General features: G+C 67.6%; 45 protein-coding genes and 1 pseudogene. 21 read left to right on the top strand and 25 right to left on the bottom strand.

Features of this window, described 5'->3' with window-relative positions; translation table 11 throughout:
- From AC1DF3_RS32225 to AC1DF3_RS32215, 3 genes are all read left to right on the top strand, one after another.
- On the top strand, nucleotides 1-387 hold a 387-nt coding region (locus AC1DF3_RS32225), incomplete at its 5' end, for an aldehyde dehydrogenase family protein (protein ID WP_478142126.1).
- Nucleotides 388-523: 136 nt separating this feature from the next.
- On the top strand, nucleotides 524-1,876 hold the full coding sequence (locus AC1DF3_RS32220) for an MBL fold metallo-hydrolase (RefSeq protein WP_478142125.1): 1,353 nt from the start codon (nucleotides 524-526) through the stop codon (nucleotides 1,874-1,876).
- 16 nt (nucleotides 1,877-1,892) lie between these two features.
- Nucleotides 1,893-3,398, top strand: coding sequence for a thymidine phosphorylase family protein (locus AC1DF3_RS32215; protein WP_478142124.1), 1,506 nt, complete (start codon nucleotides 1,893-1,895; stop codon nucleotides 3,396-3,398).
- 4 nt (nucleotides 3,399-3,402) lie between these two features.
- On the opposite strand, the gene AC1DF3_RS32210 is transcribed toward AC1DF3_RS32215, so the two are convergent.
- Nucleotides 3,403-4,179 carry a Rossmann-fold NAD(P)-binding domain-containing protein gene (locus AC1DF3_RS32210; RefSeq protein WP_286535881.1) on the bottom strand — a complete coding sequence of 259 codons (777 nt, stop codon included), beginning with the start codon at nucleotides 4,177-4,179 and terminating at the stop codon, nucleotides 3,403-3,405.
- 137 nt (nucleotides 4,180-4,316) lie between these two features.
- Between AC1DF3_RS32210 and AC1DF3_RS32205 the strand changes: the two genes are divergently transcribed.
- On the top strand, nucleotides 4,317-5,048 hold the full coding sequence (locus AC1DF3_RS32205) for a Crp/Fnr family transcriptional regulator (RefSeq protein WP_286535879.1): 732 nt from the start codon (nucleotides 4,317-4,319) through the stop codon (nucleotides 5,046-5,048).
- On the opposite strand, the gene AC1DF3_RS32200 is transcribed toward AC1DF3_RS32205, so the two are convergent.
- From AC1DF3_RS32200 to AC1DF3_RS32180, 5 genes are all read right to left on the bottom strand, one after another.
- Nucleotides 5,042-7,087 carry a PAS domain S-box protein gene (locus tag AC1DF3_RS32200; RefSeq protein WP_478142123.1) on the bottom strand — a complete coding sequence of 682 codons (2,046 nt, stop codon included), beginning with the start codon at nucleotides 7,085-7,087 and terminating at the stop codon, nucleotides 5,042-5,044. The two genes, AC1DF3_RS32205 and AC1DF3_RS32200, sit on opposite strands and share 7 nt — an antisense overlap.
- Nucleotides 7,087-7,815, bottom strand: a complete 729-nt coding sequence (locus AC1DF3_RS32195) for a winged helix-turn-helix domain-containing protein (protein ID WP_286535877.1) — start codon at nucleotides 7,813-7,815, stop codon at nucleotides 7,087-7,089. Before AC1DF3_RS32195 ends, AC1DF3_RS32200 begins: the two co-directional genes overlap by 1 nt.
- A gap of 63 nt (nucleotides 7,816-7,878) precedes the next feature.
- Nucleotides 7,879-8,253, bottom strand: a complete 375-nt coding sequence (locus AC1DF3_RS32190; RefSeq protein ID WP_478142122.1) for a TraR/DksA family transcriptional regulator — start codon at nucleotides 8,251-8,253, stop codon at nucleotides 7,879-7,881.
- Nucleotides 8,250-9,284: a zinc-dependent alcohol dehydrogenase family protein gene (locus AC1DF3_RS32185; RefSeq protein ID WP_478142127.1), complete on the bottom strand. Its 1,035-nt coding sequence runs from the start codon at nucleotides 9,282-9,284 to the stop codon at nucleotides 8,250-8,252. The genes AC1DF3_RS32190 and AC1DF3_RS32185 overlap by 4 nt, the downstream gene beginning before the upstream one ends.
- 14 nt (nucleotides 9,285-9,298) lie before the next feature.
- Nucleotides 9,299-9,958, bottom strand: a complete 660-nt coding sequence (locus AC1DF3_RS32180; protein ID WP_478142121.1) for a BON domain-containing protein — start codon at nucleotides 9,956-9,958, stop codon at nucleotides 9,299-9,301.
- 164 nt (nucleotides 9,959-10,122) lie between these two features.
- On the opposite strand from AC1DF3_RS32180, the gene AC1DF3_RS32175 reads away from it, so the two are divergent.
- Nucleotides 10,123-10,965, top strand: coding sequence for a universal stress protein (locus AC1DF3_RS32175; RefSeq protein WP_286535870.1), 843 nt, complete (start codon nucleotides 10,123-10,125; stop codon nucleotides 10,963-10,965).
- Nucleotides 10,966-10,973: 8 nt separating this feature from the next.
- On the opposite strand, the gene AC1DF3_RS32170 is transcribed toward AC1DF3_RS32175, so the two are convergent.
- Together AC1DF3_RS32170 and AC1DF3_RS32165 are read right to left on the bottom strand one after the other, a co-directional pair.
- Entirely contained in the window at nucleotides 10,974-12,416 is a 1,443-nt protein-coding gene (locus AC1DF3_RS32170) for a trypsin-like peptidase domain-containing protein (protein WP_478142120.1), read from the bottom strand.
- Between the two features lie 3 nt (nucleotides 12,417-12,419).
- Nucleotides 12,420-12,947: a flavodoxin family protein gene (locus AC1DF3_RS32165; RefSeq protein WP_478142119.1), complete on the bottom strand. Its 528-nt coding sequence runs from the start codon at nucleotides 12,945-12,947 to the stop codon at nucleotides 12,420-12,422.
- Nucleotides 12,948-13,150: 203 nt separating this feature from the next.
- On the opposite strand from AC1DF3_RS32165, the gene AC1DF3_RS32160 reads away from it, so the two are divergent.
- The gene (locus tag AC1DF3_RS32160) at nucleotides 13,151-13,972 is read left to right on the top strand and encodes a universal stress protein (RefSeq protein WP_478142118.1); all 822 of its coding nucleotides are present in this window, start codon (nucleotides 13,151-13,153) and stop codon (nucleotides 13,970-13,972) included.
- A 13-nt stretch (nucleotides 13,973-13,985) separates the two neighbouring features.
- Entirely contained in the window at nucleotides 13,986-16,358 is a 2,373-nt protein-coding gene (locus tag AC1DF3_RS32155) for a phosphoketolase family protein (protein WP_478142117.1), read from the top strand.
- 25 nt (nucleotides 16,359-16,383) lie between these two features.
- Here the strand turns inward: AC1DF3_RS32155 and AC1DF3_RS32150 are convergent, their stop codons facing one another.
- From AC1DF3_RS32150 to AC1DF3_RS32130, 5 genes are all read right to left on the bottom strand, one after another.
- Entirely contained in the window at nucleotides 16,384-17,088 is a 705-nt protein-coding gene (locus AC1DF3_RS32150) for an ABC transporter ATP-binding protein (protein ID WP_478142116.1), read from the bottom strand.
- Entirely contained in the window at nucleotides 17,085-18,329 is a 1,245-nt protein-coding gene (locus AC1DF3_RS32145; RefSeq protein ID WP_478142115.1) for an ABC transporter permease, read from the bottom strand. The genes AC1DF3_RS32150 and AC1DF3_RS32145 overlap by 4 nt, the downstream gene beginning before the upstream one ends.
- Nucleotides 18,330-18,334: 5 nt before the next feature.
- Entirely contained in the window at nucleotides 18,335-19,390 is a 1,056-nt protein-coding gene (locus AC1DF3_RS32140; RefSeq protein ID WP_286535860.1) for an efflux RND transporter periplasmic adaptor subunit, read from the bottom strand.
- Between the two features lie 78 nt (nucleotides 19,391-19,468).
- Complete coding sequence (locus tag AC1DF3_RS32135; protein ID WP_478142114.1) at nucleotides 19,469-20,296, bottom strand: universal stress protein; 828 nt, start codon at nucleotides 20,294-20,296, stop codon at nucleotides 19,469-19,471.
- Between the two features lie 171 nt (nucleotides 20,297-20,467).
- The gene (locus tag AC1DF3_RS32130) at nucleotides 20,468-21,349 is read right to left on the bottom strand and encodes an MBL fold metallo-hydrolase (protein WP_286535858.1); all 882 of its coding nucleotides are present in this window, start codon (nucleotides 21,347-21,349) and stop codon (nucleotides 20,468-20,470) included.
- Nucleotides 21,350-21,434: 85 nt separating this feature from the next.
- Here AC1DF3_RS32130 and AC1DF3_RS32125 point away from each other — a divergent pair, with 85 nt between their 5' ends.
- The 5 genes from AC1DF3_RS32125 (at nucleotide 21,435) to AC1DF3_RS32105 (ending at nucleotide 24,874) form a co-directional block, all read left to right on the top strand.
- The gene (locus AC1DF3_RS32125) at nucleotides 21,435-21,758 is read left to right on the top strand and encodes a metalloregulator ArsR/SmtB family transcription factor (RefSeq protein WP_478142113.1); all 324 of its coding nucleotides are present in this window, start codon (nucleotides 21,435-21,437) and stop codon (nucleotides 21,756-21,758) included.
- Nucleotides 21,758-22,192: a YeeE/YedE family protein gene (locus AC1DF3_RS32120; RefSeq protein ID WP_478142112.1), complete on the top strand. Its 435-nt coding sequence runs from the start codon at nucleotides 21,758-21,760 to the stop codon at nucleotides 22,190-22,192. The genes AC1DF3_RS32125 and AC1DF3_RS32120 overlap by 1 nt, the downstream gene beginning before the upstream one ends.
- Nucleotides 22,193-22,202: 10 nt before the next feature.
- On the top strand, nucleotides 22,203-22,643 hold the full coding sequence (locus AC1DF3_RS32115) for a DUF6691 family protein (protein ID WP_478142111.1): 441 nt from the start codon (nucleotides 22,203-22,205) through the stop codon (nucleotides 22,641-22,643).
- A gap of 154 nt (nucleotides 22,644-22,797) precedes the next feature.
- The gene (locus tag AC1DF3_RS32110; RefSeq protein WP_286535853.1) at nucleotides 22,798-23,310 is read left to right on the top strand and encodes a universal stress protein; all 513 of its coding nucleotides are present in this window, start codon (nucleotides 22,798-22,800) and stop codon (nucleotides 23,308-23,310) included.
- 46 nt (nucleotides 23,311-23,356) lie between these two features.
- Nucleotides 23,357-24,874: a bifunctional aminoglycoside phosphotransferase/ATP-binding protein gene (locus AC1DF3_RS32105; RefSeq protein ID WP_478142110.1), complete on the top strand. Its 1,518-nt coding sequence runs from the start codon at nucleotides 23,357-23,359 to the stop codon at nucleotides 24,872-24,874.
- Between the two features lie 8 nt (nucleotides 24,875-24,882).
- On the opposite strand, the gene AC1DF3_RS32100 is transcribed toward AC1DF3_RS32105, so the two are convergent.
- Nucleotides 24,883-25,407: a universal stress protein gene (locus tag AC1DF3_RS32100; protein ID WP_286535850.1), complete on the bottom strand. Its 525-nt coding sequence runs from the start codon at nucleotides 25,405-25,407 to the stop codon at nucleotides 24,883-24,885.
- 135 nt (nucleotides 25,408-25,542) lie between these two features.
- On the opposite strand from AC1DF3_RS32100, the gene AC1DF3_RS32095 reads away from it, so the two are divergent.
- Complete coding sequence (locus tag AC1DF3_RS32095; protein ID WP_478142109.1) at nucleotides 25,543-25,965, top strand: universal stress protein; 423 nt, start codon at nucleotides 25,543-25,545, stop codon at nucleotides 25,963-25,965.
- Nucleotides 25,966-26,433: 468 nt separating this feature from the next.
- Here AC1DF3_RS32095 and AC1DF3_RS32090 read toward each other — a convergent pair whose 3' ends face one another.
- Entirely contained in the window at nucleotides 26,434-26,997 is a 564-nt protein-coding gene (locus AC1DF3_RS32090) for a hypothetical protein (protein WP_478142108.1), read from the bottom strand.
- Nucleotides 26,998-27,015: 18 nt separating this feature from the next.
- Complete coding sequence (locus tag AC1DF3_RS32085; protein WP_286535842.1) at nucleotides 27,016-27,186, bottom strand: hypothetical protein; 171 nt, start codon at nucleotides 27,184-27,186, stop codon at nucleotides 27,016-27,018.
- A 72-nt stretch (nucleotides 27,187-27,258) separates the two neighbouring features.
- Here AC1DF3_RS32085 and AC1DF3_RS32080 point away from each other — a divergent pair, with 72 nt between their 5' ends.
- Nucleotides 27,259-27,549 carry a DUF1488 family protein gene (locus AC1DF3_RS32080; RefSeq protein WP_286535841.1) on the top strand — a complete coding sequence of 97 codons (291 nt, stop codon included), beginning with the start codon at nucleotides 27,259-27,261 and terminating at the stop codon, nucleotides 27,547-27,549.
- A gap of 67 nt (nucleotides 27,550-27,616) precedes the next feature.
- The gene (locus tag AC1DF3_RS32075; RefSeq protein ID WP_286535840.1) at nucleotides 27,617-27,946 is read left to right on the top strand and encodes a cytochrome C; all 330 of its coding nucleotides are present in this window, start codon (nucleotides 27,617-27,619) and stop codon (nucleotides 27,944-27,946) included.
- Nucleotides 27,947-27,954: 8 nt separating this feature from the next.
- Here the strand turns inward: AC1DF3_RS32075 and AC1DF3_RS32070 are convergent.
- A pseudogene (locus AC1DF3_RS32070) lies at nucleotides 27,955-28,437 on the bottom strand (acetoacetate decarboxylase); the annotation flags it as partial.
- Between the two features lie 174 nt (nucleotides 28,438-28,611).
- On the opposite strand from AC1DF3_RS32070, the gene AC1DF3_RS32065 reads away from it, so the two are divergent.
- Entirely contained in the window at nucleotides 28,612-29,313 is a 702-nt protein-coding gene (locus tag AC1DF3_RS32065) for an SDR family oxidoreductase (RefSeq protein ID WP_286535839.1), read from the top strand.
- Between the two features lie 23 nt (nucleotides 29,314-29,336).
- On the opposite strand, the gene AC1DF3_RS32060 is transcribed toward AC1DF3_RS32065, so the two are convergent.
- The gene (locus tag AC1DF3_RS32060) at nucleotides 29,337-30,719 is read right to left on the bottom strand and encodes an FAD-containing oxidoreductase (protein WP_286535838.1); all 1,383 of its coding nucleotides are present in this window, start codon (nucleotides 30,717-30,719) and stop codon (nucleotides 29,337-29,339) included.
- A 117-nt stretch (nucleotides 30,720-30,836) separates the two neighbouring features.
- A complete protein-coding gene (locus AC1DF3_RS32055) occupies nucleotides 30,837-31,973 on the bottom strand; it encodes a patatin-like phospholipase family protein (RefSeq protein WP_478142107.1) in 1,137 nt (378 codons plus the stop codon).
- A gap of 194 nt (nucleotides 31,974-32,167) precedes the next feature.
- Here AC1DF3_RS32055 and AC1DF3_RS32050 point away from each other — a divergent pair, with 194 nt between their 5' ends.
- Entirely contained in the window at nucleotides 32,168-33,226 is a 1,059-nt protein-coding gene (locus AC1DF3_RS32050) for a class I SAM-dependent methyltransferase (RefSeq protein ID WP_478142106.1), read from the top strand.
- A 165-nt stretch (nucleotides 33,227-33,391) separates the two neighbouring features.
- On the opposite strand, the gene AC1DF3_RS32045 is transcribed toward AC1DF3_RS32050, so the two are convergent.
- A complete protein-coding gene (locus tag AC1DF3_RS32045; RefSeq protein WP_478142105.1) occupies nucleotides 33,392-34,489 on the bottom strand; it encodes an IS630 family transposase in 1,098 nt (365 codons plus the stop codon).
- 65 nt (nucleotides 34,490-34,554) lie between these two features.
- Complete coding sequence (locus tag AC1DF3_RS32040) at nucleotides 34,555-35,067, bottom strand: YidB family protein (protein WP_286535832.1); 513 nt, start codon at nucleotides 35,065-35,067, stop codon at nucleotides 34,555-34,557.
- Between the two features lie 174 nt (nucleotides 35,068-35,241).
- Between AC1DF3_RS32040 and AC1DF3_RS32035 the strand changes: the two genes are divergently transcribed.
- Both AC1DF3_RS32035 and AC1DF3_RS32030 read left to right on the top strand, forming a co-directional pair.
- Nucleotides 35,242-35,775 carry a hypothetical protein gene (locus AC1DF3_RS32035; protein WP_478142104.1) on the top strand — a complete coding sequence of 178 codons (534 nt, stop codon included), beginning with the start codon at nucleotides 35,242-35,244 and terminating at the stop codon, nucleotides 35,773-35,775.
- Between the two features lie 192 nt (nucleotides 35,776-35,967).
- On the top strand, nucleotides 35,968-36,528 hold the full coding sequence (locus AC1DF3_RS32030; protein WP_286535830.1) for a lipid-binding SYLF domain-containing protein: 561 nt from the start codon (nucleotides 35,968-35,970) through the stop codon (nucleotides 36,526-36,528).
- A 103-nt stretch (nucleotides 36,529-36,631) separates the two neighbouring features.
- Here AC1DF3_RS32030 and ligD read toward each other — a convergent pair whose 3' ends face one another.
- The 4 genes from ligD to AC1DF3_RS32010 form a co-directional block, all read right to left on the bottom strand.
- A complete protein-coding gene (gene ligD, locus AC1DF3_RS32025; protein WP_478142103.1) occupies nucleotides 36,632-39,193 on the bottom strand; it encodes a DNA ligase D in 2,562 nt (853 codons plus the stop codon).
- Between the two features lie 253 nt (nucleotides 39,194-39,446).
- A complete protein-coding gene (locus AC1DF3_RS32020; protein ID WP_478142102.1) occupies nucleotides 39,447-39,623 on the bottom strand; it encodes a DUF3606 domain-containing protein in 177 nt (58 codons plus the stop codon).
- 118 nt (nucleotides 39,624-39,741) lie between these two features.
- Nucleotides 39,742-40,410 carry a glutathione S-transferase family protein gene (locus AC1DF3_RS32015; RefSeq protein ID WP_286535828.1) on the bottom strand — a complete coding sequence of 223 codons (669 nt, stop codon included), beginning with the start codon at nucleotides 40,408-40,410 and terminating at the stop codon, nucleotides 39,742-39,744.
- Between the two features lie 377 nt (nucleotides 40,411-40,787).
- Complete coding sequence (locus AC1DF3_RS32010) at nucleotides 40,788-41,180, bottom strand: nuclear transport factor 2 family protein (protein ID WP_286535827.1); 393 nt, start codon at nucleotides 41,178-41,180, stop codon at nucleotides 40,788-40,790.
- 537 nt (nucleotides 41,181-41,717) lie between these two features.
- Here AC1DF3_RS32010 and AC1DF3_RS32005 point away from each other — a divergent pair.
- Nucleotides 41,718-42,485, top strand: a complete 768-nt coding sequence (locus tag AC1DF3_RS32005) for a histidine phosphatase family protein (RefSeq protein WP_478142101.1) — start codon at nucleotides 41,718-41,720, stop codon at nucleotides 42,483-42,485.
- Between the two features lie 7 nt (nucleotides 42,486-42,492).
- On the top strand, nucleotides 42,493-43,136 hold a 644-nt coding region (locus AC1DF3_RS32000), incomplete at its 3' end, for an ADP-dependent NAD(P)H-hydrate dehydratase (RefSeq protein ID WP_478142100.1).

Genomic DNA, 43,136 nt, shown 5'->3' with positions numbered 1-43,136 from the left:
GAGCGGCTGAAGCTCGACACCGACGGCTACTACATGTCGCCGGCGCTGTTCAGCGAGTCGGCGGCGTCGATGCGCATCAACAAGGAAGAGATCTTCGGGCCGGTGGCGAGCGTGATCCGGGTGAAGAACTACGAGGAGGCGCTGGCGACGGCGAACGACACCGAGTTCGGGCTGTCGGCGGGCATCGCGACCACCAGCCTGAAATACGCGACGCACTTCAAGCGCCACAGCCAGGCGGGCATGGTGATGGTCAACCTGCCGACGGCGGGGGTGGACTATCACGTGCCCTTCGGCGGGCGCAAGGGGTCGAGCTACGGGCCGCGCGAGCAGGGCAGGTATGCGCAGGAGTTCTTTACGGTGGTGAAGACGGCGTACACGTTCTCCTGAGACCTTGCGGGACAGACCAAGAAACTGCGTAGCAGTTTTTGCTCTGTCCTCAACTGATTAGATTGCGGCCCACCTCACAGCGTCGTTCCTTGATCAACATCAACCCGATCCCCCCGCCAAGTGCGAAGCTGCGGCGATGCGCATCCAGTTCTTCGGCGGCACGGGCACAGTCACCGGGTCCAAGTACCTGCTCGAGCACGAGGGCCGGCGCCTGCTCGTGGATTGCGGCCTTTTCCAGGGCGTCAAGCAATTGCGCCTGCGCAATTGGCATCCCTTGCCGACCAACGTCGCGGACATCGACGCGGTGCTGCTGACGCATGCGCACATCGACCACAGCGGGTTCGTTCCGCGGCTCGTCAACCTGGGCTTCAAGGGCCCGGTCTACTGCACCGAGGCCACGCTCGAGTTGTGCAAGCTGCTGTTGCCGGATTCGGCCCGGCTTCAGGAGGAAGAGGCCGATTTCGCCAACCGCCACGGCCACTCCAGGCACCAGCCCGCATTGCCGCTCTACACCGAAGGGGATGCCCGCGATGCACTGAAGCGCTTCGAGGTCATGCCCTTCGGCGAGGAGCAGGTCCCGTGGCCGGGTTGGTTGTGGCGGCTGACGCGCGCCGGCCACATCCTCGGCGCGGCCAGCTTGCGTGTCGGCTGGACGGGCGGAAGCATCCTTTTTTCAGGTGACCTGGGCCGCAGCGACGATCTCCTCATGCGGCCGCCGGAGCCGCCCCCGCCGGCCGACTACGTCGTCGTCGAATCGACCTATGGGGATCGGCTGCACCGCGACGTCGACACCTTGTCGGCCCTTGCCGTCGTCGTGAACCGCACCGCGGCGCGCGGCGGCATCGTGGTGATCCCGGCTTTTGCGGTGGGCCGCGCGCAGACGCTCCTGCATGCCGTCCATCTGCTCAAGCAGGCCCGGCGGATTCCCGACATGCCGGTCTACCTCGACAGCCCGATGGCGGCCGATGTCACGCGCATCTATCGCCACCATGGCGACGAGCACCTGCTGGGCGCCGAGCAATGCGCCGCGATGAGCGCGGAGGCCACTGTCGTCAACACGATCGAGGAGTCGAAGCGCCTCGATGCGCTGACCTATCCGTCCATCATCGTGTCTGCGAGCGGCATGGCCACCGGCGGGCGCGTGCTTCATCACATCAAGACCTACGCACCCGAGGCGAGGAACACGATCCTGTTCGCCGGCTTCCAGGCCGCCGGAACGCGCGGCGCGACGCTCGTTGGAGGCGCGAAGGAGGTGAAGATCCACGGTGCCTACGTGCCGGTGCGGGCCGAGATCGCGATGCTCGACACCTTGTCCGCGCATGCCGACCGGGCCCAGCTCCTGGCCTGGCTGGACGCACTGCCGGCGCCGAGACGGGTCTTCGTGACCCACGGTGAACCGGTGGCCGCCGATTCGCTGCGGCTGGCGATCGAAGAACAGCACGGCTGGCCGGTGACGGTGCCGGACTACCTCGAGAGCTTCGAGCTCTGAGGCGGCGGCTCGCGCCATGGCCTTCGATCGGTTGCCCGCCCGGCGCGCCGGCATCGACACCTACCAGCAGCCCGTGGTCTACCTGCGCAGCGACTGCCCGGTCTGCCGCGCCGAGGGCTTCGAGGCGCAGGCGCAGGTGGAGGTGGTTGCCGGGCACCGGCACGTGCTCGCCATCCTGAACCACGTGACCAGCGACTGGCTGCGCAGCGACGAGATCGCGCTGTCCGAGGCCGCCTGGAGCCTGTTGGGGGTGGCCGAAGGCGAGGCCGTGGCGGTGCGCCATCCGCCGCAGCTGGATTCGCTGGCGCACCTGCGCACCAAGGTGCACGGCGGCAAGCTGGGGTACGAGGCCTTGCGCGCACTGATGGAAGACGTGAGCCGCGGCCGCGTGTCGGACATCCACCTTGCTTCCTTCGTGACGGTGTGCGCAGGGGGTGGCCTCGACTTCGACGAGACCGTGGCGTTGACCCAGGCCATGGTCGACGTCGGCGAACGAATCGACTGGGGAACTTCGCCCGTGGTGGACAAGCACTGCATCGGCGGGCTGCCAGGAAACCGGACCACGCTGCTGGTGGTGCCGATCGTCGCGGCTTGCGGCATCACGATGCCCAAGACTTCGTCGCGCGCCATCACGTCGGCCGCCGGCACCGCCGATGCAATGGAAACGCTGGCGCCGGTCGCCTTGGAGCTGCCCGCGATGCGGCGCGTGGTGGAACGCGAAGGCGGCTGCATCGTCTGGGGCGGCACCACCCGGATCAGTCCGGCCGACGACATGCTGATCCGCGTGGAGCGCCCGCTCAGCCTCGACAGCGAAGGCCTGCTCGTTGCTTCGATCCTTTCCAAGAAGGCCGCGGTGGGTTCGCAGCGGGTGCTGATCGACCTGCCGGTGGGGCCGCAGACCAAGGTGCGCAGCGCGCAGGCCGCCGACCGGCTCTCGCACAGCCTGGTCTCCGTCGGCGCCGCGCTGGGCCTGCAAGTGCGCACCGTGCTGACCGATGGTTCGCAGCCGGTCGGCCGCGGCATCGGGCCGGCGTTGGAGGCCATCGATGTCATGGCGGTGCTCGAACGCATGCCCGATGCGCCGGCCGACCTGCGCGAGCGTGCGCTGGAACTCGCCGGGCTGGTGCTGGAAATGGCGGGGCGCGCCGCGATGGGAAGCGGGCGGGCCATGGCGCGCGAAGTTCTCGAGGACGGCCGCGCGCTGGCCAAGTTCATATCGATCTGCGAAGCCCAGGGCGGCCTTCGGATTCCGCCCAGGGCGGCGCATGCCCACGTGGTTGCGGCGCCGGCGAGCGGCGTGGTGCAGGCGATCGACACCCGCCTCCTGTCGCGGGTGGCCAAGCTCGCCGGTGCGCCGCGTGATCCGGCGGCCGGGGCCACGCTGCACGTGCGCCAGGGGGACCGGGTCGAGCTCGGACAGCCCCTCTACACCTTGCATGCCGAGAGCCCGGGGGCACTGCGCTATGCATTGGCCTTCACGCGCTCGCAGCTGCCGGTCGCGCGTGTCGAGGCCGGGGCATGAGCGCTCACCCTCGGGGAATCGTGTCGAGCAGCACCGTCTGGATCACGCATCGGTGATTCGCCGATCGGCGAGCCTCCTCGATCGGACGGCCCTCGGCATGCAGCGACCAGGTCGACGGGCGCGTCGCGTCGACCACGTAGGCCGCGTCGTTCGACGCCCCATGCCCCGCTTCGGCGACCTGCAGCGCAAAGCCGAGTTCCCGTGCCGCGGCGAGGAAGATGCTGCCGCGCGGCGTGCGTGGGTCGCCGAGGAAGACGATGCGCGTCTTCACCGCTTGCGGCGATGCGAGGTCGCAGAGTGTCAGAAGGTCGGCGATCACGCGGGCCGGGTGGTCGTCCAGCCCCAGGCCGGCGTAGACGGGAACCCCGGCCTCTCTTTCGATCCGCCGAACCGTCGGCAACGGGAGCGCGTCGCAGTCGATGGCGTCGTACATGCGCCCCAGAAGCCGCGCCAGGGCCCCGATGTCCACCTGGCTGGAGGCGTCGGTCTCGAAGGGGACTTCGGCGACGCGGGCGCCCAGCTCCCGGGCTGCGCGATGGAGTGGCGACACCTCGCGCCCCGAGGGCCTCGCGAGCAGCAAGGCCAGGTTCTTGCCGCGCAAGGCGCTGCCACTGGCCCCCGCATCCGAATCCGCCCGCAGGCGCCGGGCCGCTGCAAAGAGGGCGACGATCTTCGCGGCCGCCAGCGGTTCATCGGGTTGCCAGCTACTGGCATGAGAGGAGGAAGGCTTCACGGTTGCAACGGTATGGCTTTTGCGATTTGCGCACTTGATGGCGGTCAACAAAGCGGGGCCTCGGTCGTCGTTACCGATCTGACACGAAGCATTCACCCGCTGTTACCGAGACCGCCGTGGCGTTGGCGCATCTGTTGCACGCGCTTCCTAAGCTCTGGTCCATCGATCTTCGAGGAGAGCCAGTGATGACTGAAGTGACGAACACCCCGAATCGCCCGGTATCTGTCGTCGGCCGCATCGCCGACACCCTGCAGCTGCTGCAGGACAGCATGCCCATCCAGCGGCGTATCGTCCGCGCCGGCGACTCGGTGTACCAGGTGGGCCAAGCGTTCGGCTGCCTCTATATCGTGAACTCCGGCTACTTCAAGATGGTCAACCTCTCGGGCGAGGGTCGCGAGCAGGTGGTCGGCCTCTATTTCAAGGGCGACTGGCTGGGGCTGGACGGCATCGCCACATCGCACTACGCCTGCGACGCGGTGGCCATGGACACCGGGGAGGTCTGGGCCATTCGCTACGATGCGCTGATCCAGGCCGCCGTGCGGACGCCCGCGCTGCTCACCTTGCTGCACGAGGCCATGAGCCGCGAACTGACCCGTGAGCACGACTCGATGCTGTCGTTGTGCACGCTGCCCGCCGATGCGCGCGTGGCGGGTTTCCTTCGCTACTGGACCGACGCGCTGGCCCAGCGCGGCCAGCGCACCGACCAGATCACCCTGCGCATGACGCGGGCCGAGATCGGCAACTACCTCGGCATGACCCTCGAAAGCGTCAGCCGGGCGCTGTCGCGCCTGGCACGCGGGGACGTGATCCGGTTCACGGAGAAGGGCCGGCGCGACATCCATATCCCGCAGGTCGAGGCGCTCACCGCCTTCATCCAAGGAGCGACGGTCGCGCCGATGGCGGGCGCGCTTCACTGAGCCGATTCGAGAGCCCGGGCGATGGCCTGCTCGAGGTCGGCCCGCGTGAAGGGCTTGCGAAGCAGTTCGCGGCCCCGTGGCTCGCCCGGCAGTTCGCTGGAATAGCCGGACATCAGCAGCACCCGAAGCCCGGGCCGCAGCGCGATCGCCGCATCCGCCAGCTCGGTGCCGCGCAGGCCCGGGCCGAGCAGGATGTCCGTCAGCAGCAACCCGACGGGCTGGTCCGTCGCCAGCATTCGAAGGGCCTCCTCGGCATCGGCGCAGGCGGTGACATCGAACGCCATCGCGTCGAGGAACCTCGCGACCACCTTGCGAACTTCGGGGTCGTCTTCCACCAGCAGGACGCGCAGTCCCTCCGGCACATGGCTGGCACCGCGTTCGAGGCCGTCAAGGGCGAGGCCGTCATCGTCGGCTCGCGGCAGGAAGATCGTGACGGTGGTTCCTTGCCCCAGGGTGCTCGCGAGGCTCACGGCGCCGTGCGATTGCCTGGCAAAGCCGTAGACCGTCGACAGGCCGAGGCCGGTGCCGCGGCCGGTCTCCTTGGTCGTGAAGAAGGGCTCGAAGGCGCGGGCCTTGATGGCTTCAGGCATGCCGAGCCCGGTGTCCGTGATGGCGATCGACGCGAATCCATGCGATGGCGAATCGCCCGGCTGGGCGTCCAGGCCGTCCGGCAACGCCGCCACGGCCCGGCAGCTGAATGACAGGGTCCCGCCTTGCGGCATGGCGTCGCGTGCGTTGATGGCCACGTTGAGCAGGGCGGACTCGAGCTGCCCGGGATCCGCCACGCAAAGCACTTCGTGCGCATCGAGGGTGATGCCGATGCGCTGGTCCAGCGTGCGCCGAAGCATGTTCGTCAGGGACTCCAGCAGCGCGGCGACGTCGACGATCGTCGGCTGGAGCATCTGGCGGCGGGAAAACGCGAGCAGCTTTCCCGTCAGTTCGGCGCCGCGCCGGGTGGCGCGGGCGGCGGCGCCGACGACCTGCTGCACCAGGGGATCGCGAGCGTAGGCCGGTGCATCTTCGAGCACCTGGAGGTTGCCCGAGATCACCGTGAGCAGGTTGTTGAAATCGTGCGCCACGCCGCCGGTCAACTGGCCGACGCTCTCGAGCCGCTGGGCGTGGTTGAGCGCGTCTTCGCTGCTCTCGCGCTGCATCACCGTGGCGAGCATGCTCGACAGCGACTCCAGGAAGCGGACTTCGTCGTCGCCGAAGCGTTTCAGCGCGCGCGAGCGAACGGCGAGCGTTCCGATGGTGCGGCCCCGGTCCGCCAGCGGCACCGAGAGTTCGCACACCAGGCCGGCCTCGACGTAGTGCGACGGAACCTGAAAACGCTGCTCCTGCGCGTAGTCGCTCAGGAGCACGGGCTCGCCGTGCGCCACCACGTGGCCGGAGGGAGATCCGGGCTCGTTGGGGACCCTGTCGCCGATGGCTTCCTGGGGCAGCAGTCCCACGCCGGCGACGATCCGGAAGTGCGTGCCGTCCGGCTCGAGCAACAGGATCTTTGCCTGTTCGACCTCCAGGGCTTCCGCCACGATGGTGGGAACGAGGTCGATCAGCTTCTTCGAATCGCGGGCGTCGACGGCATGCCGGCCGAACTGGGCCAGGCATTCGGCATAGCGGGCGCGCTGCAAGGCCTGCTTCACGCGCGGGTAGGCGCCGACGCCGCGGATCGCGGCCACGACGTAGGGCAGGCCGTGGTCCTGCAACGGACTCAGCGCGATCTCGACCATGACCTCGCTGCCGTCGCGCCGCTTGGCCACCAGGTCCATCTGAGTGCCCATCGGTCGGGGACGTGGATGGTCGGCGTAGGCCTTGCGATAGGCCGCGTGGCGCGGACGGATGGCGTCGGGCACCAGCGCATCCACCGGCAGGCCGATCAACTCGGCCTCGGCATAGCCCAGCAGTTCCAGCGCAGCGGGATTGGCAAGGCGGATCACCCCTTGCTCGTCGATCAGGAGGAGCGCGTCGGGGTAGGCGAGAAAGAGCGATCGATACACCGCCCCGTCGTCGAATCCCGAGGCAGCGAGCGGGGCCGGCATCAGGCCGCCTCTACCTTGGGGACGAGGATATAGCCGGCGCCACGGACCGATTTGATGATCTGCGGCGTCTCGGGGTCGGCCTCGATCTTCCGGCGCAGGCGCCCGATCTGCACGTCGATCGTGCGGTCGAAGGGCCCCCCGTCGCGGCCGCGCGTGTGTTCGAGCAGGAAGTCGCGCGACAGCACCCGCCCGGGATGGGTCGCCAGGGTGTTCAGAAGGTCGAATTCGCCCGTGGTCAGCGCCACTTCCTGGCCCTTGGGGTCCAGCAGCCGTCGCGCGGCGGTGTCGAGCTCCCACTGTGCGAAGCGCAGCATCGTGACGGGCGCAGCCGTGGCACGGGCCGGCGGCGCGTCGGAGGGTGCGATGCGGCGCAGCACCGCCTTGATGCGCGCCACCAGTTCCCGCAGGTCGAAAGGCTTGGTGACGTAGTCGTCGGCGCCCACTTCCAGCCCGACCACCTTGTCGACCGCGTCACCCCGTCCGGTGACGATGACCAAGCCGCATCGCCAGTGTTCGCGCAGCTGGCGAGCGATGGCAAAGCCGTCTTCGCCCGGGAGGCCCAGGTCGAGCAGCACCAGCGCCGGCGCGTCGCTCGCCATCAGTTCGATGAGCGCCGCGCCGGTGTGGACCTGGCTGACTCGAAAGCCTTGGCCCGCCAGGTAGCTGGCAAGGAGCTGCGTGATGTCCGCTTCGTCGTCGAGGACGGCAAGGTGGGTGGGGCTGGTCACCGGGCCATATTAGCCTTGGACCCGGCCGGATCGCAACAGCGCAGCCACCGACCCGCATGCGCATCAGTGACGACGCTTCGCTTCGGTCCTGGTCTGGCAGGCGGCGCAGCGTATCGCCGTGGGCTGGGCGAGCAGCCTCTCGAGGGGAATCTCCTCGTTGCAGTCGACGCACAGGCCATAGAGCCCGGTCGCCAGGCGCTGCTGCGCCTGCTCGACTTCGAGCAGGGTGTTCCGGTCCACCTCGATCTCGGCGAAACGTACGTCGTCCAGCCGTTCGACCTCGGCGTCGTCGGCATGGCTGTGGACCTCGTGCTCCCCGGCGAGCACGCCGCCCTGGGGCGGCGCGCCGGCCGCCGCGAGCTCGTTCAGCACCTCGCGCTTTCGCGCCTCGAGTCGCCGGGCGAGATCTTCGAGGTCTGAGGGATTGAGGTGTTTCATGGGCTTCGGTCCTTCGGTTGATTCGATCGATGCGCCGGCGCCGGCGGCACGAGCACCGCCGCACCCTGGAGGCGGCCCGCCCGCAGGTCCGCGATCGCCTCGTTCGCCCGGTCCAGCGCATAGGTCGTGATGTGGACCTTCGGCGGATCCGCCCGCACGACCTGGAGGAACTCGCGCGCATCGGCGCGCGTGAGGTTGGCCACCGAGACGAGCTGGCGCTCTTCCCACAGCAGCCGGTACGGGAAGGCGGGGATGTCCGTCATGTGGATGCCGCCGCAGACCACCCGGCCCCCTTTTCGTACCGCTTTCAAGGCCAACGGCACCAGCTCGCCCGCGGGCGCGAAGATGATCGCGGCGTCCAGCGCGCGCGGTGGCTGCGCGTCCGCACTACCGGCCCATGCGGCGCCGAGGCTGAGCGCGAAGGCCTGGCTCGCCGCATCGCCGGCGCGCGTGAAGGCGTGGACCGTCCGGCCCTGGGCCACCGCGACCTGGGTGACCAGGTGCGCGGCGGCGCCGAAACCGTAGATGCCCAACTGGCGGGCGTCGTCGCCGGCGGCCTTCAGGCTGCGCCAGCCGATCAGGCCGGCGCAGAGCAGGGGCGCGATCCGGGCCGGCTCCTGGGCCAGGTCAGCCAGCGGCAGGCAGAAATCGGCCTCGGCCAGCACGTGGGTCGCGAAGCCGCCGTCGCGGTGATAACCCGTGAAGCGCGGCGTGTCGCACAGGTTCTCGCGACCGGCGCCGCAGAAGGCGCAGTGGCCGCAGCTGTGGCCGAGCCAGGGGACGCCGACATGGTCTCCGACGGCCAGCGACCGGACGCCCGCACCCAGCGCATCGACCTCGCCGACGATTTCATGGCCAGGGACGATGGGCAGCACGGAGAGCGGCAGGTCGCCGTCGATCACGTGCAGGTCGGTGCGGCAGACGGCGCAGGCCAGCACGCGAAGTCGAACCTCGCCGGAGGCGGGCTCGGGCACCGGGCGCTGCGTCATCTGCAGCGGCTGCTTCGGCCCATGAAGAACCATCGCCTGCATCATGGCGTGTGCGATCAGGCCTCGACGAGAAGATTGTTCACGACCTTCGCCACGCCCGGCGCCGACCACGCGGCCCCTTGCGCGGCCCTGCGTTCCGCCCACGACTTGACCGTACCCCGCAGCGTGACCTGGGCGCCGTCGACCAGGATCTGGATGTGCCTGGCTTCGCGATCGGCCTGTCGCTTCAGCGCATCGCTGATCTTCCGCTCGACGTCGACCGCCGTGAACCGGCCCTTGACCTCGACCATGTTGGTGACGCCCCTGACGCCCATCAGATGGCGCACGGCGACCTCGGCCGCCCGGCGCTGGTACGCCCATTCCACGCCGCCGCTCAGCGTGATCCAGCCGCCCTCCACCATCGGGTGGACCGCATCGTCCGGCACGAGCACGTTCCATTCGAGGGCGTTCTCCGCCGCCTTGGCGATGTCGGCGTCGGTGCGTTCGCTGGCGGCCGGAAGCCGGACCGACATCTCGACGGCCAGCGCCTTGACGCCCTTGACCCGCTGCACGGCCCGCTCGATGGCATGCTTCTGCGAATGGCTGGACGCATGCCCGCTCAGCGTGACGACGGCATCCTTGACGACCACGCCGATGTCGGTGGCATTCATCGTGATCGCAGGATCGAAGTTCAGCTCGGCGACGATATCGCTTCGCAGCATGGCATCGGACTTCATGAAGACTCCTTCGTCGATGGACGCTTCACTGTAGGGAATGCGGGCCCCTGGGGACTTGCGCTGGATCAAGTGCCAGTCCGGCGCGGCGCCCTTGATGGAAATCAAGGTGTCCGGTCGCGGCACGCCCGAAGATCGCCATTCGTCTCCATTCGCCTGGAACCGTCATGAAACTCGGAACGATCCTGGTCCATCTTGACTATTCGGAGCACTGTGCCGCTCGTGTGGGTATCGCTGCGACCCTGGCCAGGCAGCACGGCAGCCATCTGATCGGCCTGGTGCCCACCGGTCTCTACGACGGCGTCATTCCCGCCGAGGCCATTGCGGGAAAGGACACCGATTTCATCGCCGCGTCGGCCGACTTCCTGCGGGTGCGCGCCGAAGGCATCGCCCACACCTTCAGGAAGCTGATCGAGGGTGCGCCGTCGATATCGTCCGAGGTTCGCCTGGTGGATCAACCCTCGGTCGATGCGGTCGTCCTGCACGGACGCACCAGCGACCTGGTCGTCGTCGGCCAGTCCCAGCCTGGCGACACGGACACGACGACGGCCCGCGACCTGCCGGAGCAGGTCGTCCTGCATGCGGGCCGCCCGGTGCTGGTGCTGCCTCGCGCGAAGTGCGCTCGCGAACTCGGCAAGAACGTGCTGGTGGCGTGGGACGGCAGCCGCGAGGCCGCCATCGCATTGCGCGATGCGCTGCCGCTGCTCTCGAAGGCCGCCAGCGTTGCGCTGGTGTCGTGGCGCGCAGGCGCCGCGCCGGTCGACGACAGCGACCTGCGGATCCCTCAGATCCTTGCCTGGCTCCGGCGACACGGCATCGAGGCGAAGGCCGTCCAGCATGTGGCTTCCGAGGGACTCGCCGATGCGCTGCTGTCGCATGCCGCGCAGAAGCAAGCGGGATTGGTCGTGATGGGCGGCTACGGCCACACCCGCATCCGCGAGCTGGTGCTGGGCAGTGTGACGCGAGGGGTCTTCGAGCGCATGGATGTGCCGATCCTGATGGCGCATTGAATGCCGCGCTATGGCATGGCCGGTGCCACAGGCAGTTGAACCGCCACATAGGCCAGCCGCCGATCGCGCATGACGAGCAGGGCGAGGGTCTGGCCGGGCGGTGTGTTCGACAGGGTGCGGCTGAAGTCCGCGACGCGGTTCATCGGCGCGTCGTTGACCGCCACGATGAGGTCGCCCGCACGAATGCCCTCGCTGCGTGCCAGCCCGGCGGCGTCGCGCACCATCAGGCCGCCCTCGACGCCCAGCTGGCGGTATTGCGCGGGGCTCAGTTCGCCCAAGGTCAGCCCGACGCCGTCACCCCAATCCGGCGCGAGCCCGGAGGGCAGCGCGGTTCTTTGCGCTCGATGCTGGGCGAGCGTCACCGAAATCGTCTGCCTGGCGCCATGCCGCCAGACGTCGAGATCGACCCGGCTGCCGGGGCGGTCCTTGGCGACCCGCTGCAACAGATCGGTGAAGTGCCCGATGGCCACGCCGTCGTACGCCGTGACGACATCGCCTCGGCGCAGGCCGGCGCGGGCGGCGGGACCGGCGCCGTCGATCCGCACCACCAGCGCTCCGAACGGTTTCCCGGCAAGGCCGAAGGAACGCGCCAGCGCCGGCGTGACTTCCTGGAATTCGGCGCCCATCTCCGCCCGCCGGACTTCCCCGTTTGCCCGCAGCTGCTTGGCGACCTCGGCCGCCAGGTTGATCGGCACCGCGAAGGACAAGCCCATGTAGCCGCCGCTGCCGCTGTAGATCAACGAGTTGATGGCGACCACTTCGCCGCGGCTGTTGAAGAGCGGACTGCCCGAACTGCCGGGATTGATGGCCACGTCCGTCTGGATGAAAGGGATTTCCCCGGCGCCGCCGATGAGGCGGTTCACGGCGCTCACCACGCCGGCTGTCACGCTGCCCTGGAAACCGAAGGGCGCTCCGATCGCCGCGACCCAGTCGCCGGGCGCGAGTCGCGAGGAGTCCCCGAGGGCTGCCGGCGTCAGGCCGGTCGCTTCGATGACCAGCAAGCCGACGTCCGAACGCGGGTCGGTGCCGAGCACCCGGGCCTGGAAGCGCCTTCCGTCGTCGAGCCGCACCTGGGCTTCGTCGACGCCGGCGATCACGTGGGCGCTGGTCAGGATCACGCCGTCGCTGCTGAGGATGACGCCGGACGCGAGATCGCGAATCTGGCTGATGCGCGCGCTCGTGGGAAGCGGCCAGGCGAGCCTGTCGGCGAAGTCGCTCTCCGGAGCGAACTCGAGCTCGCCGTCTCCGGGGCTTTCATCGCGCCCGATCCGGAGCGTGCTGATCTCGACGACGCTGGCGCTGCGGCTCGCCACGAGGGACGAGAACGAAGGGGTCGAGCGCCAACGCAGCGCGATCGGTCCGGTCGTCATCGCCGGATCGGAGCTGCAGGCACCCAGCAGGCAGGTGAGACCCACCGCGGCCGCGCCCCATCCGATGGGAGCGGGCTTCACGCTTCAGACCGCCTGCGGCGACAAGGTCGCAGGACGCACCACCGACTTCGAGTCCTTCGCCGCCCTGACTGCCGTACCGAAGGCCTCCAGCCGGGCGGCGTAGCTGCCGTCATCGACCTCGCGCTGGGTGAAGCTGGCGCTCAGCAGAGGCGCCTTGCCGACCCGCTGGGCGATCTCGGCGGCGGCGTTGGGCGCGCCCTGGCCTCCCATGACCGATATCACGGCCATATCGGGCATGTGATCCCGCCGCTTGGCCACGAAGCTGCGCATCGGCCCGGCCAGTTGCAGCGCCCAGATGGGCGACACCAGCACCACCGCGTCGAAGTCGCGCGGCAGCGGGCCGTCGTAGCCGATGTCCGGCCGGAGCTTGAACAGCGATTCGACCACGCAGCGCAGGCTGCCGAGCACGCCTCGGCGAGGCCGCGCGTCCACGATCTCCGCCATGGGCCAGCCTTGCTGGCGGCACAAGAGCTCGGCCACCCGGCGCGATGTGCCGGTGTAGGAATAGAAAACCACGAGGACTTTGCTCATCGACCTCTCCGCTTGGTACATCGAGCCACCAATATAGAAACAGCGAGTCGCCGCGGACTTGCGCTGAATCAAGGCGGATGGAAGACGGACGCAAGGAAAAGTCGCTTCGCGCCGTCGGCGCCTGGTTTGACGCCGCGCAAGGGCGGCCGGGCTCGCGCGCGATAACTTGGGTCATTCGTTCACCGCCGTCCACGGAGCGCCTCATGCAGACACCCAAGTCCATCCTTCTTCATCTCGACAGTTCGCCGCGCACCGCGGAGCGCGTCGAGCTCGCGCGTCAGGTCGCCGAGGCCTTCGAGGCCGATGTGACCGCCCAGCCGTGCACCCTGTCGGCACTGCTGCGCTATCCCTATGCACTGGAAGCCGCGGCCGAGGCGGTGGCGATCATGCAGTCGCTCGATCGGGATTCGCGCGACAAGGCGCATGCGACCTTCACGCGCGCCGCCGCAGGGTCGCCGCGCCTGCACTGGACCGAGCCGATGGCCGACGCGCCGTGGGCCTTCGCCCGTCGGGCCCTCTATGCCGACCTGCTGATCCTCGGGCAGCCCGACCCGGATGATCCCAATGCGGGAGAGCTGCCATCGGATTTCGTCTCCAGCGTGCTGGTCGAGAGCGGCCGCCCTGCGCTGCTGGTGCCGTATGCGGGGCCGGTCGGCACGATCGGCCGGCGGGTGCTGATCGGGTGGAAGGAGACGGCCGAGGCCGCGCGCGCAGTGTCCGCCGCCTTGCCCTGGCTCGCTCGTGCGCAGGCCGTGCAGGCGATCAGCTATGGCGAGGATGCCGATGCCTCCTTGCGGAGCCTGCATGCCTATCTCAAGGCGCAGGGGGTCGAAACAGAGGTGCACTCGGGCGGCCCGGAGGAGGGCGAGGCCGGCGAGAAGCTTCTCTCGGCAGCCGCCGACATGAGCGCGGACCTGCTCGTGATGGGCTGCTACGGCCACAGCCGGGCGCGCGAGTGGGTGCTCGGCGGCGCCACCCGGTCGCTGCTGCGATCGATGACCCTGCCCGTGCTGATGTCGCATTGAAGCGAGCGCGACCATGACGCTTCCCGCCCATCCGCGTTCGCAGCCCGAGGACTTCGCCCTGCTCGACGCCTGGTGGCGCGCCGCGAACTACATCTCGGCCGGGCAGATCTACCTGACCGGCAACCCGTTGCTGAGCGAGCCGCTGTCGTTGGCGCACATCAAGCCGCGCCTGCTCGGCCACTGGGGCACGACGCCAGGGCTGAACTTCATCTACGCCCACATGAACCGCGCGATCAAGGCGAGGGATCTCGACGCGATCTTCATTGCCGGCCCCGGGCACGGCGGGCCCGGCGTGGTGGCCAACAGCTGGCTCGAAGGGACCTACAGCGAGGTGTATCCGGCCATCGGTCGCGACGCCGACGGCTTGCGGCGGCTGTTCACGCAGTTCTCGTTTCCGGGCGGCATATCGAGCCATGCAGGTCCGGAAACCCCGGGCTCCCTCCACGAAGGCGGCGAACTGGGGTACTCGCTGCTGCACGCCTACGGCGCCGTCTTCGACAACCCCGACCTGCTGGCCTGCTGCGTGGTCGGCGACGGCGAGGCCGAGACCGGCCCGCTGGCGGCGAGCTGGCATTCCAACAAGTTCCTGAATCCGGCGAGCGACGGCGCGGTGCTGCCCATCCTGCACCTCAATGGCTACAAGATCGCCGGCCCGACGGTGCTCGCCAGAATCGGCGATGAAGAACTGACTCTGCTGTTGCGCGGCTACGGCTACGAGCCCCGGATCGTCGCGGGCCACGAGCCCGGACTGATGCATCGGTTGATGGCCGGCGCGCTCGACGCGTCGCTCGACGCGATCCGTGCGATCCAGGACGAAGCCCGCTGCGATGGCTTCGGCCGCCGTCATCGCTGGCCGATGATCGTGCTGCGATCGCCAAAGGGCTGGACCGGCCCGCGCGAGGTCGATGGCGTGCCGGTCGAGGGAACGCAGCGCGCGCACCAGGTGCCCTTGAGCGGCTTTGCGGACCACCCTGCGCACGTGGGGCTGCTGGAAGACTGGCTGCGCAGCTACCGTCCCGAGGAGCTGTTCGACGCCGACGGCAGGCTGCTCTCCGAACTCGCCGAACTGGCGCCCGTCGGCCCGCGCCGGATGAGTGCCAATCCGCATGCCAACGGCGGCTTGTTGCTCAAGGACCTGCGCATGCCCGACTTCCGGCGCTACGCCGTGGCGGTGCCCGCCCCCGGCGCGGCCACCGCGGAGGCCACGCGGGTCGCCGGTGCGATGCTGCGCGACGTCATGGCGCTCAATGCGCGGGACCGCAACTTCCGAGTCATGGGCCCCGACGAGACCTCGTCCAACCGGCTGGACGCTCTCTTCGAGGTCACCGGCCGCACCTCGACCGCGGAGATCCTGCCCGGGGACGATCATGTGTCGCCCGACGGCCGCGTCATGGAGGTGCTGAGCGAGCACCTGTGCCAGGGCTGGCTCGAAGGCTACCTGCTCAGCGGCCGCCACGGGCTGTTCTCGTGCTACGAGGCCTTCATCCACATCGTCGACTCGATGTTCAACCAGCACGCGAAGTGGCTCAAGGTGTCGGGCCAGATCCCGTGGCGGCGACCCATCGCGTCGCTCAACTACCTGCTGACCAGCCATGTCTGGCGCCAGGACCACAATGGCTTCAGCCACCAGGACCCGGGTTTCATCGACCATGTGGTGAACAAGAAGGCCGGGGTGGTGCGCGTCTATCTGCCGCCCGATGCCAATTCGCTGTTGTCCGTGCTCGACCACTGCCTGCGCAGCCGCCACTATGTCAACGTGATCGTGGCCGGGAAGCAGCCTCAATCGCAGTGGCTGGACATGGAAGCGGCCGTGCGGCATTGCAGCGTCGGCCTCGGCATCTGGCCCTGGGCTAGCAATGACCAGGGCGTGGAGCCCGATGTCGTCATGGCCTGCGCGGGCGACGTCCCGACGCTCGAGACGCTGGCCGCGGTCGACCTGCTGCGCCGGGAACTGCCGGAGCTGAAGGTCCGGGTCGTCAACGTGGTCGACCTCATGACGCTGCAGTCGCCCTCGGCCCACCCGCACGGGCTCCCCGATGCGGAGTTCGATTCGATCTTCACGGCCGACAAGCCGGTGATCTTCGCCTACCACGGCTACCCATGGCTGATTCACCGGCTGACCTACAAGCGCACGAACCACGGCAGCTTCCATGTCCACGGCTACCAGGAAGAGGGCACGACCACCACGCCCTTCGACATGACCGTGCTGAACCGGCTGGACCGCTTCCACCTCGCGGCCGATGCCATCGACCGCGTGGCGCGCGTCCGCGACAGGGCGGGCCACCTGCAACAGGCGCTGCGTGATCGCCTGCAGGCGCACCGGGCGTGGATCACGACGCATGGCGAGGACATGCCGGAGATCCGCGACTGGCGCTGGACCGCTTGAGCGCGGTCGCGCATCAGCGCACGCGCTACGGTCGCCAGTCCATGTCGATGCGGCCGTCGACGATGCCGATGCGCCGGTCCGACGCCGCGGCGAAGGAGGCGTCGTGGGTGACGGCCACCACGCTCTTGTCCGACTCGCGGGTCAGGTCGCGGAGCATGTCGCGCACGTTGGCGCTGGCGGCCGAGTCCAGATTGCCCGTCGGTTCGTCGGCGAGGATGACGAGCGGATCGTTGGCCAGCGCGCGGGCGATCGCCACCCGTTGGCGCTGGCCGCCGGACAACTGGCTGGGACGCTTGTGATGGTGGCCCTGCAGGCCGAAGCGGTCCAGCAGCTCCGCGGCGCGGGCATCGATTGCGTCGGCGCGGAGCCGTCCCAGCTTGCGGATCGGGAGGGAGACGTTGTCGAGCGCGCTGAATTCCGGCAGCAGGAAGTGGAACTGGAAGACATAGCCAAGCCGCGACAAGCGGAAGTCCGCCAGCCGGTCGTCGTCGAAGCCGCTGGTGTCCTGGCCGTCGACCCAGACACGTCCGGTGGTGGGCAGGTCCAGCAGGCCGAGCAGGTAGAGCAGCGATGACTTGCCCGAGCCTGAGGGGCCCATCACGCAGACGAACTCGCCACGCTCGATCTGCAGGCTGACGTCGTCGACCAGCGTCACGGGGATTTCGCCATGAAGCGTGCGGGTCACGTGCTCGACCTGGATCACCGGGCCGGCAGGAGGGGCGGTACTCATGTGGCGCCCCGCAGGATGTCGACCGGCCGCAAGCGTCCCGCGCGCCGGGCCGGGAGATACGAGGCCGTCAGGCACGACAGCATCGCGAAAGCGACCGCCATCGCGAACTGCGTGCCGCCCCAGAAGATCGGCAGATGCACGACCTCGGTCACGCCGGGCGGGCGGATCTCGACCTGGGCCAGCGTCTGCATCAGCGCGAGGCCCAGCAGCCCGCCCAGCACGCTCCCGCTGAAGCCGACGATCGCACCCTCGAGAAGGAAGATGCGCTGCAGGTCGCGAGGGTGGAAGCCCATCGACTTCATGATCGCGATGTCGCGGGTCTTCTCCATCACGATGGTCGAGATCGTGTTGTACATGCCGAACGCCGCCACCACCAGGATCGCCGCGACGACGCTGTACATGATGATGTTGCGTACCAGCAGCAGGCTCAGCAGGTCTTCGGAGGCCTCGATCCACGACACCGACTTGTAGCCCGTGGCGGCCTCGATCGTTTGCGCCAGGGTTTGCGCCGCGTAAGGGTCCGACAGCTGGATGATCACCCGATTGACCCGGTTCACGCGGCCCAGCAGCGCCTGCGCACGCTTGAGCAGCACGAAGGCCTGGTTCTCGTCGTAGGCGGCGTTGCCGGTGCGGAAGATGCCGACCACGCGCAGCGAACGGCTGCTGCCGTCGGCCGCGAGCACCACCAGCGTACTGCCCGTATGCAGGCTGAACTTGTCGGCCAGCCCGCGGCCGATCACCACGCCGTTGGGGTCCGCTGCGAGCGCGTCGAGGGAGCCCTCCTGCATCTTTTCCTCGATCGTGGTGACATGCTTCATCTTTTCGGGCACCACGCCCGAGAGCGTCACGCCTTGCTGGCGGCCGGCGAAGGTGATCACGGCGGCATCGGCCAGCACGGGCGCCGCGCGCACGCCCGGCAGCGCTTCGACGAAGGCCAGCCGCTGGCGCCAGCCGCGGATGCCCCGGGTCTCGCGAAGGGGGCGCACATTGCGCACGGCGACGGCACCCTCCGGCCATTGCAGGGCAGCCGGCTGCACGCGGCCCTGGCGCACCTCGTCGTAGACGGTGATGTGCGGGCTGCTGTCGACGAGGCGCTTCAAGAAGTCCGCCTCCGAGCCCCGCATCAGCCCGGAGACCGCCAGAAAGAAGGCCACCCCCAGCACCACGCCTGTGACCGAGACCAGCGTCTGCCGCTTGCGGCTCGTCAGGTGCGCCAGCGCGATGTCGAGGGTGATCGCCATGACGATCACCGGCGGGCGACAGGCGTGTCCGGGGCCAGCCCGGGGGAAGGGGCGTCGGTGCGGGCGCGCTGGCCGTCGCGCAGCTTGTCGGTCGGGGAGAGCACCACCGCGTCGCCGTCGCTCAAGCCCGACAGGATCTCCGTGCGATCGGCGCCGACCGTGCCCCGCACGACCTGCCGCCGGTGCAGCCGCCCGTTCACCACCAGCCACACGCTGTCGCCCTTGATCGAACCGTTCGGAACCAGCAGGGCACCGTCGCGCCTCGACACGATCAGGTTGGCGTCCATGGTCATGCCGCTGCGCATGGGGCCGGCATCGACCGGGGGCGCTCCCGCGAGCCGGATGCGCACCCGGTAGCTGCGCGACACCGGGTCGCCCTTGGGCGTGATCTCGGCCACGGTGCCCTCGAACAGCTGGCGCGGCAAGGCGTCGCTGCGCATCGTGACCGCCTGGCCGACGGAGACGCGGGCGATGTCTTCCTCGTCCACTTCGGCCGATACGCGCAGCGGGGCGCAGCAGGCCAGCGTGAACACCGCCTGCCCGGAGGGCACGAACTGGCCCGCCTCGCCGTCGCGGCGGATCACGACCCCGTCCGCCGGCGCGACGAGCTGGTTGTAGTCGCGCTGGGCTTGCGCGCGGCGGGTGGCGGCCTGGGCCGCCTGCCATTCGCTGCGCACGCGGTCGAATTCCGCCGGCGCGACGAAGCGCTGCTCGATCAGCGACCGTGTGCGCTCGAACTGAGCCCGTGCGAGCTGCTCACGCGCCCGCATCTCCTCGATGGTCTGGTCGAGATCGGTCGACTCGACGCGGGCCAGGACTTGCGCGCGCCTGACCTGCTGGCCCTCCTCGGCCTCGATGCTCACCAGCCGCCCGCCGGTGCGCGGCGACACCGGCATCAGCACCGTGGGCTCGACCGTGCCGGTGGCATAGACCGCCTCGATCGCGGGTCCGCGCGTGGGCAGCGCGGTGTCCACATGCACGGGCCACTGCCACCAGGCCGTGCCGGCTGCCGCGAGCAAAAGGGCACCCAGGCCAGAGAAGATGACGTTTCCGTGCTTCAAGATGCATCTTCTCCGCTGGCTGCCTTGCGTTTCGGCCGACCCGTCGCCAGAGCGTGGCTCGTCGTGCAGGCGCGGCACTCAGTGGGCCATCAGAACGGGCAGCGTCATCGAATCCAGCACGGTCCGGCTCACGCCGCCCAGCAGCAGCTCGCGCGCCCGGCTGTGGCCGTAGCAGCCCATGACGAGCAGGTCCGCGCCGCAGTCCGCGGCGGTCGACAGCAGCGCCTCGCCGGCATGGTCCTGCGGAAGCCTTGCGTGCTCGTGCACCCGCTCGATGCCATGCAGGTACAGGTAGTCGCGGACCTTCAAGGACAGGGGCTGCGATTCGTCGCCTTCTTCTTCGATCAGATGCACGTGCCGTGCGCTCTGCAGGAAGGGGATCGCCGCGGCGAGCGCGCGCGCACATTCGCGGGTGGGCTTCCACGCCAGCAGGACGATGTCCGGCGAACTCGCAAGCTCGCCGGAAAAAGGGACGACCAGTGCCGGACGGCCGCTGCCGATCACGATCGATTCGACGAAGCCGGCGGGCACGTCGAAGCCGTTCGCGTCATCGGCATCGCGCTGGCCGAGGAACACGAGGTCCGCCAGGAGCGCCTGCCGGGTGAAGGTCTCGACCACCGGTTCGCCGGTCAGTTCGAGCCATTCGCAGGGCGCGTCCGACACGGCGCACGCCTCCTGGCAGGTTTCCATGGCGCGGCGGCGGTGCTCGGCATCGATCGGATCACCCGGCGGCAACGGCGGAAGGCCGGGCCCGACGGGCAGCAGCGCAAGGTGGTTCGGCGCCACGGCGAACAGGGCGCTGACACGGGCGCGCCACGCAAGCGCGAGCCGCAGTGCGAGATGGAGGCGGGCGGCGGCGCGGGTGGTGCCGTCCAGGTGCACCAGGAGGGATCGATACGCGGTCATGGCGTTCCCCGTGTGCGAAGAAGTTGGAGCCTTTGTGTGCAATTTTTGAAGCGACGCTGGCGCGACGTGCCGGCGTGGGCTTCAGTGTCACTCTAGGGCGCCTGGCCGGAACTGCCTTGCGCTGGATCAAGCGCGCGCGATGCCGGATGTCAGCGGCCCCGCGCGCCGGCGTCATCCGCCGTGCGCGGGCAGTGCGTTCAAGGGAATGCGCAGGTAGGCGATGCCGTTGTCGTCAGGCGGCGGCAGTTGCCCGCCCCGCACGTTGACCTGGATCGACGGGAGGATGAGGGTCGGCATGTCGAGCGTCGCGTCGCGCGCGGTGCGCATCGCGACGAAGGCGTCCTCGCCGATGCCGTCGCGGGCGTGGATGTTGCCGGCGCGTTGCTCGGCCACGGTGGTTTCCCACCGAGGCTGGCGAGAGGCCGGCGGGTAGTCGTGGCAGACATACATCGTCGTCTCGGGCGGCAGGTCGAGCAGCCTTCGCATCGAGCGGTAGAGCTGACGCGCGTCGCCGCCGGGGAAGTCGGCGCGCGCGCTGCCCAGGTCGGGCATGAAGAGCGTGTCGCCGACGAAGACCGCGCCGTCGATCAGGTAGGCCATGTCGGCGGGGGTGTGGCCGGGCACCAGCAGCGCGGTGGCCTCGATGTCGCCGATCCTGAAGGTCTCGCCGTCCTTGAACAAGTGGTCGAACTGGCTGCCATCGGGCAGGAAGCCGGGCTCGAGGTTGAACAGCTTCTTGAAGGTCGATTGAACGAGGCGGATGTTCTCGCCGATGGCAATCCGCCCGCCCGCCTGGGCCTGCACATGCCGGGCCCCGGACAGATGGTCGGCGTGCGCGTGGGTTTCGAGGATCCAGTCGACCTGCAGGCCGTTGTCGCGGACATGGGCGAGCAGCCGGTCGGCCGATCGGGTGCTGGTGCGGCCCGACCTGAAGTCGTAGTCCAGCACCGGATCGATAACCGCGGCGCGGCGGGTGGCCGGGTCCCACACGACATAGGAAATGGTCCATGTCTGGGGGTCGAAAAAGCCTTGGGTGGTGGCTCGGTTTGCCATGACGGTCGCTCCGGGTTGCGCATCAATCTATTGACAAATATTATATAAAAACAAATAATATTTCAACCGAAAGGAAAAGCTCTTCATGAAACGTGCACTGCCTGTCATCGACCCTGAAGCCCTGCGCGGTGCCGCAAGCCAGGCTGTCGGCGCGCTCAAGTTGCTCGCCAACGAGGACCGGCTGCTGCTGCTCTGCCAGCTGTCACAAGGCGAGATGTGCGTGAGCGACCTGGAAGCGGCACTGGGGATTCATCAGCCGACGCTGTCGCAACAGTTGGGCGTGCTGCGCGGGGAGGGCGTGGTTCAGACCCGCCGCGAGGGTCGGACCATCTTCTACCGCGTGTCCGACCCGGCGATGCTTGAGATCCTTTCGCTTCTCTATCGCCTGTACTGCCCGAAGGAAGCCTGATGACCATCGACTGGAACCACTTCACGCCGCTTGCCGCATTGGGCGGCGGTCTTCTGATCGGCATCGCCGCGGCGATGTTCGTGCTGCTCAACGGGCGCATCGCCGGCATCAGCGGGGTGCTCGGCGGACTGCTCCGGCCTGTCGCCGGCGACGTGGCATGGCGTGTGGCCTTTGTCCTGGGCTTGATCGGCGCGCCGCTGGCGTATGCCGTGTTCGCTGCCGTGCCCGCGCCCCGGATCGACGCCGGCTACGGCGCGTTGGTGCTCGCAGGGCTGCTCGTGGGCGCAGGCGCCCGCTACGGTGCCGGCTGCACCAGCGGTCATGGCGTGTGCGGCCTGTCCCGCCTGTCACCGCGCTCGCTCGTCGCCACGGCGGCCTTCATGGGCGCCGGATTCGTGACGGTGTTCGTGATTCGCCACCTGCTCGGAATCTGAGGTTTTCGCCATGCTCATCGTGCTCGCTTCGCTGCTCTCCGGGCTGGTCTTCGGCCTGGGCCTGATCGTTTCCGGGATGGCCAATCCGGCCAAGGTGCTCGGCTTCCTCGACCTGGCTGGCCACTGGGATCCGTCGCTGGCGTTCGTGATGGCAGGGGCCATCGCCGTTGGCACGGTGGCATTCATGGTTGCGAACCGGCGTGCCGCCTCGCTGCTCGGCGCCCCGATGCGGCTACCTTCGTCGCGCCTCATCGACCGCCGCCTGGTCGGCGGCAGCCTGCTGTTCGGCGTTGGCTGGGGCATCGCCGGCTTCTGCCCAGGGCCGGCGCTGGTGTCGCTCGGCATGGGCGAGGTCAAGGCGGTGGTCTTCATCGCCGCGATGCTGGCGGGCATGGCGCTGTTCGAGTTGCTCGAACTGCGCCGGCGCGCGCCAGCATCCCGAACCGCCTGAGCCTGAGCGGGCTTGGCGCCTATTGGATCTTCAGGATCCGGCTTGCGGAGCCTTCGCGCTTGTCATGTCGATCACGAACTTGCGCTGCATCAACTCGCGGGTGCGCAGCGCGCCAATACTCCGAGGCCTCGATCCACTTTCGAAGGAGGTCCCCATGTACCAGCGAATCCTCGTTCCCATCGATGGCAGTTCGACCTCGAACCACGGCCTCGGCGAAGCGATCCGCATCGCGAAACTGACGCAGGGGCGGATTCGCCTGTTCCACGTGATCGACGATCTTTCGTTCGCGTTGGCGCTCGGCAGCGAACCGCGCCATGCGGACGACCTTCTGAAGCAGCTGCGCAGCGAGGGCTCGCGGATCCTGGGCGAGGCGCAGGCCACCGTCCAGGCCGCCGGGGTCGATGTGGATACTCGCCTCGGCGACAACTTTCCCGGCTCGGTGCAGGACAAGGTCGCGGCCGAGGCCTTGGACTGGGGAGCCGAACTGATCGTGCTCGGCACCCACGGGCGGCGCGGAGCGGCGCGGCTGGTTCTGGGAAGCGGCGCGGAGCGCATCCTTCGGCAGGCGCCCGTGCCCGTCCTGCTGGTCCGCGCACCCGCCGGCAAGGATGCCGCTGCCGAATTGCTGCAAGCGAGCGCGTCCGCGGCCGCGATGGCGGCCGCCTGAAGTGGAATCCTCTCACACCGCCTTCCAGCCCGCGGACCGTACGCTGGTGACCGCGCTCCAGCAACACCTGCAGGCAGAAGCTGGCTTGGCGGTGTCGCTGATTGAAACCCACATCTCCTGGGTGCTGCTGACCGACCGCTTGGCCTACAAGCTGAAGAAGCCGGTGGGCCTGCCGTTTGTCGACTTCCGCACGCTGGCGGCACGCAAGCATTTCTGCGAAGAAGAATTGCGGCTCAACCGCCGGCTTGCGCCCGAGATCTACATCGACGTGACGGCGGTGTGCGGGACGCCCGATGCCCCGCACCTGGGCGCCGGCGAGCCGATCGACTATGTGGTCCGCATGAGGCGCTTTCCGGAGGCTTCCCTGCTGCGCAATCTGCTCCTGGACGGCCGGCTCCGGATCGACCAACTGGCGCGCTTCGCGCAGCGCCTGGCCCAGTTCCACGACCGGGCGGCCGCAGCCGCGCTCTCCTCGGCATTCGGTACACCCGAGCAAGTCCTTCGGACGATGAAGACCGCGCTTGCGGGCCTGTCCGGCGAGCCTGTTGCCGGACCGCTGGCGGCCTTGCGGGCCTGGGTGGAGGCACAGGGAAGCGCGCTATGGACCGCCTGGGCCGAACGGCACTGCAAGCGCTTCGTGCGTGAATGCCACGGCGATCTTCACTTGTCCAACGTGGTGCTCATCGACGACGAGCTGACGGCCTTCGATTGCATCGAGTTCGATCCGGCGCTGCGCTGGATCGACGTCATCAGCGACGTCGCCTTTCTCTCGATGGACTTCAAGGCCCACGGCCGCGAGGACCTCGCGTTCCGCTTGCTCGATGTCTATCTGCAGCACAGCGGAGACTATGCCGCCATCCCGGTGCTGCGGGCCTACGAGGTCTATCGCGCGCTGGTGCGCGCCATGGTGGCGAGGCTTAGGGATCGGGAGTGCGGGGAGCGCGCGACGGCGGCCGGCCCCGACTATCTTGCCTGCGCGGCGGGCCTCGCCGCTCAGGCCGGCCGACCTGCAGCGCGACTGATGATCACGCATGGCCTGTCGGGGTCCGGAAAAACGACTATCGCGACCGAAGTGCTCGCGTTGGCCGGGGCGATACGCATCCGGTCCGACGTCGAGCGCAAGCGGCTCTTCGGCATGCAACCCCTGAGCCGATCCACGGATCAGGGCCATGACATCTACACGCCCGAGGCGACCCGGCGCACCTTCGATCGGCTGTGGGCCTGCGCCAGGACCGCACTGCAGGCCGGCTATCCGGTGATCGTGGATGCCGCGTTCCTGCGCCGGGACGAGAGGCTGGCGTTCCGCGCCCTGGCCAGCGAACTGGGCGTGCCTTTCGCGATCCTCCATTGCGAAGCGACCGCGGCGCAGTTGCGCGAGCGGGTCGCGGCCCGCCAATCCAGCGGGACCGACGCGTCCGAGGCGACCCTGCCGGTGCTGGAGCGGCAACTGGCGACGCACGAGCCGCTCGACGAGGCGGAGCGTGCGACGACGTTCCACGTGATGAGCGACGCGTCGCTGAAGATCGCGCCGCTGGTGGACCGCTGGCTCGCGCTGAAGCGTTGACGGGGCGCCTATTCGAACGACAGCGCCGCGGAGGGCAGATCCACCTTCGTCGACTCGCCCGGGGATTCGGTCTTCGCCTTCGATTCGGCCGGCGCGCGCACCAGCAGCACCGGCACGGTGGCGTAGCGGAGGATGTTCTCGGCGCTGCTTCCCATCACCACCCTGCCGACCCCGCGCCGGCCGTGGGTGCCGAGGACGATCAGGTCGGCGGGCCAGCTGGCGGCCTCGGTCGTGACCTGTTCGTGCACCGACCCCGAGAAGGTGTCGCGCAACGCGATGTCGGCGTCGACGCCCGCGGCCTGCGCCGTGGCCTTGCATTTCTCGAGGAGGGTCCGGCCCTGCTCGCGCAAGGTGTCGAGCCAGTCGCCCGCATAGCCCGCATAGGCATCCATGGCAAGGGCGAAGGACAGTTCATCGATCACGTGCAGCAGCCGCAATTGGCCGTGGGTGAGCTGGGCGATGCGGATCGCTTCGTCGAGCCCGCGCTCCGATGTCGGACTGCCATCGACGGGTACAAGAATTCGTTGATACATGTCAGGCCCTTCTGAAATCCAGTGATGAGGGCCTCAGTATCCGGACATTGCACGTCGGAGATTTGATCTGGCGCAACTCCGCCCGCTCCCTGGCATCGAACATCGGGGACCCCAGAACTTTCTCCGGAGTGCACCATGAAGATTCTTCTTGCCGTCGACGGCAGCGACTACACGAAGCGAATGATTTCCTACCTCGGAGCGCACAGGGACCTGTGGGTGACGGGGCATGCATTCACGGTGCTGCACATCGTCCTGCCCGTCCCGCACCGGGCCGCGGCTTTCGCCGGGCCGGACATCGTGCACGCCTACTACGAGGACGATGCCCGCGTCGTTCTCGAGCCCGTCCGGGCACAGCTGGCCGAGCAGGGGATCGCCGCGGAGGTGGTCCACAAGGTGGGCCACCCGGCGGACGAGATAGCGTCCCATGCGGAAAAGGGCAAGTTCGACCTCCTGGTGATGGGATCGCACGGGGTGGGCGCGTTGAAGAACCTGGTGTTGGGCTCGGTCGCCACCAAGGTGCTGGCGAAATGCACGGTACCGGTACTGCTGGTGCGTTGACATGAAGACGTTCATGTTCATCGCCGCGACTCTGCTGGCGACCTTGATCCTGGTCGCTGCCGGACTGGGGGAGGCGAACCAGGGGCCATCGATCGGATGGGTCGGGGTATCGCAACGATGAGGATTCCGCCGGGCATGTCCGGGGCATCAGGGCAATGACGGCCGGCGGCTATTCGAAGGGCGTTGCCTTCCTCACGACCGACTCGGCCGCTTCCACGCCGCCCGCCTCGTCATCGCGTGACGCGCTCTCGATCGAAGGGTCCGGCAGCTCGTTCGGCCGCTCGATGTCGGTTCGGTCCGGGTCCCAAACAGGCCGGGGGGAGTCGCCTGAAGGTTCTTCGTCAGGGGTGGGGGCGGCGGATCGGCGTGTGCGTCCTGGTCCGGGGGCGGGGCGGGGCTTCGAGTGCTTCTTCATGATCTGCTGCCTTTGGCTCGAGGACGTGGTGGGCTGCTTGACGGGCAGGGCGCTCATTTGCCGGTCGTCCTCGCCGCCGCATCCTTGGCCGCCTGCGCCGCCTGCCGGGTGGCCTCTTCGGCCTTCTGCAGCGCCTCACGCGCTGCGCCGGCGGCCGCCTCGGCTTCTTCCTTGCTGGCGGCCATGGCGCTCTGGACTGCCGCCTCGGCCTTCGCAAGGGCTTCCCTGGTGGCCGCGGACGCCTTCCTGCTTTCTTCTTCGGCCTTGAGCGCGGCTTCCTTGCTGGCATCGAGCGCCCGGCTGGCGGATTCCGATGCCTTCTCCTCGAAGCGGTTCGCCGACTCCGCCGCCTTTTGCGCCGCCCGGCGGATGGCCTCGGCGATCGCCTGGGAGACCTTGCCGGCATTCACCTTGCTCTGTTCAGCCGCAGCCTTGGCTGCGTCGGCGGCCTTCTGTGCGGCGATTTGCGCCTCGCGGGCGGCCTTGCTCGCGGCATCGCGAATCTTCTGTGTCGGCGTCGATGCGGGACTCAGCTGGCCGGGTGCCGTGTAGTCGGCGGCGGTCGCTCCAGCGCTTGCCACGGCAACCAGCATCGCCAAAAGCATCTTCGATGACATGGCATGGTCTCTCGGGTTTCAAAAGCCGCCACTCAGTTGGACGTCGGATTTCATATATTTCCTTTCATCACGGAGTAGCCCTCGTTGCGATGCTGCTGTGGCAACTGTAGGCAGCGGGCCGCGGCGCGGCTTGCGCTGGATCAATTCGGTGTCAACACGCGCCATTTCGAGATTCTTGATCTGACGCAAGGCGCGAGCGTCGTTTCTGGTCCACGCTTCCAGTCTGGCCGCACAGGCGTGAAACGACACAGGAGCCATCCCATGACCAGCGATGCGATCTACTGCTTCGATCGAGCGAGCGTGCTGTTCGCAATCTATCCGGAGGGCAGCGGAGGCCCTCGGGTCGTTGCGGAGATAACCGAAGACGCGCTGCGCGATATCTTCGGCGCCCAGGGAGGGGGCGACAGCCTCGTCGAGGCGTGTCGGGAGCACGCCGACCGGATCGAGGAGTCGGCGATGCAGCACTACCGGCGCGATCCGGAGAAGCCGGTGATGCTCCAGACCGCCGATTTCGAGCTTCCTTGGTCCCTGGCGACCGATGCGGTGCATTGAGCGGGGTCCGCGAGGAACCGCATGGTGCACGTTTCGATCGATGATCTTCCGCAATGAGAGGGACCCCATGGCTGTTCGATCCTTGGCAGTGTGCCTCCTGGCGGTCTCGGCGCTCTCCGGCGTGCCGGCCTCTGCCCAGTCACGCGGAGAACTGCTGTACTCGACGCACTGCGTCGCCTGCCACACCACGCAGGTGCACTGGCGAGATCGGCGGCTGGCGAAGGACTGGAACAGCCTCCAGGCGCAAGTGGCGAACTGGCAAGCCGCAGCCTCGTTGAACTGGAGCGAGGACGACATCGCCGCTGTCACGCAACATCTCAACGAGCGCTTCTATGGATTCAAGGCGCCCTCGGGCTCGCCCGTGGTGCTGGGGCCGGCGGGGCGCGAGCGGCCCTGATCGCACCATCAGGAAGCGGGTGCGAGATAGTCGTGTTCGACGGTGCCGAGCGCGAGCGTCATGTCGGCGATGTAGTGCACCGCCGATTCGACCTTCAGCACCGGCAGCTCGGCCACCGGCGCCAGTGCATGCGGATGCAGTTCGAGCGAGGCCGGGCCGCTCCAGGCGCCGTGCAGCGTGACGTCGACCATGTGGTAGCGCACCAGCTCGCAGATGCGCGGGGTGCCGTCGACATGCGGGATGATCTTGAGCAGGAAGTTCGGCTGCGCGATCGCTGCGAGTATCGGCGCGTGTTCGAGCGTGCGGTGCTTGAACCCCATCGTCGCCTTGGCGACCCGCACCTTCCCATAGTCGAGGGTGCCGACCACCACGTCGGTCTCGTAGTCGAGCACCGGCGAGGCCAGCTTCTTCGGAAAGCCCCACAGCTCGCGGCCGCCGGCGATCGGCGGATGGTCGTCGAGGTACATCGCGTGCACGTAGGCGCCTTGCTCCATCCCCTTGTCGGTGCGGCGAATGCGGTCCGGCGGACGTCGACGATGTTCATGTGGGCTCCGGGTCGGTTGCGTGAGAATTCATCGGCCGCTTGCCGCGAACCTCGGGAGGCAGGCGCATTTGGATGCTACAACGCACAGGATGCGCGCATTCACAACCGAAAGGAAAAAGCGATGTCAGGAAAAGTTGCAGTGGTCGTGGGCGGCGGCAGCGGAATGGGTGCCGCCGCCGCACGCAAGCTGGCGGGGAATGGGTTCGAGGTGGCGGTCCTGTCTTCGTCCGGCAAGGGCGAGGCGCTCGGCAAGTCGCTGGGCGGCATCGGCGTCACCGGGTCCAACCAGTCGAACGAGGACCTTGCGCGCCTGATCGATCTGACGATGGCGCGCTGGGGCCGCATCGACGTGCTGGTCAATGGTGCCGGCCACGGGCCCAAGTCGCCTTTGCTCGAGCTGACCGATGCACAGTGGGTTTCGGGCATGGACATCTACCTGATGAACGTGGTCCGCGCGGTGCGGCTGGTCACGCCGGTGATGGAGAAGCAGAAGGGCGGCGCGATCATCAACATCTCGTCGGCCTGGGCCGTGGAGCCCAGCGCGATGTTCCCGGTCTCGGGTGTGTTCCGTGCCGGGCTCGCCGCCTTCACCAAGCTCTACGCCGATCAGTACGGGGCCAGCAACGTGCGCATGAACAACGTGCTGCCCGGCTGGATCGACAGCCTGCCGGCCAAGGAGGAGCGCCGCCAGAGCGTGCCGCTGCAGCGCTACGGCACCAGCGAGGAAGTCGCGGCGACCATCGCCTTTCTTGCCTCGGACGATGGCGCCTACATCACGGGTCAGAACATTCGGATCGATGGTGGCCTGATGCGCTCGTTGTAGGTGCGTGACGCTCGGTCCGTCTCTCAGAGCGGCGTCAAGTTGCCCAACAGCGTCGGAATCAGCTCGCTGACGGTCGGATGGATGTGCACGCAGCGACGGATCACCTGGTAGGACGCATCGGCGGCCATCACGTCGAGCAGCGAGTGCACGATTTCGTCGCCCTCGATGCACAGCAGCGCCGCTCCGAGGATGCGCTCGGTTTGCGCGTCCACCAGTACCTTCATGAAGCCTTGCGTCTCGCCGCGTTCCTTCGCGCGTCCCACGCGGCTCATCGGCATCAAGCCGACCAGGGCAGGCCGTCCCGATGCCCGTACCTGTGCCTCGGTCATGCCGATCCGCCCGAGCGGCGGGTCGATAAAGAGCGCATAGGCGGGGATGCGATCGGTGGTGCGGCGCGCTTCGCCGTCGAGCAGGTTGGCCGCGACGATCTCGTGGTCGTTGTAGGAGGTGTGGGTGAAGGCACCCAGTCCATTGACGTCGCCGAGCGCCCATATGCCGGGGAGATTGGTGCGCAATTGATCGTCGACGGTGATGAAGCCGCGCGCGTCGGTCGCGATGCCTGCCCGGTCGAGGTCGAGCCAGTCGCTGTTGGGACGCCGGCCCACCGCGGCGAGCAGATGGCTGCCATGCACCTCCTGCGCGACGCCGGCGGACTTCAACGCGATGCGAATCGGCGCGTCGCCGGTCGCTCGTGACACTTCGGCCTCGCGCACGCCGAGCAGAAAGCGGACGCCTTCGCGCTCGAGGATGGCCTGCACTTCGTGCGAGACCTCGGGGTCCTCCCGCGCGATGACGCGATCCGCGTATTCCAGCACCGAGACCTGCGAGCCGAAGCGACGGAACATCTGCGCAAATTCGAGGCCGATGTAGCTGGCGCCGATCACGACCAGGTGCTCGGGCAGGACATCGAGGTCCATCATGGATGTGTTGGTGAGCACCGGCATGTCGGCGATTCCCGGCCAGTCGGGAAGCATGGGCCGGGCGCCGACGTTGATGAAGATCCTTGGCGCCTCCAGGGTCTCGCCATTGACCTCGATGGCATGCGGCGCGACGAAGCGGGCGTGGCCGAGGATCACGCGCAGGCCCGGAGTTCCGTCCAGCCACCGCGCGAGGCCGTCCACAGCGTTGCGGACGACGAGATCCTTGCGCGCCTTGACCGCACGCATGTCGACACTGACCGAAGGGCCGACATTCACGCCGTAGTCGCTCGCCCGGCGTGCCAAGTGGGCGACGCGCGCGCTGGCCACCAGCGTCTTGGTCGGCATGCAGCCGTCGTTGACACAGGTGCCCCCGAGGTGCTCGCGCTCGACCAGTGCGACTTTCAGACCGGCGCCGGCCAGTCGCACGGCAAGGAAAGGCCCGGCCTGGCCGCTGCCGATGATCAATGCGTCGAAGCGTGTCTGCATGGTGGCTGCCTTTCCTCGGTGCGTGCGAGCCGTTCTACATCGCGTGCGGGTCCATTTTCATCCCGGCGGGGAACAGTTGTGCGCTCGGCTAGTGCACGATCTCCTCCATGCCGAGGATCAGCGGTGCTCGATCACGCCTTCGATGGGATCGATTGCGGCCTCTTTCCAGGGCGCGCGCCTGATCATGCGCCAGGTGTCGGCGTGACCCGCCTGGCGGCGCGCGCGGATGCCCGCGGGCGTGAAATCGATGTCCTTGGTGTGGTCCTCTCCGTCGACGCGCGGCGCGACCAGATGCGCCACGTGCATCGTCGTGCCGCAGCCCCAGGAAGCCAGCTCCATCACCTTCGGATCGGCTTGCTTGGATGCGGGTATCTGCTTGTGCAGTTCGCGAATCACATGGCGCAGCCGGTGGATCTGCTTCTGCCGCGCGATGTGGCTGTCGGCGCGGCTGGCGAACTGGATGTCCTTCTGGCGCGCCATCACCTGCCAGATCGAGTCGGGTTCGGGCGCGGTCTGGTGCCAGACGTTGACAGCGAAGATCACCGAGTCGCGCCGCGGCTTGTCGTCCAGCACGGCCTCGATGGGCGTGTTGGAGTAGATGCCGCCGTCCCAGTAGGGCTGGCCGTCGATGCGCACGGCAGGGAAGGCCGGGGGCAGGGCGCCCGAGGCCATCACATGGTCGACGCCGAGCACTTCCTTGCGGGTGTCGAAATAGCGCATTTCGCCGCTGCAGGCGTTCACCGCACCGACGGTCAGGCGGGTGCGGCACTGGCGCAGGTACTCGAAATCGACCAGCGACTGCAGCGTCCCGCGCAGCGGCGCCGTGCTGTAGTAGGAAGCCGCCTCCGCCCCGAGCTGCGCGGCGGATCCGCGCAGCGCATGCAGGTTGGGCGTGAAGAAGTCCGGGATGCCGCGCAGCACGGTCGCCATGTTCGACATCATGTTGCCCAGCCCCATCCAGTCCGGGACACCGAATGCGAACGTCGACGCCTGCATCAGATTCCAGAACGCGTTCACGCGCTCGAGCCGGTGTTCGGGGCGGTTGCCGGCGATCAACGAGGCATTGATCGCCCCGATCGAGGTGCCGATGACCCAGTCGGGCTCGATGCCGGCTTCGTGCAGCGCCTCGTAGACGCCGACCTGGTAGGCGCCGAGCGCGCCGCCACCCTGCAGCACCAGAACGACCTGGCCCGGGAGATCGCCCTTGCTGTGCCCGTTGCCGGACGGGCCTCGCGGCTTGCCTGAATTCGCCATGGTCGACTCCTCTTGCCTTCATTTGAAACTCAGTTTGGCCGCATGGTCTCACGAGGTCATCAATGAAAGTTCACGATTTCGTCACATGCGAGGCGCGTAACCGAGGGACACCACGGCCCGAACTATCGATCGAGTGCAACCCGCCACCCGCGTGACCGGTCATGCGGCACGGCGCAACCCCGAGGAGTGAAGTCATGCAGATCGACGAAGACAAGCTGGATGCCTTGATGGGCAGGATGGTCACGGAGTTCGGCGCGCTCGCCAGCGCGCCGCTGGTCATCCTCGGAGACCGCCTGGGTTTGTACAAGGCGATGGCCGGCGCCGGGCCGATGACGGTGGACGAGTTCAGCGAACGCACGCACCTGCGCTTGCGCTACGCGCAGGAGTGGCTCAGCGCGCAGGCGGCAAGCAGCTTCGTCGACTATGACCCGGAGGCGCAGACCTACGCGCTTTCGCCCGAGGCCGCACTGGTGCTGGCGGACGACAGCAGTCCTGCCTTCATGGGCGGTGGGTTCGAATGCCTGATGTCGATGTTCCTCGACATCGACAAGGTACAGAGAGCCTTTCGCGATGGCACCGGCCTTGCCTGGCACGAACATCACCCGAGCCTGTTCTCAGGCACGGAGCGCTTCTTCAGGGCCGGCTACAACGCGAACCTGGCGCCGAGCTGGATTCCGGCCCTGGACGGCATGAGCGAGCGGCTGCACGCAGGTGCCCGCGTGGCCGACGTCGGCTGCGGATTCGGCGCGTCGACGATCGTTCTGGCCGAGGCCTACCCGGCTTCGACCTTCGTCGGCTACGACTATCACGAGCCTTCGATCAACGCCGCGCGCGAGCGTGCTGCCGCCGCGGGCGTCGCCGATCGTGTGAGCTTCGAAGTGGCTGGCGCGAAGACGTATCCTGGCCGCGACTTCGACCTGGTCGCCTTCTTCGATTGCCTGCACGACATGGGCGACCCGGTGGGAGCGGCCAGACACGTGCGCGAGACGCTGTCGCCGGACGGCATGTGGATGATCGTCGAACCGTTTGCCAACGATCGCCTGGAGGACAACCTCAACCCGGTCGGGCGCATCTTCTACTCCGCCTCGACGATGGTCTGCACGCCCTGCTCGCTGTCGCAGGAAGTGGGGCTCGGGCTGGGGGCGCAGGCCGGCGAGCAGCGGCTGGGCTGGGTCGCTCGCGAAGGCGGGTTTGGCCGCTTCCGGCGTGCTGCGCAAACGCCGTTCAACCTTGTCTTCGAAGCCCGCCCTTAGGTGCGTTCTGTCGAGCAGCGGCTGCTGCGACGGCGGCGGAGCAGGCGGCCACGGCGACGATGCAGGACGGAGGATCTGCCCGTCCGGCCGCGGCTATTTGTCCGCTGGAACTTCGCCGACGGGTCCGGGTGCGGAAACACCTTGGACACGTCGCGGACATGCTGCCTAGTGTCCTGTCCCGTTAATTCGTCCGCACAGGCGGGCGAGTTTTTCGAGGATTGAATCGGCTGTCGCCGTCCAAGTGAATGGCTTGCAGTTCTCGTTGTATTGGCTGACGAACGTGTCGATCTTGTTGGTCAGCTCCTTGACGCTTTTGAACGAGCCGCGACGTATGGCCTTGTCTGTGATGATCGCGAAGAATCGCTCGACCTGATTGAGCCAGCTTGAGTAGGTCGGCACGAAGTGCATGTGCCAACGAGGTCGCTGGGCGAGCCAAGCGCGCACCTTCGGATGCTTGTGACTTGCATAGTTGTCGGCAATGCAATGCACGTCCAGTTCTTGCGGCACGGCCTTGTCGATCGCGCGCAGGAAGTCCAGGAACTCCTGATGCCGGTGCCTCGGCCGGCATTGCGCAAGCACCTGCCCATTCGTCACGTTTAACGCTGCAAACAGCGTCGTCGTTCCATGCCGCACGTAGTCGTGGGTGACGCCTTCGACGTACCCCAATCCCATTGGCAGCATGGGTTGGGTGCGCTCCAGCGCCTGGCACTGGCTCTTTTCGTCCACACACAGCACCAGCGCGTTCTCCGGCGGGTTCAGATACAAACCCACCACGTCGCGCAGCTTCTCGATGAACAGCGGATCGGTCGACAGCTTGAAGCTCTCCACGCGATGAGGCTTGAGCTGGAAAGCCTGCAGATAGCGCGCCACCGTGCTCTTGCTGATGCCCGTCTCAGCAGCGAGTCCGCGAGTGCTCCAGTGGGTAGCACCATCAGCCGGCTTGGTGTGCAGCGTCTTGTTGATCAGCTCGGCAACCCGCTCGTCATCAACCGTTCGAGGCCGCCCTGGCCGAAGCTCGTCGTAGAGCCCCGAGATGCGATCTCGCACGTAGCGCACGCGCCACTTGTTCACGGTATTGCGATCAATACCCAAAACCTTCGCCACCTCTGTGCTGGCCTTGTCGGGTCCTTCACAGGCCAACACGATGCGCGCGCGCAACGCCAGAGCTGCGGGCAGCGATCGCGATCTTGCCATCGAGGTCAGTTCGGCGCGCTCTCCTTCCGTGAGCGTGACTATGCTGGTGCGGGTGTATGCGTTGGGCATGGGGCATCTCCAAGGATGCCTCATCCCATGCACTTTTTGTGCCTACGAATTAACGGGACGGGACACTAGCGGAACTGCCGCAGAAAGTCGTCGACGCTCGACGTAAGCTGGCTCTGCTCGGGCACTTGACCGCCGGGCGTGAAATGGTCTACCACGTCGGGCAGCAATTCCGACAGCCCTGAGCGCGCCTCGTCGTCGCCGAGGCCTGCCTGCTGCGCGATCTGGTGCAACTGATCTCGGCCGAAGATGTCGTCGATTGCAGTCGGGGGCAAGGCCTCGTTCGCGCCGGTGCCGACCCATGAATCGGCTTGGCTCCCGTAGCCCTTCCGGGTGAACTGTTCGAGCAGGCCGCCGAGGCCGCCCATGCCGGCGAGACCTCCGAGACCACCCGCTCCGCCGGCAGGACCCGGACCGAGGCCGCCTGCGTGGCCACGCTGGCTCAGCATGCTGAGGACCACCGGCAGCAAGGCCATCAGGATCGGGCTGATGCCGCCGCCGCCGCCGCGCGAGCCGTCGCTGCGGCGTCCGCCGAGTGCATTGCCGGCGAGTCCGCCGAGAATCTGCGTCAAGAGGCCCATGATGATCTCCTTGGTTGTGCGACGGGCCGCGCCGCCGACTCCGGTCTGGAGTTCGGCCTACAACGCTTGGGCTCAATCGCTGATCCATGCGCATGCCGGGTGGGCGGATACCTGCATGAATCAGGAAGTCGCTCTGTCGCTGCGGCTTGCTTCATTCTCTTCTCCGGAGGCACTATGGACAACCCTTCAACCGGCGCGCGGCCGGACAGCGACCCGAGTCGCACCACCACGTCGAGCGGCACGCCGCCGGAGACCACCTGGACCGCAGGCGCGTCCGTTCCGTTCGAGCAAGACCGGCAGGCTGGGCAGCAGTCCGGACAGTCGCAGCAGTCCGCGCAGGGCACGCCGTCGCCGCAGGGAGGCTCCTCGGACACCCAGCCCTATGCCGATGAGGGTGCGTCGATGCGCCGCAGCATGGACGCCGCTGACGCCGTCGGGCGCAATGCGGCGAATGCCGCCCAGGGCTGCCTGCAAGATGCCGAGGACAAGGCTGGCAGCGTCGCAGACTCCGCCAAGACCTACGCCCGCAATGCGGTCGATGCGGCGGGCCAGAAGATCCAGGGCATGAAGGAACAGGCGGTCGACCTGCGCGCGAAAGGGCAGCAATACGTGATGGACGAGCCGATCAAGGCAGTCCTCTGCGCCGCTGCGGGCGGCGCGCTGGTCACGGCGTTGTTGATCGCTCTGTCCGCGCCGCGGCGCCGTTGACCCGCGGCGCAAGCCGGTCGAACCGAAACACCGCGTCCCAGATCGCCTGCGCTGGGCATCGATTTCCTGGGTAGCCGAGGGGGCCGGATCTGTGGGAACATTCGGACGGGCCGCTCGCAGGGAGCCGTGCAGCCGAGCCGGACGCCCTCGTGCCCATGAGGTGGATTTGCATGACCGTGAAAGGAGAACGCAATGAAACGTCGCAAGCTACTCGTCGTCGGTGCATCGCTGGCATCGTTGCTGGCCCGCGGTGCCTACGCGCAGGACAACGCTGCCAAGCAGGCCGAGGTCAGGGCAAAGGCCAAGCAGGCGCTCGAGGACTTCTACAAGGCCGATCCCGAGATCAAGAACGCGGTAGGCAAGGCGCCCGGCTACGCCGTATTCACGACCTACGGTTTGAGCTTCGGCCTTGGCGGCGCGGGCGGGAAGGGCATAGCGCACGACAGCAAGTCCAAGAAGGACACGTACATGAACATCGCCCAGGCGAGCGCAGGCCTGCAGATCGGGGCCTCCGACACGCGCTATCTCTTCGTGTTCAAGGATGCCAAGTCGCTGGCCGACTTCATCGACAACGGCTGGGATGCCTCGGCCGGCGCTGCCGCGGGCGCAGGCACCGGCAAAGACGAGGCCAATGTCAAGGCGGGTGCTGTCGCGTTCTCGGGCGGCACCGCGTATGTGCTGACCAAGACCGGCCTGCAGGCGGGGGTGTCCCTCGGAGGCTCGAAGGTCTGGAAGGACAAGGACCTGAACTAGGGTTCGGACGTGAATCGCGCCGTGCGCTCGAACCGCGCCAACAGGGCGTTCGATGGATTTCATGATGCAATTTCCGGCCGAGCGCCTTGCCATGGTGGCTGAGCTACGTTCCCGGCCTGAACCCGATCATCTTCATCGCGGCAGTCAGCGGCTGGCGCGTCGTCCAGTAGTCTGCCCATGGATCTGTCGTCTGAAACGACAGGTGCTCCCGCGCAGTGGCGATGGTCCATTGCGCACCGCTCTTCAGCTTGAGCAGGTCATCCCAGTCCACCGGCATCGACACGCCGAGGCCGGCGCGCGCCCGAGCAGAAAACGCCGCCGCGGTCGTGGCGCCGTGCCCGTTGCGCAGGAAGTCGACAAACAGCTTGCCGACGCGGTTCGAGGGCCCGCTCCTGGCCACAAAGCGTGCCGGGATGGCGCGCGCGAGGTGCTGCACCACCGCCTGCGAAAAGCCCTTGACCGCCTCGTAGTCGAAGCGCGGCGCGATCGGCACCACGACGTGCAGGCCCTTGCCGCCACTGGTCTTCAGCCAGGCCTGGAGCCCCAATTCCGACAATAGTGTGCGCACCAGGATCGCCGCCTCCTGGACGTGCTGCCAGGACGTGCCTTCACCGGGATCGAGGTCGAAGATCATCCGATCTGGTTTGTCGATGTTCTTCGCCGTGGAGTTCCAGGTGTGAAACTCGATGACGTTCATCTGTGCCGCAGCCGCAAGTGCTTGCGCGGTGCCGATCTCGAGCAACGCAGCGTGACCCGGCCACAGCTTGGGGTCCAGTTCCTTGATCCCGGGAATGCTGATCTTCTCGTCATGTTTCTGGAAGAAGAGCTCGCCCGTCACGCCGGTCGGCCCGCGCACCAGCGAGCACGGCCGCGTCTTCAAATGCGGCAGGATCCAGTCCGCCACCGACTCGTAGTAGCGCACCAGGTCGAGCTTCGTCAGGCCCGAATCGGGGTCGATGACGCGTCCGGCGTTGCTCACCTTGATTCCCCCGGTGGCGGTCTTGCCTGCCGTCTTCACGGGGCCAGCATCCGCGAGCGTCATGGCCGTCTCGCGCACGATCCCGCTGGCCGGCTTGTCGGTGCGCAGCGCAACATAGGACGCGTGCCGGATCTGTCCGTCGGGCGTCCATTCGGCAAAGGCCACTTCGGCGACCATGCGCGGCGCCACCCAGCGCTCGCTGCCTGGGGCTCGCTTGGACCACCGGCCGGGCTTGGCCGCGCCGGCAGGGAAGGGGGGCTTGTCAACCTCGATCTTGACCAGCTTGCGCTTCAACGCCGCAGCCTCGTCCGAGTCCCACCCGGTACCGACGCTGCCGACCGACACCAGCGTGCCGTCTGGCGCATGGACGCCGAGCAGCAGGCTGCCGATCTGCGGGGAGCCGTCCGAGCGGTCGGTGTAGCCGGCGACCACGAACTCCTGGCGCTGCTGGCACTTGAGTTTGAGCCAGGTTTCCGTGCGGCGCGAGGCGTAAGGCGCGTCGGCCCGCTTGGCGATCACGCCCTCGAGGTTCATGCGGCAGGCCGAACTCAACACCGACGCGGCGTCGGCTTCGAAGGCGGCGCTGAAGCGGACATGGTCCGTCGCCTTCTCGTCGAGCAGTGCCTTGAGCAACTGCCGGCGCGACACCAACGGCGCTTCGCGCAGGTCGTAGCCTTCGAAGTAGGGCACATCGAACACGAAGTAGACGATCTGCGCGTTGCCCGCGCCGAGGTCGAAGGCCTTCTGCAATGCATTGAAGCTGGGCAGGCCTTTGTCGTCGAGCACCACGATCTCGCCATCCAGCCAGGTTGACTTGAGCCCGAGGCCCTCCAGCTCGCGCACCAGGCCGGGCATCTTGGCCGACCAATCGTGGCCGCCGCGCGTCACGAGCGCGGCCTTGCCGTTGTCGATGCGGGTCATGATCCGGTAGCCATCGAACTTGATCTCGTAGAGCCATTGGCCCGCCGGAACGCCGGTGGCCAGGGTTGCGAGCTGGGGACTCATTTTGGCGGGGAGCGGTGCCTTCACGGCCCCCGGCACCCTGTCGTCCGCGCCGCTGGCGCGCTTGGCCGTGGCACCGCGCGTCGCCGCGACCTTGGGCTCGGAAGGCGCCACGCGCAGCGGCTTGGCGATCACACTATCGGGGAGGGCCGAGACGACGTCGTAGTCCGCCTTCGGTCGCGCATACGCGTCCTTCTTCTTGAACAGGATCCAGGGCTCCTGCTTCTCGCCGCCCTTGGCGATCTTGACCAGCTCCCACAAGCCGGCCAGCTTCTGACCGTGGAGGTGGAAGAGCAGCTTGCCTTTCCTCAGGCCTTCCCGCGGGTCGCCCTCGGGCTCCCAGGTGCCGTTGTCCCAGACGAGGACCGTGCCGGCGCCGTATTGCTTGGGCGGAATGGTGCCTTCGAACGATCCATAGGACAGGGGGTGGTCCTCGACATGGATCGCCATGCGCTTGTCGGCGGGGTCGAAGCTCGGCCCCTTCGGCACCGCCCAGGAGAGCAGGACCCCATCCAGCTCGAGGCGGAAGTCGTAGTGCAGCCGGCTCGCCGCATGCTTCTGGATGACGAAAGAAAGACCCTTGCCGTTGCGGGGCGCGTGTTCGCCCCGAGGCTCGGAGGTGACCGCGAAGTCGCGCTTCGACCAGTATTTCTGGAGCGGTTCCAGGCGGGTTTCGCGGGCCATGCCGAAATCTACAGGGCGCGCTTGGCAGCGTCGAGTCTCGCGCTTGCCGGTCGCGCTCGCCTTGCCGGCTTGCGTGGCCCGAACGGCGAAAACAGAGGCGAAGCCCCCGGTCCTCAAATTCCGCCACCGCCACCAAGTAGTCGCGTCGGGCGGACTTCGAACTCACGAGTCCAGCCACGTGGTCCGCCGGTACGTCTCCAGACGGTTCCACGCCCTCAGAAGCGCAAGCAGAATCATGAAGCCCCTCTTCGCGCTACTTCTTTTTGAGGTACGCGCGCACGGCCTCGGCACTGTTGCCCACGGCGCCCACGGCCTCCTTGAGCTGCTCCGCGGTGCAGCCGAGCGACTGGGTCCAACTCTGGACTTCATGCGGCTCCGACAGGGAAATCAACTTCCGGTCGAGACCGGTTTTCTTTGGATCGTCTGCCATCTTCAACTCCTGTAGGCGAAAAATTGACGTGATTGCGGCGGAGGATGAGTGGACCGCGCGCACGCGCACCGGTCGACCTCCTCGATGAATGGCCCGCCGCCGACCGAAGGGCGCCCGGCTATGGGCCCTCGCTTTCCCAAAGCGGCACGAAGGGATAGCGGGCCGCCCAATGGTCCAGCAACCGGGGCTCGGCGTCGACGCGTCGGACCACTTCCGCCATGCGTGGCGCCTCCCGGTAGAAGCGCAGCCGACGGGGCTGCCACCGGGACACCACCGCGACGTAGAGGTCCAGCACGCTCACCCGGTCGCCCAGCAAGTAGCGAGGGCCACGCGGCATCTGTGCATCCATTTCCCGCCAGCATTGCGCGATTCGCTCGGCTGTCCGGTCAAGGATCGTCGCTTCCGCGTCCGGGTTCGAGGCGAGACGAGAGGGCTCGTCACGTACCCAATAGAGAGCGTAGATCGCAGCCGAGACGTAGGTCATCCATCGAAGAAACTGGCCACGTGTCGGGTCATCCGTCCTCGGCGCCAAACCCGCCGCGGGGTAGCGGTCGGCGAGCCAGATCAGCATGGCGGCGCTCTCGGTCATGATCTCGCCGGACGGCAGCACGAGCACAGGGACCTGACGCATCGGGTTCACGGCGCTCAAGCGCCCGCGTTCATGGTCTCCTTGCCAGGGCGCAACGTCCACGACCTGGACCGGGAGCTCCATCAGCGTGATCGCCGCATGCACCGCAGTGGCCCCGGAGCCCGGGGCGCCGTACAGGATGAAGGGGGCAGAGGTCATGGCGTACCTCACGAGGGTTCGTCGCTGAGAGAAAGTAGCACTCGGACTCGCGCGAAGTCTGTAGGCCCGCGCCTCATCTCTGCTCGATCAGCCCGCGCGTGCTGCCCAACTGGATGGGGCTGGCAAGAAATCGAAGGTCGCGCCGGATGCTTGGTCGCAGCGCAGCTGCGGTAGGTGAGCAGCTACGTCGGGACCAGCTCGAGCGGCGCACGTGTGCTGCGCAAACCCTTGAGATGCGTTTCGACGTCGCTTGGGCATTCTCCTACTCGCGCTGACTGATCTTGCCACCAGCGCCAACGCCTCCGTCGCAAGGACCGTCGACTTCCGCCGCTTGCGCCAAGGAACACTGTCGACTGATCTTCTGGACCGGTTTGCGCCTATCTTCCCGCCGCCACGTAGGCAGCCGTGTCGAGCGTGCCGATCCAGCGGCTTATCTTGTCGTTCTTGAGCGTGAAGACATGAACCCACTCGCTCTCGAAAACCTTGCCGTTGGGTCGCGGCTTGGTCTGTTCCCAGCCAAGAACGGTGACGTGATCGGGTCCTTCGAGGAATTCGCGCGGCTCGAACTTCTGGATGTCGTCCGATTCGGCCAGCGTGCCGAACCATCCTCGAACCTGTAGCTTGCCGGTGTACTCGCCCGCATAGGGGATGCCCGCACTGGCCACGAAACGCCACCGCACATCATCGGTCAGCAACGCCAGGATGCCCTCGACGTCCCCGCGCCCGAAGGCGGCATAAGCCTGTTGTACGACTTGGGTCGGTGTGCTCATGACGGACCTCCGTAAAAGTGCAGACTGCAAGTCTAGGCCGGCCGTCAGCGTTTTCAACTTGACCGGGAGGTTCACGACCGACAACTCGATGTCGTCGAGGTGCAGTTCGCCGGACCATTCGTGGGAGGAGCCCGCACACAAAAGCCAGCTGCTCTTCAAACAATTGCGATGTCGTGACCTTCGTCTTGTCGGCCTTGGCGCCCGTGTCGTGAGTCACCATCGGCCAGCGTGCGCCTTCGAACTTCATGTAGCCACTGTCCTCGTTCTGGGAACCTCCAAGAATCACCGTGCCATGCCTGCCCGGCCGATCGTGTAGCGCGCGAAGCCGGCGCCCTTCGCGGACAAGAAGAGAACCCGTCCTACGCCCACGCCAAGTGCGAGATCGCATGTTCCAAACGGGAGCAATCCAATGCCAGAACAAATGCCCGCCACTGCCCCGCAGACACGAACCCCGCCGCTGTCCCCGCCGCCGTCCCCGCCGTTTCACCGTGTGGAAGCGGCGATCAGCCTTGCAAAGGCCGCAGCAGGGGTGACGCCATGAATGCCGGCTGGCCAGCCCAGTTGTGGATCGTCCGGCATGGTGAAAGCGCCGGCAACGTCGCGCGTGATGCGGCCGAGTCCGGAGGCTTGGCGGTCATCGATCTGGCCTGGCGCGACATCGACGTTCCGTTGTCGGACCTCGGGGTTCAGCAGTCCAGGGCTTTGGGCGCCTGGTTCGCCAAGCTGCCTCGAAACGATCAACCGGAGGTGATTCTGTGTTCGCCCTACCAGCGGGCGCGCCAAACCGCTGCGCTGGTGGCCGAGTGCGCCCGGATGTCGAGCGCAGTCGCGACGCTGCGTCTGGACGAGCGCCTGCGTGAGAAGGAATTCGGCATCCTCGACCGCCTGACCAAGTTCGGCATTCAACAGAAGCATCCCGAGCTCAACGAGCAACGGCTGCATGTCGGCAAGTTCTACTTTCGGCCGCCCGGCGGAGAAAGTTGGTGCGATGTGATCCTTCGACTGCGCAGCCTGATCGAGATGATCACGCGGGAATATGCGCAGCGCCGCGTGCTGGTGGTGGCGCACCAGGTCATCGTCAACTGCATGCGCTACCTGCTCGAACGCCTCGACGAGCACCAGATCCTCGACATCGACCGCAAGGGCGACGTTCCCAACTGCGCCATCACTTCCTATCGTGCCGCGCGCGGTCATGGGGACGCGGAGGAATTGCAACTGGACCTCGTCAACTTCCTCGCGCCGTTGCGCGAGGCAGCCACGCCCGTCACCAGCGCGCCCGATGTGCCGTCTGCGGCGAAGCCCTGAGCGTCCAATGGCTGCGACCGGATCTCGTCCGAAGCGACTGACACCCGCCGTCCTGGCGCGCTGGCCGTTGCCGAAGCCGGGTGAAGATGCGGACAAGGAGGATCGCGGCCATGTGCTGATCGTCGCCGGCAGTGTGGAAATGCCGGGCGCGGCGCTGCTGGCTGCTGTGGCCGCGTTGCGGGCGGGCGCAGGGAAGCTCACGATCGCGGCGCCGGCGGGGATTGCGTACGGGCTCGCGTTCTCGGTCCCCGAGGCGCGCGTCGTCGGCCTGCCACAGGCCCGCAGTGGCGCGCTGCTCGCACGCGGCGGCGATGCGCTCGCCGCGCTGGCGGGGCACGTCCGTGCGCTGGTCGTGGGGCCCGGCATGCAGCACGAACGCTCGATCGTCGGCTTGGTCCGCGCGCAGATGCCGCTGTTCAGCCACGCGACGGTGGTGCTGGACGCATTGGCCATGTCAGTCGTGCGCGACGGCGCGCTCGACCAACCGGTGGTGATGACGCCACACGCCGGCGAAATGGCCTACCTCAGTGGACAGAGCAAGGAGGCTGTCTGCGAAGACCCGGTCGCGGCGGCGCGCGACGCTGCAAGCCGCTGGAACGCGTGCGTGGCGTTGAAGGGCGGCAGCACGGTCATTGCCTCGCCGGACGGTGC

The organism is Variovorax sp. 10N432 (assembly GCF_056394465.1).
This window is presented reverse-complemented; position numbering and strand designations above follow the sequence as displayed.

Excerpts from the sequence above, each read along its gene's own strand:
- AC1DF3_RS32100 (WP_286535850.1), bottom strand. The coding sequence starts at position 25,407 with ATGTATCAACGAATTCTTGTACCCGTCGATGGCAGTCCGACATCGGAG.
- AC1DF3_RS32175 (WP_286535870.1), top strand. The coding sequence starts at position 10,123 with ATGAAACTCGGAACGATCCTGGTCCATCTTGACTATTCGGAGCACTGT.
- AC1DF3_RS32005 (WP_478142101.1), top strand. The coding sequence starts at position 41,718 with ATGAATGCCGGCTGGCCAGCCCAGTTGTGGATCGTCCGGCATGGTGAA.
- AC1DF3_RS32060 (WP_286535838.1), bottom strand. The coding sequence starts at position 30,719 with ATGCAGACACGCTTCGACGCATTGATCATCGGCAGCGGCCAGGCCGGG.
- ligD (WP_478142103.1), bottom strand. The coding sequence starts at position 39,193 with ATGGCCCGCGAAACCCGCCTGGAACCGCTCCAGAAATACTGGTCGAAG.
- AC1DF3_RS32090 (WP_478142108.1), bottom strand. The coding sequence starts at position 26,997 with ATGTCATCGAAGATGCTTTTGGCGATGCTGGTTGCCGTGGCAAGCGCT.
- AC1DF3_RS32200 (WP_478142123.1), bottom strand. The coding sequence starts at position 7,087 with ATGCCGGCCCCGCTCGCTGCCTCGGGATTCGACGACGGGGCGGTGTAT.
- AC1DF3_RS32045 (WP_478142105.1), bottom strand. The coding sequence starts at position 34,489 with ATGCCCAACGCATACACCCGCACCAGCATAGTCACGCTCACGGAAGGA.
- AC1DF3_RS32035 (WP_478142104.1), top strand. The coding sequence starts at position 35,242 with ATGGACAACCCTTCAACCGGCGCGCGGCCGGACAGCGACCCGAGTCGC.
- AC1DF3_RS32215 (WP_478142124.1), top strand. The coding sequence starts at position 1,893 with ATGGCCTTCGATCGGTTGCCCGCCCGGCGCGCCGGCATCGACACCTAC.
- AC1DF3_RS32010 (WP_286535827.1), bottom strand. The coding sequence starts at position 41,180 with ATGAGCACACCGACCCAAGTCGTACAACAGGCTTATGCCGCCTTCGGG.
- AC1DF3_RS32095 (WP_478142109.1), top strand. The coding sequence starts at position 25,543 with ATGAAGATTCTTCTTGCCGTCGACGGCAGCGACTACACGAAGCGAATG.
- AC1DF3_RS32130 (WP_286535858.1), bottom strand. The coding sequence starts at position 21,349 with ATGGCAAACCGAGCCACCACCCAAGGCTTTTTCGACCCCCAGACATGG.
- AC1DF3_RS32205 (WP_286535879.1), top strand. The coding sequence starts at position 4,317 with ATGACTGAAGTGACGAACACCCCGAATCGCCCGGTATCTGTCGTCGGC.
- AC1DF3_RS32080 (WP_286535841.1), top strand. The coding sequence starts at position 27,259 with ATGACCAGCGATGCGATCTACTGCTTCGATCGAGCGAGCGTGCTGTTC.
- AC1DF3_RS32155 (WP_478142117.1), top strand. The coding sequence starts at position 13,986 with ATGACGCTTCCCGCCCATCCGCGTTCGCAGCCCGAGGACTTCGCCCTG.
- AC1DF3_RS32065 (WP_286535839.1), top strand. The coding sequence starts at position 28,612 with ATGTCAGGAAAAGTTGCAGTGGTCGTGGGCGGCGGCAGCGGAATGGGT.
- AC1DF3_RS32040 (WP_286535832.1), bottom strand. The coding sequence starts at position 35,067 with ATGGGCCTCTTGACGCAGATTCTCGGCGGACTCGCCGGCAATGCACTC.
- AC1DF3_RS32150 (WP_478142116.1), bottom strand. The coding sequence starts at position 17,088 with ATGAGTACCGCCCCTCCTGCCGGCCCGGTGATCCAGGTCGAGCACGTG.
- AC1DF3_RS32050 (WP_478142106.1), top strand. The coding sequence starts at position 32,168 with ATGCAGATCGACGAAGACAAGCTGGATGCCTTGATGGGCAGGATGGTC.
- AC1DF3_RS32145 (WP_478142115.1), bottom strand. The coding sequence starts at position 18,329 with ATGGCGATCACCCTCGACATCGCGCTGGCGCACCTGACGAGCCGCAAG.
- AC1DF3_RS32190 (WP_478142122.1), bottom strand. The coding sequence starts at position 8,253 with ATGAAACACCTCAATCCCTCAGACCTCGAAGATCTCGCCCGGCGACTC.
- AC1DF3_RS32125 (WP_478142113.1), top strand. The coding sequence starts at position 21,435 with ATGAAACGTGCACTGCCTGTCATCGACCCTGAAGCCCTGCGCGGTGCC.
- AC1DF3_RS32055 (WP_478142107.1), bottom strand. The coding sequence starts at position 31,973 with ATGGCGAATTCAGGCAAGCCGCGAGGCCCGTCCGGCAACGGGCACAGC.
- AC1DF3_RS32220 (WP_478142125.1), top strand. The coding sequence starts at position 524 with ATGCGCATCCAGTTCTTCGGCGGCACGGGCACAGTCACCGGGTCCAAG.
- AC1DF3_RS32120 (WP_478142112.1), top strand. The coding sequence starts at position 21,758 with ATGACCATCGACTGGAACCACTTCACGCCGCTTGCCGCATTGGGCGGC.
- AC1DF3_RS32135 (WP_478142114.1), bottom strand. The coding sequence starts at position 20,296 with ATGACCGCGTATCGATCCCTCCTGGTGCACCTGGACGGCACCACCCGC.
- AC1DF3_RS32160 (WP_478142118.1), top strand. The coding sequence starts at position 13,151 with ATGCAGACACCCAAGTCCATCCTTCTTCATCTCGACAGTTCGCCGCGC.
- AC1DF3_RS32185 (WP_478142127.1), bottom strand. The coding sequence starts at position 9,284 with ATGCAGGCGATGGTTCTTCATGGGCCGAAGCAGCCGCTGCAGATGACG.
- AC1DF3_RS32015 (WP_286535828.1), bottom strand. The coding sequence starts at position 40,410 with ATGACCTCTGCCCCCTTCATCCTGTACGGCGCCCCGGGCTCCGGGGCC.
- AC1DF3_RS32115 (WP_478142111.1), top strand. The coding sequence starts at position 22,203 with ATGCTCATCGTGCTCGCTTCGCTGCTCTCCGGGCTGGTCTTCGGCCTG.
- AC1DF3_RS32030 (WP_286535830.1), top strand. The coding sequence starts at position 35,968 with ATGAAACGTCGCAAGCTACTCGTCGTCGGTGCATCGCTGGCATCGTTG.
- AC1DF3_RS32180 (WP_478142121.1), bottom strand. The coding sequence starts at position 9,958 with ATGAAGTCCGATGCCATGCTGCGAAGCGATATCGTCGCCGAGCTGAAC.
- AC1DF3_RS32110 (WP_286535853.1), top strand. The coding sequence starts at position 22,798 with ATGTACCAGCGAATCCTCGTTCCCATCGATGGCAGTTCGACCTCGAAC.
- AC1DF3_RS32020 (WP_478142102.1), bottom strand. The coding sequence starts at position 39,623 with ATGGCAGACGATCCAAAGAAAACCGGTCTCGACCGGAAGTTGATTTCC.
- AC1DF3_RS32165 (WP_478142119.1), bottom strand. The coding sequence starts at position 12,947 with ATGAGCAAAGTCCTCGTGGTTTTCTATTCCTACACCGGCACATCGCGC.
- AC1DF3_RS32075 (WP_286535840.1), top strand. The coding sequence starts at position 27,617 with ATGGCTGTTCGATCCTTGGCAGTGTGCCTCCTGGCGGTCTCGGCGCTC.